The 57,671-nt window shown below is 39.8% G+C and carries 51 protein-coding genes and 3 pseudogenes (2 of these 54 only partly in view); 26 read left to right on the top strand and 28 right to left on the bottom strand.

The window, feature by feature from the left end:
• Positions 1–1,562, bottom strand: the 5' portion of a protein-coding gene (locus tag ACX27_RS10010; RefSeq protein WP_062291582.1) for a SpoIID/LytB domain-containing protein. Its footprint begins 106 nt before the window's first position; 1,562 of the gene's 1,668 nt are visible here — the first part of the coding sequence; it begins with the start codon at positions 1,560–1,562; its stop codon lies off the left edge, out of view.
• A gap of 115 nt (positions 1,563–1,677) precedes the next feature.
• Here ACX27_RS10010 and ACX27_RS10005 point away from each other — a divergent pair, with 115 nt between their 5' ends.
• The 4 genes from ACX27_RS10005 to ACX27_RS09990 all read left to right on the top strand — a co-directional run bounded on the left by ACX27_RS10005 (position 1,678) and on the right by ACX27_RS09990 (position 4,162).
• Positions 1,678–1,941, top strand: a complete 264-nt coding sequence (locus tag ACX27_RS10005; protein ID WP_062291579.1) for a ParB N-terminal domain-containing protein — start codon at positions 1,678–1,680, stop codon at positions 1,939–1,941.
• Between the two features lie 109 nt (positions 1,942–2,050).
• On the top strand, positions 2,051–2,542 hold the full coding sequence (locus ACX27_RS10000) for a Dps family protein (protein WP_062291575.1): 492 nt from the start codon (positions 2,051–2,053) through the stop codon (positions 2,540–2,542).
• Positions 2,543–2,622: 80 nt separating this feature from the next.
• Positions 2,623–3,285: a nucleotide exchange factor GrpE gene (grpE, locus tag ACX27_RS09995; protein ID WP_062291572.1), complete on the top strand. Its 663-nt coding sequence runs from the start codon at positions 2,623–2,625 to the stop codon at positions 3,283–3,285.
• Between the two features lie 550 nt (positions 3,286–3,835).
• Positions 3,836–4,162, top strand: a complete 327-nt coding sequence (locus ACX27_RS09990; protein ID WP_062291568.1) for an STAS domain-containing protein — start codon at positions 3,836–3,838, stop codon at positions 4,160–4,162.
• Here ACX27_RS09990 and ACX27_RS09985 read toward each other — a convergent pair whose 3' ends face one another.
• The 4 genes and pseudogenes from ACX27_RS09985 to ACX27_RS09970 all read right to left on the bottom strand — a co-directional run bounded on the left by ACX27_RS09985 (position 4,163) and on the right by ACX27_RS09970 (position 8,151).
• Positions 4,163–5,299: a SpoIIE family protein phosphatase gene (locus ACX27_RS09985; protein WP_062291565.1), complete on the bottom strand. Its 1,137-nt coding sequence runs from the start codon at positions 5,297–5,299 to the stop codon at positions 4,163–4,165. It lies immediately after the preceding gene.
• Between the two features lie 167 nt (positions 5,300–5,466).
• A complete protein-coding gene (locus ACX27_RS09980) occupies positions 5,467–6,234 on the bottom strand; it encodes a DUF1350 family protein (RefSeq protein ID WP_062291563.1) in 768 nt (255 codons plus the stop codon).
• Positions 6,235–6,490: 256 nt separating this feature from the next.
• Positions 6,491–7,222 (bottom strand): hypothetical protein, encoded by a 732-nt coding sequence (locus ACX27_RS09975; protein ID WP_200929933.1) that lies wholly within the window; start codon positions 7,220–7,222, stop codon positions 6,491–6,493.
• Between the two features lie 154 nt (positions 7,223–7,376).
• Positions 7,377–8,151: pseudogene (locus ACX27_RS09970) on the bottom strand (MlaE family ABC transporter permease).
• A gap of 638 nt (positions 8,152–8,789) precedes the next feature.
• Between ACX27_RS09970 and ACX27_RS09965 the strand changes: the two are divergent.
• Positions 8,790–10,481 (top strand): fasciclin domain-containing protein, encoded by a 1,692-nt coding sequence (locus tag ACX27_RS09965; protein ID WP_062291561.1) that lies wholly within the window; start codon positions 8,790–8,792, stop codon positions 10,479–10,481.
• A 268-nt stretch (positions 10,482–10,749) separates the two neighbouring features.
• Here ACX27_RS09965 and ACX27_RS09960 read toward each other — a convergent pair whose 3' ends face one another.
• From ACX27_RS09960 to ACX27_RS09925, 8 genes are all read right to left on the bottom strand, one after another.
• Positions 10,750–12,141, bottom strand: a complete 1,392-nt coding sequence (locus tag ACX27_RS09960) for a UDP-glucose dehydrogenase family protein (protein WP_062291558.1) — start codon at positions 12,139–12,141, stop codon at positions 10,750–10,752.
• Between the two features lie 164 nt (positions 12,142–12,305).
• On the bottom strand, positions 12,306–13,241 hold the full coding sequence (locus ACX27_RS09955; RefSeq protein WP_062291555.1) for a UDP-glucuronic acid decarboxylase family protein: 936 nt from the start codon (positions 13,239–13,241) through the stop codon (positions 12,306–12,308).
• Positions 13,242–13,589: 348 nt separating this feature from the next.
• A complete protein-coding gene (locus ACX27_RS09950) occupies positions 13,590–15,722 on the bottom strand; it encodes a cation:proton antiporter domain-containing protein (RefSeq protein WP_062291553.1) in 2,133 nt (710 codons plus the stop codon).
• A 146-nt stretch (positions 15,723–15,868) separates the two neighbouring features.
• On the bottom strand, positions 15,869–16,525 hold the full coding sequence (locus ACX27_RS09945; protein WP_062291552.1) for an HAS-barrel domain-containing protein: 657 nt from the start codon (positions 16,523–16,525) through the stop codon (positions 15,869–15,871).
• Between the two features lie 90 nt (positions 16,526–16,615).
• The gene (locus tag ACX27_RS09940; RefSeq protein WP_062291551.1) at positions 16,616–16,816 is read right to left on the bottom strand and encodes an NAD(P)H dehydrogenase subunit NdhS; all 201 of its coding nucleotides are present in this window, start codon (positions 16,814–16,816) and stop codon (positions 16,616–16,618) included.
• A gap of 108 nt (positions 16,817–16,924) precedes the next feature.
• Complete coding sequence (rodA, locus tag ACX27_RS09935; RefSeq protein WP_062291550.1) at positions 16,925–18,241, bottom strand: rod shape-determining protein RodA; 1,317 nt, start codon at positions 18,239–18,241, stop codon at positions 16,925–16,927.
• 247 nt (positions 18,242–18,488) lie between these two features.
• Entirely contained in the window at positions 18,489–19,562 is a 1,074-nt protein-coding gene (locus tag ACX27_RS09930; RefSeq protein WP_062291549.1) for an Mrp/NBP35 family ATP-binding protein, read from the bottom strand.
• Between the two features lie 199 nt (positions 19,563–19,761).
• A complete protein-coding gene (locus tag ACX27_RS09925) occupies positions 19,762–20,286 on the bottom strand; it encodes an SRPBCC family protein (protein ID WP_062291543.1) in 525 nt (174 codons plus the stop codon).
• A gap of 444 nt (positions 20,287–20,730) precedes the next feature.
• Between ACX27_RS09925 and hemF the strand changes: the two are divergent.
• Both hemF and ACX27_RS09915 read left to right on the top strand, forming a co-directional pair.
• Positions 20,731–21,773, top strand: a pseudogene (gene hemF, locus ACX27_RS09920) (oxygen-dependent coproporphyrinogen oxidase).
• Positions 21,774–22,172: 399 nt separating this feature from the next.
• Entirely contained in the window at positions 22,173–22,541 is a 369-nt protein-coding gene (locus ACX27_RS09915) for an STAS domain-containing protein (protein WP_062298256.1), read from the top strand.
• 83 nt (positions 22,542–22,624) lie between these two features.
• On the opposite strand, the gene ACX27_RS09910 is transcribed toward ACX27_RS09915, so the two are convergent.
• Entirely contained in the window at positions 22,625–23,242 is a 618-nt protein-coding gene (locus ACX27_RS09910) for a chromophore lyase CpcT/CpeT (RefSeq protein ID WP_062291538.1), read from the bottom strand.
• Between the two features lie 305 nt (positions 23,243–23,547).
• Between ACX27_RS09910 and psb29 the strand changes: the two are divergent.
• Positions 23,548–24,250 (top strand): annotated as a pseudogene (gene psb29 / locus ACX27_RS09900) (photosystem II biogenesis protein Psp29).
• A gap of 272 nt (positions 24,251–24,522) precedes the next feature.
• Here psb29 and ACX27_RS09895 read toward each other — a convergent pair.
• Both ACX27_RS09895 and ACX27_RS32335 read right to left on the bottom strand, forming a co-directional pair.
• Positions 24,523–25,308, bottom strand: coding sequence for a hypothetical protein (locus ACX27_RS09895; RefSeq protein WP_062291533.1), 786 nt, complete (start codon positions 25,306–25,308; stop codon positions 24,523–24,525).
• 14 nt (positions 25,309–25,322) lie between these two features.
• Positions 25,323–25,508: a hypothetical protein gene (locus ACX27_RS32335; RefSeq protein WP_062291531.1), complete on the bottom strand. Its 186-nt coding sequence runs from the start codon at positions 25,506–25,508 to the stop codon at positions 25,323–25,325.
• 468 nt (positions 25,509–25,976) lie between these two features.
• On the opposite strand from ACX27_RS32335, the gene ACX27_RS09885 reads away from it, so the two are divergent.
• Genes ACX27_RS09885 through ACX27_RS09875 form a run of 3 tightly spaced genes read left to right on the top strand, consistent with a single transcriptional unit; the run spans position 25,977 to position 28,805 of the window.
• Positions 25,977–27,518, top strand: a complete 1,542-nt coding sequence (locus tag ACX27_RS09885; RefSeq protein WP_062291529.1) for a Mu transposase C-terminal domain-containing protein — start codon at positions 25,977–25,979, stop codon at positions 27,516–27,518.
• On the top strand, positions 27,511–27,882 hold the full coding sequence (locus ACX27_RS09880; RefSeq protein WP_062291525.1) for a hypothetical protein: 372 nt from the start codon (positions 27,511–27,513) through the stop codon (positions 27,880–27,882). The genes ACX27_RS09885 and ACX27_RS09880 overlap by 8 nt, the downstream gene beginning before the upstream one ends.
• Before the next feature lie 5 nt (positions 27,883–27,887).
• Positions 27,888–28,805 carry an AAA family ATPase gene (locus ACX27_RS09875; RefSeq protein ID WP_062298255.1) on the top strand — a complete coding sequence of 306 codons (918 nt, stop codon included), beginning with the start codon at positions 27,888–27,890 and terminating at the stop codon, positions 28,803–28,805.
• 88 nt (positions 28,806–28,893) lie between these two features.
• On the opposite strand, the gene ACX27_RS09870 is transcribed toward ACX27_RS09875, so the two are convergent.
• On the bottom strand, positions 28,894–30,279 hold the full coding sequence (locus tag ACX27_RS09870) for a hypothetical protein (protein ID WP_062291522.1): 1,386 nt from the start codon (positions 30,277–30,279) through the stop codon (positions 28,894–28,896).
• A gap of 308 nt (positions 30,280–30,587) precedes the next feature.
• The gene (locus ACX27_RS09865; protein ID WP_062291519.1) at positions 30,588–31,067 is read right to left on the bottom strand and encodes a hypothetical protein; all 480 of its coding nucleotides are present in this window, start codon (positions 31,065–31,067) and stop codon (positions 30,588–30,590) included.
• Between the two features lie 73 nt (positions 31,068–31,140).
• Here ACX27_RS09865 and ACX27_RS09860 point away from each other — a divergent pair, with 73 nt between their 5' ends.
• Both ACX27_RS09860 and ACX27_RS30795 read left to right on the top strand, forming a co-directional pair.
• On the top strand, positions 31,141–33,702 hold the full coding sequence (locus tag ACX27_RS09860; protein WP_062291516.1) for an nSTAND1 domain-containing NTPase: 2,562 nt from the start codon (positions 31,141–31,143) through the stop codon (positions 33,700–33,702).
• Positions 33,703–33,718: 16 nt separating this feature from the next.
• A protein-coding gene (locus ACX27_RS30795) for an IS1 family transposase (protein ID WP_144427403.1) occupies positions 33,719–34,437 on the top strand; the annotation gives its coding sequence in 2 pieces (ribosomal slippage) (positions 33,719–34,040 and positions 34,040–34,437; 720 coding nt in all).
• 265 nt (positions 34,438–34,702) lie between these two features.
• Here ACX27_RS30795 and ACX27_RS09850 read toward each other — a convergent pair.
• Positions 34,703–34,903 (bottom strand): hypothetical protein, encoded by a 201-nt coding sequence (locus tag ACX27_RS09850; RefSeq protein WP_062291514.1) that lies wholly within the window; start codon positions 34,901–34,903, stop codon positions 34,703–34,705.
• A 387-nt stretch (positions 34,904–35,290) separates the two neighbouring features.
• Here ACX27_RS09850 and ACX27_RS09840 point away from each other — a divergent pair, with 387 nt between their 5' ends.
• From ACX27_RS09840 to ACX27_RS09820, 5 genes are all read left to right on the top strand, one after another.
• A complete protein-coding gene (locus ACX27_RS09840; protein WP_062291506.1) occupies positions 35,291–35,503 on the top strand; it encodes a hypothetical protein in 213 nt (70 codons plus the stop codon).
• Positions 35,504–35,898: 395 nt separating this feature from the next.
• Positions 35,899–36,963, top strand: coding sequence for a choice-of-anchor A family protein (locus tag ACX27_RS09835; protein ID WP_062291503.1), 1,065 nt, complete (start codon positions 35,899–35,901; stop codon positions 36,961–36,963).
• A gap of 90 nt (positions 36,964–37,053) precedes the next feature.
• Positions 37,054–37,629, top strand: coding sequence for an HD domain-containing protein (locus tag ACX27_RS09830; protein WP_062291501.1), 576 nt, complete (start codon positions 37,054–37,056; stop codon positions 37,627–37,629).
• A gap of 209 nt (positions 37,630–37,838) precedes the next feature.
• Positions 37,839–38,375 (top strand): methanogen output domain 1-containing protein, encoded by a 537-nt coding sequence (locus ACX27_RS09825; RefSeq protein ID WP_062291498.1) that lies wholly within the window; start codon positions 37,839–37,841, stop codon positions 38,373–38,375.
• Between the two features lie 141 nt (positions 38,376–38,516).
• Positions 38,517–39,830, top strand: a complete 1,314-nt coding sequence (locus ACX27_RS09820) for an ATP-binding protein (RefSeq protein WP_062291495.1) — start codon at positions 38,517–38,519, stop codon at positions 39,828–39,830.
• A 1,288-nt stretch (positions 39,831–41,118) separates the two neighbouring features.
• Here ACX27_RS09820 and ACX27_RS35250 read toward each other — a convergent pair.
• From ACX27_RS35250 to ACX27_RS09780, 9 genes are all read right to left on the bottom strand, one after another.
• Entirely contained in the window at positions 41,119–41,265 is a 147-nt protein-coding gene (locus ACX27_RS35250; RefSeq protein WP_313934910.1) for a DUF6760 family protein, read from the bottom strand.
• A complete protein-coding gene (locus tag ACX27_RS09810; RefSeq protein ID WP_062291488.1) occupies positions 41,262–41,633 on the bottom strand; it encodes a hypothetical protein in 372 nt (123 codons plus the stop codon). Before ACX27_RS09810 ends, ACX27_RS35250 begins: the two co-directional genes overlap by 4 nt.
• 41 nt (positions 41,634–41,674) lie before the next feature.
• Positions 41,675–41,983: a hypothetical protein gene (locus tag ACX27_RS09805; RefSeq protein ID WP_062291485.1), complete on the bottom strand. Its 309-nt coding sequence runs from the start codon at positions 41,981–41,983 to the stop codon at positions 41,675–41,677.
• 1 nt (position 41,984) lies between these two features.
• Positions 41,985–42,476 carry a phage tail protein gene (locus ACX27_RS09800; RefSeq protein ID WP_062291483.1) on the bottom strand — a complete coding sequence of 164 codons (492 nt, stop codon included), beginning with the start codon at positions 42,474–42,476 and terminating at the stop codon, positions 41,985–41,987.
• Positions 42,477–42,582: 106 nt separating this feature from the next.
• Positions 42,583–43,047 carry a phage tail protein gene (locus ACX27_RS09795; RefSeq protein ID WP_062291479.1) on the bottom strand — a complete coding sequence of 155 codons (465 nt, stop codon included), beginning with the start codon at positions 43,045–43,047 and terminating at the stop codon, positions 42,583–42,585.
• Between the two features lie 52 nt (positions 43,048–43,099).
• The gene (locus ACX27_RS32835) at positions 43,100–43,315 is read right to left on the bottom strand and encodes a phage tail protein (protein ID WP_200929932.1); all 216 of its coding nucleotides are present in this window, start codon (positions 43,313–43,315) and stop codon (positions 43,100–43,102) included.
• A 16-nt stretch (positions 43,316–43,331) separates the two neighbouring features.
• Positions 43,332–43,586, bottom strand: coding sequence for a hypothetical protein (locus tag ACX27_RS32830; RefSeq protein WP_200929931.1), 255 nt, complete (start codon positions 43,584–43,586; stop codon positions 43,332–43,334).
• An 87-nt stretch (positions 43,587–43,673) separates the two neighbouring features.
• A complete protein-coding gene (locus ACX27_RS09785) occupies positions 43,674–45,341 on the bottom strand; it encodes a phage tail sheath family protein (protein WP_062291476.1) in 1,668 nt (555 codons plus the stop codon).
• Between the two features lie 78 nt (positions 45,342–45,419).
• Positions 45,420–45,962 carry a Pvc16 family protein gene (locus tag ACX27_RS09780; protein ID WP_062291473.1) on the bottom strand — a complete coding sequence of 181 codons (543 nt, stop codon included), beginning with the start codon at positions 45,960–45,962 and terminating at the stop codon, positions 45,420–45,422.
• A 722-nt stretch (positions 45,963–46,684) separates the two neighbouring features.
• Between ACX27_RS09780 and ACX27_RS09775 the strand changes: the two genes are divergently transcribed.
• The 8 genes from ACX27_RS09775 to ACX27_RS09740 form a co-directional block, all read left to right on the top strand.
• Positions 46,685–47,734: a sensor histidine kinase gene (locus ACX27_RS09775; protein ID WP_235526659.1), complete on the top strand. Its 1,050-nt coding sequence runs from the start codon at positions 46,685–46,687 to the stop codon at positions 47,732–47,734.
• Positions 47,735–47,859: 125 nt separating this feature from the next.
• Positions 47,860–48,543, top strand: coding sequence for a response regulator (locus ACX27_RS09770; RefSeq protein ID WP_062291470.1), 684 nt, complete (start codon positions 47,860–47,862; stop codon positions 48,541–48,543).
• 206 nt (positions 48,544–48,749) lie between these two features.
• Positions 48,750–50,015, top strand: a complete 1,266-nt coding sequence (locus ACX27_RS09765) for a Pvc16 family protein (RefSeq protein ID WP_062291467.1) — start codon at positions 48,750–48,752, stop codon at positions 50,013–50,015.
• A 27-nt stretch (positions 50,016–50,042) separates the two neighbouring features.
• Complete coding sequence (locus ACX27_RS09760) at positions 50,043–51,158, top strand: Kelch repeat-containing protein (protein ID WP_062291464.1); 1,116 nt, start codon at positions 50,043–50,045, stop codon at positions 51,156–51,158.
• A gap of 175 nt (positions 51,159–51,333) precedes the next feature.
• The gene (locus ACX27_RS09755; protein ID WP_062291459.1) at positions 51,334–53,292 is read left to right on the top strand and encodes an ATP-binding protein; all 1,959 of its coding nucleotides are present in this window, start codon (positions 51,334–51,336) and stop codon (positions 53,290–53,292) included.
• A 168-nt stretch (positions 53,293–53,460) separates the two neighbouring features.
• The gene (locus ACX27_RS09750; protein ID WP_062291456.1) at positions 53,461–53,649 is read left to right on the top strand and encodes a hypothetical protein; all 189 of its coding nucleotides are present in this window, start codon (positions 53,461–53,463) and stop codon (positions 53,647–53,649) included.
• Positions 53,624–56,587, top strand: a complete 2,964-nt coding sequence (locus ACX27_RS09745) for an eCIS core domain-containing protein (protein ID WP_235526576.1) — start codon at positions 53,624–53,626, stop codon at positions 56,585–56,587. The genes ACX27_RS09750 and ACX27_RS09745 overlap by 26 nt, the downstream gene beginning before the upstream one ends.
• Before the next feature lie 203 nt (positions 56,588–56,790).
• Positions 56,791–57,671: the 5' portion of an alpha/beta hydrolase family protein gene (locus ACX27_RS09740; RefSeq protein WP_062291452.1), read on the top strand. It continues 571 nt past the right edge of the window; the window shows 881 of its 1,452 coding nt (coding positions 1–881); its start codon is at positions 56,791–56,793; its stop codon lies beyond the right edge, outside the window.

The raw sequence follows: 57,671 nt of genomic DNA, 5'->3' as shown, positions 1-57,671 counted from the left end.
GTCTGACTCAAGCCGACACCATGTCCCAGTCCCCCACCAATAAATGCGTAACCCCATAATTCGGCTTTGCCTTTATTTAAAGGTTGTAAGTAAAACAATGTACTCACAGGTGCAGCAAAGGCACTGCGTACTTCGTCTTTGTGTAGGGTAAATACGCCGATATCGGTTTTGACTGCTAAATCTAGGATACGCCCACTATGACTACGCTTAGTGACTGCGATCGCTTCAATTGTTTTAAATTTAGCGTAGGGGCTGTTTTTGACGCGCAAGAATTTTTGTAAATCTTTGGCAATATCTTCCAGGGAAGTTTCTTTATTCCAGCGAAACACATCCCAGTTGCTTTCATTGAAGCCTTGCTTCATGTTAATAAATTTGCGGAAGTTCTCTTCATCAGCCAAACTCTGTTGTGATAAGTCCCAAAAATTAATCGGCGCATCGACTACTGGTTTTAAATAAGGACGGTCTTCCCCATTCCAGACATCACTAAAAAAGGCTGTGACACCACCGGTTGTAGAAGAATACAAGGCATCAATTAATTGGTTGTTATAAGTTACTACCATGCCTCTAGTAGCAGCGATCGCTTGATCTGTTTTGCTAGTTGCCCCACTCAGCCCATAATAAACTTGACAGTGGGTATCAGCACATAATTGATAGTTATCAACAGCAAATCTCCGCAAATTTCTTAAAGCGTAGGTACGGGCTAAAATTGCTTGGGCTTCTAAGCCTGCTTTGGGCGCATTTGAACCAATTTCGTTGGGAACAACACCACGCAAATAAGTTTCTAAAGATACTTCATTCACTAATGTATATGTGCCGTAAGCATTGGGTTGTAATGCCATTCGCCCCGCGTACACACGGCCAGTTCCCGATTTTTCACCTTTGTTGATGCGAATTAAGTTTTTATCGGCGCTGATGGCTAAGTTCATCGGGCTGTAACGTTTGCCATTCACTAACCAACTTACTTTCGGCACTTCTTTCAGCACTTGAGTATCGATATATGCCATTTTTGCGCCAGACTTTTGCAAGTTATCAAATAGCAAGCGACGCAATAAAGCTGTGCTGTAAACATCCCGCTTGGCCCAAACTTGCCAGCGTTCTGGCTGGGCAATTTCTACTGCTATCCCTTGAGAACGCCATTTGTTGGCACTGTCTTCTGCTGTTTCAAAGGTACGGTATGTCCCTAAAACCACTACTTCCTGAACTACAGGTTTAGCCACAGCTTGCATCACTGTTTCTAATTTTACAGGTTTGTCGGTGACTATGGTCTGTTGCTTGTTGCCTAGGGGAAAGCTTAACCGCAAGCGATCGCCTTTTGTCGGTTCTAATTGCAGCTTGGCTGTGGATTTTTCGCCAAATCTCTGGACAATTCCGACTCTTAACTCTACATCTTGGCTGTTGCTTCCCGGCCCGGATGCGGCTGTCAGCCCCAATAGGCAAAATGTCGTTACTACTGTGTAAGACAAACGCCAAAACGAAAATTCTACTTTGACTTGATTCTGCCTTTTTGTATTGCGTCGAGGCAGAGTTACCATTTGCTTTGTAGCGTAGTGGTTTTGTCGCATGAACGCTCCAATAGTACCATTACCAATTTAGCTACCTAAATCACTTGCAAATCAAAGTCATAACGACTATGATTTATCTATAGGCGCAGAACAGAATTAGTTGGATCAACTCCTGATGGCTAAAGTCCAAGAAATTCCCTTAAATCAAATTAAACGTCCTCTGCCCCGTACCAACGATCCCAACAAGGTTAAAGCCTTAATGGAATCCATTGCGGAGATTGGACAGCAAGAACCCATCGATGTTTTAGAAGTAGACGGTCAATATTATGGCTTTTCTGGCTGCCATCGTTATGAAGCTTGTCAGCGTTTAGGACAAGAAACCATATTAGCCAGAGTCCGTAAAGCTCCGCGTAGCGTTCTCAAGATGCACTTAGCATAGATTGTAAAGTATGAAGTTGGAGGTCTAAAGTATAAAATCTTATGCTTTAGCCTTTAAACACCATCTTTAGTATTCCCTAATCCTCAAATAATAAGTTTAGGAGAAAATTATGTCATCTCAAGCAACAGTAAAAAATGTAAATATTGGCATCGACGAAGAAAATAGAACCAAAATAGCTGAAGGATTGTCACGCCTATTGGCGGACACCTATACACTGTATCTCAAAACTCATAACTTCCACTGGAATGTTACGGGGCCAATGTTTCAAACATTACACCTGATGTTTGAGACTCAGTATACAGAACTAGCTTTAGCAGTGGATTTAATTGCTGAACGGATCAGGGCTTTGGGTTATCCTGCACCTGGAACTTATAGCGAATATGCCAAACTCAGTTCCATTCCCGAAACCCCAGGAGTACCAAAAGCTAAGGATATGATTCAGTTACTGGTGGAAGGACAAGAAGCGGTAGTGCGAACTGCGCGGTCAATTTTTCCGATAGTAGATGAAGTCAATGACGAACCCACAGCTGATTTATTAACTCAGCGGATGCAAGTCCATGAAAAAACTGCTTGGATGTTGAGAAGTTTGCTGGAAGAATAAGGAATGTAAAGGATGAAGCGTGAAGTATTTTAAGTATGAGTTTCATACTTCATCCTGAAGTCTTTATTCTTTCCTGAGCGATGGCCAATCTTGATTTCACGCAAAAACTGCAAGATTTATCCCAAAAAGTCGGGATTACAAGTTTTAAAGCTTTGAGTAAAGCTACTGGTGTCTCCGAACGACAAATATTGCGGTTACGACGGGGAGAGGTAGAACAAATCAGAGTCGATGTGTTGTTAAAGTTGGCTTCTGTTCTCCGGGTGTCGTTAAATGAACTGGTTACAGCTTTTTCATCACAAGAGTTGAGTCAAGCTGATCAAGTATCTACTCAACAGATGTTACAAGAGATTGCTGATTTAAAAACCGAATACCAGCGATCGCAATTACAAATCCAACAACAACGAGAGTTATTACTCCAAGAATTCCAGCAGTCGAGTTTGCAACTGCTGGAATCTTTATTATTGCAGTTTCCGGCTGCTGCTCAGAAAGCAAGAGAAAATCCCCAGTTGGAAGCGGTGAAGATACTACCATTAATCGAAAACTCACTTAAAAAACTGTTACAAGCTTGGGGGATAGAAGCGATCGCACCAATCGGCGCAGAAATACCCTATGATCCTCACCTACATCAATTAATGGCGGGAACGGTACAGCCTGGCGAATTAGTCAAAGTCCGCTACAGTGGCTACTTGCAAGGCGAGAAACTGCTTTATCGAGCGAAAGTTAGTTTAATTGATTCAGGTTGAGGCAATTATATTTAAATTTTTAATTGATTACTGATCTGAATTTTGTGAAAAAAATTACAGATATTGGGAATACTAATAAAGTCAAGCGATCGCTGCTGCAAATCTCCGTAAATTTATTCAGGGACTCTCCATCTTATTTACTATAGCGTTCCTTATTCTCTACCTAAACGAGTAGTTGAGAAATCAAATAAGATTGCTACATATTCTGGTGCGATTGATACAAAAATTAGTTCTACTTCTCGGTTATGTTCATATATCTAACTCTTTTTGATAGCAATTTTGAAAAACTTAACTACAAAAATATAATTTTGTAATTTAAGTTACGGTACGCTGAGTACAGCAATGCTTGGGTATTTATTAACTTTGATAAATGAAATTATGGATACTTCTTAATTGGAATTAAAGATGTATTATCAACACTTACATTGCCAAAATATTGACATCAATTTAGCAAATACTAGTAATCATGACTTTTATTCTGCTCAAAATGTCTATTAGTATATAATACTAACAAAATCAGCACCTTTTCAGACAACAATGGGGAAATATTATGGATAATCAAGTACAAATTGTGAAGCTTAACGGTATTATCAACACCAACAATTCACAAACTCTTAGAGAAAATATTACTGAACTTCAAGAAACTGGTGCCAAAATTGTGCTAGTTGACTGCCAAGATGTCACGTTTATGGATAGTTCAGCTCTGGGGGCTTTAGTTTTAGCTTTCAAAACATTAAGAGCTACAGGTACAAAATTAGTTCTTTGTTCTATTAATGAACAAGTCAGAATTTTATTTGAATTGACTGGTATGGATAAAGTTTTTGAAATTTTTCCTAGCCAAGATGAATTTCATCAAGTTGTGCTTTCTAAAAATTAATTACTGAAATTGAATTTGTAAGATTGATAAGTCATCATCAAAATTCTCTTTGGAGTTTAAAGCAATTAGGTAATTTAACACTTGTTCTAGTGGGCAATCAAAAGTATTTTGTATGCTTACTAATATCTGAATTAACCCATCTAAACTCCAAAGATTTCCGTCAGTTTTGGTGATTTCGTAAGCCCCATCACTAAAAATATAGAGATTGCTAAAGTCGGTAATGTGACAACAAGCATCAACATATTTTGCTTCAGGAAACATCCCTACTGGCATACCAGGAGTTCTCAATAGCTGCACTTCGGTATTTTTCGGCGATTTGCCAGATACTAATACGGCTGGTGGATGTCCAGCACTAGCATAAACTAACTGCTGGGTAACTCGGTGATAAACTCCATACCAAATTGTAAAGTATTTGTCATTTTGATAATTGATTTGGAAGGTTTCATTTAATCCGCGCAGAACATCACTAGGTTGATAGTAATTTAAACTTTTCAAAGCCCGCGATCGCAGTAAATTTAAGACAGAAATAGAGGGGAGAGTGGCCTTGAGTCCATGTCCGGCTGTATCTAATAAATAAACCGCCAAATAATCATCATCCAACCAATAATAATCAAAACAATCACCACCTAATTGCCGTGAAGGAATAAAGCAGGAATTAATCTTGAATGGTTCTGTGGTTGGTAAAGGTAAAAGTGATCGAACATATTCAGCCGCTTGTGCTAATTCTGTTTCTAAAAGCTGCTTTTGAATTTGTAAATCTCGACTTAATTGATGTAGGCGTAATCCAGCCCTAACCCTAGCTTTTAATTCGTTCTGCTCGATAGGTTTAGTGATAAAATCATCAGCCCCAGCATCTAAACCCTTAACGCGATCAGCAACAGAATCTAATGATGTTAATAAAATAAAAAAACTAGTGGATAAATTCGGATCATTCTTAATATAATTACATACTTCCAGCCCATTTAATCCGGGCATAATCCAATCACAAATAATTAAGGCTGGATGGTAGGTGATCGCTTTCTCAATACCTTCTTCTCCATTACAGGCAGTAATCACCTCATACCCTTGTTTTTCTAACAGCCTTTTGAGAAATACTTTTATGGTTGGATCATCATCGATTACTAATATTTGTAACATAAAATTTTGATATAATTAATTATTATTTGATAACATAAAAAATCAACAAACTGACAAATTTAAAATTTCTCAACTTTACTAAAGTTTTCTGCTGTCAGATACCCGACTTCTCAAAAAAAATCTGGTATCTTTAGGACTACTATATCTGTTCAGGAACATATCAATAATTACGGTGGGGATAAAGGATTCATCCATAGGAGAATAGCACGCTTAAGTTGATGTAAATCACGATAAACTTCTTGCTTGAACCATTGTCCCAAAGCATCAAAAGGAGTGAATGAAGTACCAATTTGCCATTGAATATCTTGTCCAAGAGGAGTTGTATGAGTTCCAGGTAAGGTTTGTGCTGTAACCATTTCTGGAAAGCGTTGCTGTAAAATTTTGGTTAAAGCTGCTGATTGGTCGAGGTTATCGTTATTGAATTTAATTAGTAAATTCCGCCGGACTTTATAACCTTCTTGAACAATCTTATTTGTTTCTAATGGCGAAGGTGTAAACTCAATTGCCAAACTAGAATTGAGTTGCTCAACTAAAGGAATAGCATCTCTAGCTGCGTAGTTATTAAAGGATATTAAGATATTTCCGGCTCTTTCTACAGGATACAAACTACCGATGAGTAAATGGAGTTTGCAACCCATACTATGTCCAATACCATAGGTAGGAAGATACAGCTTACGCAATAAACCGGAGTCGTGTAAGCGTTCGAGAGTGCGTTCAAAGTTTAATAAAACAGATTGGGCGATCGCTATATGATCTAACGTATTCACAAAGGGAGTCGCAATCACAAGATATCCTTTACTGGCTACCTGTTCCAGTAACCAGCGGTAAGTTAGGTGCGGTGCAGTAGCCACAAAAGCACCCCCTAAAAAATGGACAATACCTATAGGATTTTTGGGAACTAGTACCCAGTTACCTCTAATTTCTTTCCAGTCCATGCCTGTAGGCGATCGCTTAATTTACACTTCTTTATATTAGACTGGGAACTGCGACACTGGGGTAACATAGCAGAATTCAGGAGTAGTAATCAGAGAAATACTGAGCTTGGCAGACTGAGCAACAGAAAAAATGATTTTTAACTTAGTTCCTGTGCAGCACTTAAATTTAAAGCGCAATCACAGTAGAAGCTCCCAAGCAATCTACTACTCACTGTCCCCCTTGTCTACCTTATCTACCTTGTCCCCTTTCTCACCTTCATCCTTGACTTTGTAACTTTTTCATTTCATACTGCACATCCAAAGCAATCTGTAATGCTTCATTTAATAACTTGCCATGTTCCGTAGCTTTTTCTGTAACTTGCATTGTTGCCAAAGCCGCTAAATTATTGGCAAATAATTCAGCATTATGAATAATAAAATTCTTGTTTTCGCGCAAAATTCTTTCTGTTTTCAAAGCTCGTACTAAATCGGCTCTGGTAAACTGCAATGCAGCAATTACTTTTTCGCGTTCTTGAATACTAACTTCGGGATTTCCTGCCGCTTCTATTTGGTCATTAATATCTATGGCTTTAATAACTGCATTATATCGGTCAACATCATTTAAGAGAATTTGCAGAGAATAAGTCATATTTTCTTTTAAAATTCTCCGAATATTGCGCCACAGAAAATAGAAAATTAACTGTATGCCAGCACTACCGAAAAAACACATCAATAGTAGTAATATCCAAGATGGAATGGTTAGCCAATTGGCGAATAACTTAATAATAATATCCAGGATTAAATAAGTAAAAACAAATATAGAAAAGCTAATAAAAACTACTGTAGCTCCCTCCGAGCCTTTCATTTTATATATCAATTGTTTACTAAATTCTTTTAGAGGATTAGTAATTAAAACTAGTTGATATTTGACAGGCAAATTAGTTAGTTGTTGTAATTCTTTTTGACTAATTTCTAAGCCCTGTAAATCATCACGCACAGCTTTCCCCATAATTAGCTACATAGTCATTTAATACAATATAACAATCAAATTTCCAGATTGCTAAATCAAATGTCATTTTGGCAAAAATTTTTTACTTCAAGAAAACCAGTATAAAAACAATTAGTTTTGCTTCAGCAAAAGTACTTAAGAAGATGAGAAATTACTAAAAATTAGGCTGTCCAGAGAGTAATACAGTTATGATGAAATCCATGATAAAAATTGATACCCAAGTAGTAACAACTGCCGTTGTAGCTGATTCTCCAACTTCCTTTGCACCGCCTTTTGTAGTTAGTCCCCAACTGCAACCATTAACAGCCACCAGAATTCCAAAAATGAATCCTTTTAACAAAATAATCATTAAATCTGAGGGTTCTAAAAAAATTTCTGACTGATTCTAAAAAGACTTCGGGAGCAATTTGGTAAAACTGTGATGCAGCCAATACACCACCCATGATGCCAATCATCAAAGCAAAAATCATCATTAAAGGCATCATTAAACAGCAAGCCATCACCCTAGGCAGTACTAAATAATCTATCGGATCAGTTCTGAGCATGTAAAGTGCATCGATTTGTTCTGTAACACGCATTGCACCCAACTCAGCAGCAAAAGCAGAACCAACTTGTCCTGCAAGAATACTAGCTGTCAAAATAGGTGCTAATTCTCGGCAAAAAGCCAAAGCAAACGCACCCCCCACCGCACTAACAGCACCAAATTGAACTAATTCTCTGGCGGTTTGAATCGTAAAAATCATCCCAGCAAAACCGCTTACCAGCAGCACTGGTGAGATAGAACCAGGCCCTGCTGTTACCATGTGTTCCAGAATTTTGTGATAGTAAGCTTTTCCTTGAAGCAAATGAAGTGTGACTTGACCAAACAGCAAGAAAGCAGCACCACAGCGTACAATCCATAATTGTTCGAGATTTTGTTTTGGGGGCAATTTTCCCCTCCTTCAGACTGAGTTGTTGGCACAGAATCATTGAGAATAAATATATAACAGTCCTATTTGATATCTGAACAAAAGAGGTAAGAGAGACAATGAAGACAAGGGAGAAAGACGCACTTTGTTGGTAGGGAAGTGGTTGTCAGTACTTTTGCAGTTATATCCTAACTAAATAGGTTTTTGATTTGTTTTGAAATTTAGTAAAACAAACTCAAAAACCATTTTGCATACTGCACTACATCCTGAAAAGCTGGCAGTTTGACAGTGATTATAGTCTAATTATGGCAGGGTAATTGCTGCTTTAGGCTGATTTATAGCAAAATATCATAAATATCCCAACTATCTAAGGTAAGAGAATTTATTTAAAAAATGTAACCTTTTAGCTAGTTGTTGAAATCTAGTAATTTTTGGAAATATTAACTATAGATATAAATTCGATTTGTTACTTCTAATATTACTAAATATCATGCAGCAGGAAGATTACCGAATTACTTAAAGAAAGTATTGTTTTAGCTCATGAATGGAAATGAGCATCCTACTATGAAAAACCTGTGGTTTTTCATGTTGGGTGAAATTGTCATGTCTGGGAATATTTGAATTTTTCATATTTCTACTTTGTTCTGGAGGAAATTTTCATGCGTAGCTTATTTGGTTGGTTATTAGCACAGACAACTTTGGTGGTTGTGGGAGTAGCAACGGCGGCATTTAACCCCATAGTAGTTTCGGCACAAACAACAGAGCCATCTACAACACCTGCGCCATCTGTGACACCTTCCCCAACTGCTGCTAGTAATTTTTCTGATGTGAGTACAGATTACTGGGCAACCCCTTTTATTCAAGCGTTAGCAGCCAGAAATGTAATTTCGGGATTTCCAGATGGTTCATTTAGACCTAACCAAGCTGTAACTCGTGCCGAATTTGCGACGATGATTCAAAAAGCTTTTAATCAAAATCCGGTTCGGCAAATTAGTGCGGGTGGGTTTACAGATGTACCTACTGGCTATTGGGCGGCTCCTGCAATTCAAGAAGCTTACGAAACTGGGTTTATGACGGGATATCCTGGTAATGAGTTTCGCCCTAATTTGCAAATTCCGAAAGTTCAGGCGATCGCAGCTTTGTCCAGTGGTTTAAATTTAAATACTAGCGGCAATGCTTCCGATGTTCTCAACACTTACTACACAGATGCTTCTGCAATTCCTGACTATGCAGTTAACAATGTGGCTGCGGCAACTCAAGCTAACATTGTTGTCAACTATCCAGATGTAAAACAACTTAATCCCCAAGTTCCGTTAACTCGTGCTGAAGCTGCAAGTTTGTTGTATCAAGCCTTAGTCAGACAAGGACAAGCCCAACCTCTGGCTAGTAATGTGACGGCTGCTAATTATATAGTGGCAGGCAATACTGGTAATACTCAGACTGGTAATGATATCGTTTCCATCGCTGCATCTAATAATTCTTTTACTACCTTAACTACTTTATTAAGGACAGCAGGTTTAGCTGATACTTTACAACAACCAGGCCCTTATACAGTGTTTGCGCCTACAGATCAGGCGTTTGCTGCTTTGCCTGCTGGTACTATTGAACAGCTACAACGACCAGAAAACAGAGAATTGTTGGTGAAAATTCTCAGATATCATGTGGTTCCTGGCTCATTAACTTCTACTCAACTCACACCTGGCGAACTAAGAACAGCTGAGGATCAGTCTGTAAATATCAAGGTGGACAGTGCGAATAATCAAATCGCTGTCAACGATGCGCGAGTGATTCAACCGAATGTTCAAGCTAGTAATGGTGTGATTCACGTTATTAATGAAGTTTTAATACCACCTAACTTGAATGTGAGTCAACAACCCACAGACAATAATCAAACTACTCCTGGAACCACAACTACCGATATTAATGCTGGTAGGGCTACCCGTGGCGGCTCTAGTTATGTTGGTGTTGCTGGTAATATCGGTATACTAGGCGGGGACTCCGCTTTAGGAGGAGGAAACATAGCAGTAATTAGTAAAGTCGGGCTAACTAACTATATTTCTGTACGTCCTTCTGCCGTATTTGGTGACAACACCGTAGTTTTAGTACCCTTGACATTTGACTTTTTACCTCGTTCTGTTAATCCTACAGGTGAGCAACGTTTCCCTGTTTCACCTTTTGTTGGTGCTGGTGTCGCTATCAATACTGGCAATGATGCTGACGTTGGACTGTTGTTAACTGGTGGTGTGGATGTGCCTTTAGGCGATCGCTTTACACTCAACGGTACTGCCAATGCTGCTTTTCTAGATCGGACTGATCTTGGTTTGCTGTTCGGTGTTGGTTATAATTTCTAATTCAATACAGTGTATTGAGCTTTAAAACTGATGGCGATCGCTTGTCTTTGCAGATGGGCGATCGCTTTTGCTGTTTTTCTCAATGTTAGAGTGCGTCAGATATTAAAATTCCCTCCTCCGCGTCGGAGAAGGGATGCAGGAGAGATCATATCAAACTACATCTTGCACCAGTTAATTGATTGCAAGTTTTATCAGGTGGGCAATATTTAAAGTTCGCGCAAACTTTAATCTTTACGCCAAGAGCATTGCCCACCCTACATTTGGAGAATTATCTACCAATACCAACGTATTGGAAACCTGCTCTCACCATTGTTTCAGGGTCGAGGAAGTTACGACCATCAATCACGACAGGGTTGTTCATCAGTTGTGCCATTTTGGCATAGTCTAGCTGGCTGAATTGCTGCCATTCGGTTACAAGTACCAAAGCATCACAACCATCGGCGAGTCTTTCGGCATCAGTTTCAACTAAAACGCCAGACAAACCATGACGCATCCCGGTTTGAGAAATAATTGGGTCGTAAGCTTTAACTTTCGCTCCTAAGCGGTTGAGTTGCTCAATTAAGTTAAGGGCGGGTGCATCGCGCAAGTCGTCTGTATCGGGTTTGAAGGTCAATCCGAGTAAACCGACTGTTTTTCCTTTGAGGATTTTCAGGACTTGCTGAAGTTTTTCCAAAGCAATCAAACGCTGGCGTTCATTAACGCTGACAGCTGATTTGAGTAGTTGGGCTTCGTAACCATAATCATCAGCAGTGTGAATCAAAGCGGAAACATCTTTGGGGAAGCAAGAGCCACCCCAGCCAATGCCTGCTTGTAGGAATTTGTTACCGATGCGGGAGTCTAAACCGATGCCTTTAGCTACTTGAGTCACGTCAGCACCAACGCGATCGCAAATGTTAGCAACTTCGTTAATAAAACTAATCTTGGTAGCCAAGAAAGCATTCGCAGCGTATTTGATCATCTCTGCTGAACTGAGGTCTGTCACTAGTACAGGTACAGGTGGTAAAGATTGGTCAGCTGCAAACTTGCGTTCGACAATGGGGGCATAAAGTTCTTGCATCATAGCGACTGCTTTCGAGCTATTGCCGCCTAAAACAATGCGATCGGGGTTAAAGGTATCGTATACTGCTGAACCTTCACGCAAAAACTCTGGGTTGCTGACAACATCAAAATGTGCAGCCAGTTCTGGCAATTTGTCATCACTAGGCACACCACCTGCTGGTACCAATGATTTTTGGCGTTCTGCAATGCCATCTAAAACAATCATTCTTACCCAATCACCAGAACCAATGGGTACTGTAGATTTGTTGACGATGACTTTATAACCGCCATTGAGGTTGGAACCAATTCCACGGGCTACAGCTTCAACATAACGGGTATCACTTTCACCAGTGGGTAGGGGTGGTGTACCCACAGCAATAAAGAGAATTTCACCGTGGGCAACCCCAGCCGCGAGATCGGAAGAAAACTGAATATTGCCAGATTGAATGGCAGATTGCATAATTTCCGAGAGTCCTGGCTCAAAAATGGGTGATTGCCCAGACTTCATCAGTTTGACTTTTTCTTCGTTGTTATCGATGCAAACTACATCATGGCCAATGTGAGCCAAGCAAGCACCTGTAACTAAACCAACGTACCCAGTACCAATTACGCAAACACGCATTTTATTAACTCCTCGCTTTCTTGGGGTGATTCTTCAAAAATGAAGTTGTCAATACGACATTTACACGCCGTTGATGAACTAATGATTGAAGTACAAGCTATGAAGGCAACTTAGCTTTTACTCTGATTCAGAGCAGTTTGATCAACTGTGGGGAAGCTTAAATCCTAAGTATCGCTTTTTATGCGATCGCGGAAATCCTCTACTGTCAGTTTTAACCCCTCTTGGAGCGGAATGGTAGGTTCCCAATTTAACCAAGTTTTTGCTCTGGTAATATCAGGGCGACGGCGGCGAGGATCATCAGAAGGTAATGGCTCAAACTTAATTTCGGCATCTGTATTCACTAACTTCTGCACAGCCTGCGCCAATTCCAAGATTGTGTATTCGTCAGGATTACCTAAATTGATCGGGCCAGTAAATTCACAATTCATCAACCGCATCAGTCCTTCTACTAGGTCGGATACGTAACAAAAACTACGAGTTTGTGTACCTTCACCATACACAGTTAAGGGGATACCCCGTAATGCTTGAACTACCAAATTACTGACTACCCGACCGTCATTTTCTAACATCCGAGGGCCATAGGTGTTAAATATCCGGGCTACGCGAATCTCAACTTTATTTTGTCTGTAGTAGTCAAATGCTAAAGTTTCCGCAATCCTTTTACCTTCGTCGTAACAAGAACGCAATCCAATGGGATTAACATTACCTCTGTAGTCTTCGGTTTGGGGATGAACTTCTGGATCACCGTAAACTTCACTAGTCGAAGCTAACAAAAATCTAGCTTTTACACGTTTGGCTAACCCCAACATATTCAGCGTTCCCATGACGTTAGTCTTAACGGTTTTCACTGGGTTGTACTGATAATGTACTGGCGAAGCGGGACAAGCTAAATGATAAATTTGGTCTACTTCTAAACGAATTGGCTCAGTAATATCGTGGCGGATCAACTCAAAGTTCGGGTGTCCCATCCATTTAAAGATATTACGTTTAGTACCTGTATAAAAATTATCTAAACAGATTACTTCATGCCCTTGGGGGATTAATCGATCAATGAGATGGGAGCCAATGAACCCAGCGCCGCCCGTCACCAAAATTCTCATAGTTTTCCTGATATTTACAGATACTAGTAGTGGCTGTTTAGCTTGTTTTTAGAGTACCCAGCCGAGATACAAAAATGCAGGGCGAACAGAGCTAAATTTTAGTAATGTATTTTATGAGTGACTAATTTGTTATGTATGCAATTTTGTTACATGAATACTTGGTTGCTGGACAATTCTTCTAGCAAAATAGCAAACATCACCGAAAGCTTGAGCATTTTTACTAGAGAATTCATGAAATCTTCAACAAAATTCAGCTGCTTGTAAAACCCGAATTATAATCAGTAACTGCTTTTCATCTACCTGAAGTTACAAAATTGCCGACTGCAAGTTGTGAGTTAGGGAAATTACTTAAATCATATAACTCGTGTTAGCAATAGTTTTAGATATGTTCGTGACTTGCGTATTTTCAGAGGCTTTCAGGATGACAATCGAGCAAGTCAGGTGCTTGGCGATTTGAGTCGTTAGATCACTCATCACTAAGCCACCAGGGATATGATAGTTACGGATAAAAGGTAATACTACCAAATCATACAGTCTAGCTGCCTGTAAAATTGCCTGGGCAATATTGTCATGAGCAATCATTTGAATTTCTGGGGGATTTGGCAGGGCTAACTGTGAGACTAAAACTGTCAGTTGAGATCGCCTAGCGGCAATTTTACTAGAACTAATACGGCGATCGCACACATTTAAAACTGTGACTTGGGCTTGATTGGCCTCTGCTAACATTTGGGCAAACTTAACAGCAGGCAATACAGGCGACGTTAAATTTTCTAATGGTACAAGAATGCGCTGAATTTTTTGGGGGGACTCTACTAGACATGTGACTGCTACAGCACAACGGGATGCCCATAATACACTGTCATTTACATTACCAAATAAACGCGATCGCAGACCATTGCGTTTACCCCAACCCATAACAATTAAACTGGCTTTCTGCTCACGTGCAGCTCGGCTAATTCCGGCTCCATAAGCATTGTCAATCCGCAGTAGTGGTACTGTTTCAATTTTCCCGCCCAGACTCTGATCAGTGGCTTTAGCTAATAACCGTTCACTTTTTTGCACAGATGCTTCTAGTTGTCCTCCATCCATCCGCACCGCAGCCGGAGCAATATTTAACGGGATAATTTTGCTTTTTTCAAACCGGGCTAATAATGCCGCCATTTCCATTAAGTACTGCTGCGTATGAGGATTATATATCGGTACAACTATAGTGAAAATACTAGGTTTTTCGGCGATTTTGGCTTCAGATAAATTTACTGTGAGTGCTTCTGACTGGGGTGTAGATGTTAAAGCCACAGCAAGGCGATCTGTAAGTACAACCCCTAAAGCTGATGTCATCAGCACTAAGGCCACTATACTCTGAAATACTTCTATGGAGAGCCAGCCAGCGCGATACCCTAAAAAAGTTCCCGCTAAGGTGGTACTCACTTGGGGTAGCGATATCGACCACATAGTAAACATTTCTTGCCAGTTATAGCGGTAGCAAAGTTTTGCTAACAACGCCGCTAAAAATTTACTAACAATTACACAAACAAAGACTAACAAGGTTAACTCTAAAACTGTAATTCCACTGCTCCCAGCAGGCAAATTAATTAAAACACCAAGGTTAACAAAGAATACCGGAATAAATAAAACACTACCTACAAATGTAATTTTTTCTTTGGTGGGACTGTCACCAACCACTGTATTCACTACCAGGCCTGCTAAAAATGCTCCGACAATTTTGGTAATTCCCAGTAATTGACAACTGATGAGGGCAATAAATACTGAGATCAAGACAAATAAAAATTTATTGCCTTCATCATCTCCAGAACGACGGAAAAATTCTTGTCCAGCCCAATCAAAACCCATCCAAATAATTGTTGTATAAATAATTAACCGACCTAAATATGTGAGGATGTAAGATAAATTGAATGCCTCTGTGGGTTGGCTAGATAAAAAAATCGCTAATATCAAAACAGCACCGATATCAGTTAATATTGTCGCTTTAATCGAAGTGCTAATGGCTTGATTATTAATAACTCCCAAACTGCTGAGAAGGGGATATGCCAAAAGAGTAGAGGAAATAAATAAGCAGCCGATGAACAGAGATGTATTCGCCCCCCAACCGCAAATCTTCCCGATGAAGAGTCCCATTAGTAAAGAGATAATCAAAGTGAATCCAGCAAATCCCCAAGCTTGTTTTTGACTCTGGTGTAATTGGCGAAAGTCTTTTTCTAAACCTATCAAAAACATCAAATAAATTAAGCCAATGTTAGATAGTAGGTTAATGATTGAGTAATCAGTGTGAACTAAATTCCAACCTGACGGGCCAAGTACAACTCCAGAACCAACTAAACCAACTAAACCTGGTATTCTGAGGCGCTCAAATAAAATGGGTATAACTAAAATTATCAGTAATAAAATTGCCAAAGGAACGATTGGTTCTTGACCCAGATGGAAATTAGGTTCTAGCGCAAGAACTGGTAAGACTGGTTCCATAGGTAGGACTTCAATGAGCGACGGTAACATAACGATCGCTTAATAAGCGATCGCACAATCAAAATAAATCATTATAAAAGCCACCCTGATAAATGACAAAACAGCTTATTTGAGATTACTTAGGTAATTTTGCATAAAATAACTACCTATGGATGGATTTGACTCAAAATAAACCGTAAGCGGTCATAATCATCTTTCAGCAGCACACTCAGCATTCGTCCCGCTTTCACCAGCCATTCTCTGTCAGCTTTGCGTAACTGATAAACATCTCGAATAGCTGCTGCCGTTAAAGACTCTACTGGCGCACCATTTACAGACAATAATGTCCGTAAAAAATCTAATTCTTCTGTAAATTTAATAATTGCTTCCGCTTCGCAGCGATAAACCGCTTGGTGAATTTGCGGTGGGCGGGGCGGTAAATACTGATATATCCGGGGAATTGCTGAGGAATTTTGGGTAGGTGGTGAAAAACCAACAATCGCCGCCCGAAATTCCGTTTTGAGCATGGCAAATATCTGTGGTTGTTCTTCTCGTAATTCCTGCAATGACAAACCCATCGCCACAGCCCGATGTACAGAATCTATCGGCATCGTTGTAGCATAAGACACCACAGCATACACTTGATTTCCAGACTCTTCATCCACAGCACAAACCCAACTACCAAAAGGTGGCATAGCCGGAAAGCTCAAATCCTCTGGTTCCAAGCATTGTGCCAGAAATTCAGTAGTATTAGTCTCAATCACCTCCGCAATGTGGCTGGGGTGGCGATCGCTTGTCGCAAATTGTGGTAGAGGAAGACGCATAGAATCAAGTTAAAAGGCAAAATGCAAAAGGTGGAACACGAAAGGCAAAAGAGTTAGTTATTTTTCTTTTGCCTTTTTACTTTTTACTTTTTACTTTTTACCTGCTTTCCGTCCTGCTGTGGTGTCTACAGGTTCCAACTCTGACAGGCGAAAGGTAATTAGCTTATCCCAATTGCCACCTTCAAACAATACAGCTACCTTGCCATCACTTACCCGTTGTACGAGTCCTTCATAGCGATAGTAGGTATCTGCGGGATTTTTAACACGAACAGTTGCTCCAGGCAGAATCATGATTTTTACCCTCGCTGGTTTACTGTTAATAGCTTAATACTTGTCCTTTGTCATTGGTCATTTGTCCTTTGCATTAAAACTATTGACTGATGACAAATAACAGGCGACTCATAAATAATACTTCTGCTTTTGTCGGAAGTTTGCCACCGATTCTACTATTCCTAAAGCGATGAAATTAGTCAGCATTGCAGAACGGCCATAACTCATCCACGGTAAGGGAATTCCAGCCACAGGTGCTAAACCAACGGTCATTCCCACATTCACAATCAACTGAAATACAATCATCGACAAAACACCAATCGCCAATAAGGAACCAAAATTATCTTTGGCAGTTTGGGCTACGTGTAACAGACGAAAGCAAATCAAGCAAAACACAAACAAAACCACTAAACAACCCACAAACCCAAATTCTTCACCTACAGCAGAGAAAATAAAGTCTGTATGCTGTTCAGGAACGAAATTGAGTTGAGTCATCGGCCCTTTAAACAAACCCCATCCCCAAATTTCGCCTGCACCAATGGCAATCCGCGATTGAATCAGGTGATAGCCTGCGCCCAGAGGATCATGATCGGGGTTAATAAATACGGTGAGGCGGTCTTTTTGATACTCTTTTAAAACATGGTTCCAGGCAAAAACACCGAGTTCACCACCACAAATATTCAGAATCCAAGCGCCAATCGCACTCAGTCCAAATCTTCGCCAAGGAAGTGTTTGCCAGCCTACAATTGCCATTGCAAATGACCAAACTATCCCTAAAGGCCCTAACGCTAATTCTTTAAATAAGATGATTGGCTCTGATAAAGGCCAGTAAATACTAAACAAAATGGCGGAAACTACCGGAGAAATCAACAAGATGAGCCAGCCTGGATTGGCATTAGCCCAGTACAACATTCCTAAAACGATCGCTCCAAATACCAAAGATGTCGCCAAATCTGGTTGTAAAAATACTAGTCCCCAAGGAACGGCAGTAATCGCCAAGGCGCGAAAGACGTTATCCAGGGAAGAAGCTGTCCGCTTGTGTAATAAGGCGGCGAGGGTAATAATAATGCCAATTTTGGCAAATTCCGACGGTTGAACATTAAAACCTGCAACGCTAATCCAGCGTTGTGCGCCTTTAGCACTCGTACCAGCCAGCATCACCGCAATCAAACTCAGGTTAGTTAGACCATAAGTAATCCAATGCCACTGGAGTAGATTTTCGTAGCGGATACGAGCTAAAAATAACGCGATAAAAGTGCCAATTCCTGCTACTAACCAGTGCCACCACCAATCTGTCACCGGTTGTTTGAGTTCTGTACTAAGAATCATCAGACCGCCAAACATACTGACGGCCACAGGCAAACAAAATAATAACCAATCTACTTGTTGCCAAGGTTTAACCCAAGATTTCCAGCGAACTTTGGGAAGTGAACGTTTTAACAACATTGTGTGATTTTAAAATTTAATTTGGAGAGTTAAATTTACTGAGTAAAAGAATTTAGGAAACAGTAAGTAAAATTCAGGAGGAGTTTACCAACCTATGAATTTATTTCTCAAACCAAAATACTTTTTCACTATATTCCTCATACTTAAAGAATGAGAAATAGTGACTTCTGAATTTTAACTTCTAAATTCTCAATTCATAATCTGTATTCCCAGGCAATTGCCCAGGAATCAGACAAAATTAAAAAATTTATGCCGTCAGTGCAGCGACTGATACTTTACCGGCGATAGTCAGGGCGATCGCTTTTAAGGCTTTCGCCGAAGCCGAATCTGGTTGAGACACCACAATCGGCACACCACTGTCACCACCAACTCTCGTGGAAATCTCCAAGGGTACGCAACCCAATAAAGGCACTCCCAATTCTGTAGCAGTTTTTTCACCACCACCAGAACCGAAAATATCGTACTGTTTATCTGGCATATCCGGGGGAATAAAGTAACTCATGTTTTCTACTATTCCCAAAACAGGGACGTTCATTTGCTGAAACATCCGTAATCCTTTCCGAGCATCTAATAAAGCGACGGTTTGTGGTGTTGTTACAATTACAGATCCCGCCATTGGTACAGCTTGGGCTAAAGTTAACTGAGCATCACCAGTTCCCGGCGGCATATCCACAATTAAATAATCTAGCTCGCCCCATTCCACTTGATAAAGAAACTGGCGAATCACACCATTCAGCATCGGCCCCCGCCAAATCACCGGCTGGTCTTTATCAATCAAAAAGCCCATTGAGACTAATTTGACTCCATGATTAAAGGCAGGTTCTAACACTTCACCTTTATCGGTAGAGCGAACCACAATTTGAGTATCACCTAGTCCCAACATGGTGGGATCGTTGGGGCCGTAAATATCAGCATCCAGCAAACCAACTTTTGCACCTGTTTGGGCCAGGGCGACGGCGATATTCACCGCCACTGTGCTTTTACCTACACCACCTTTGCCACTGGAAACTGCCAAAATATTTTTCACACCCGGAACACCATTGCGATCAGGTAAACTTTTTTGCTGGGGTGTTTCGGCTGTGACTTCTACCTCGACTTCCATCACGCCTGGGAGTTTTTTAACAGCTTTTTCACAATCTTCAACAATAAATTCACGTAAAGGACAGGCAGGTGTGGTCAAAACCAAAGTAAAGCTCACCTTGCCACCGTCAATGTTAACGTTGCGAATCATATTCAGTTCTACCAGACTCTTGCGGAGTTCTGGGTCTTGCACAGGCCGCAATACTTCTAAGACAGAACGGGAATCAAGGACATCGTACATAGTGTTTTCAGCATTACCGCCGTAAAAAATTTAAGAAATTTTTTATTCTCACCTAATAGAATCTTAACTTTGTTGGGGAGTCGGGAATAGGGAGTAGGGTGTAGGGAGTCAAGGATGAGAAAATAATTTTGGCAGTACCAAATTTCGGATTTGGCTTCTAACCTCCAACCCCTACTCCCAACTCATCACTCCCTCATTTCTAAAAATCAAAACAACCATCATTCAACGGTTTTTTCTTACTAGATACCGCTTGCACTGCGGCATTTTCTACGGCTTCAACTAAAGAACGTGCCACCCGATCTGCATAGGGACGAGAAAATGACCAAATCAGGGGAGATAGCCAGCCTTTGAGGGTGACAGAATAAGACAAACAAGTTCCACACACCGTAGATTCCACTTGATAAGTAATTCTCTCTTCCACCCCAGGAATTGCCAGCACTCTCACACTCAAAAGTTCTCTGGGATTTACCCGTTCTACAAAGATACGGATAGGAAAGGGCGAAAAGCGGGTGACGGCTTGATAAATTAATCCTGGTTTGGGGACTAATCCGTAGGGTACATTAGTACTTTTGAGTAGGGGATGCCAGGATACATCGGTTAAGTCAACTACTTTTTGCCACAGTTCATCTACAGAAGCGTCACTAATCTCTCGATACGTCCTGACCAAAGACGCACAAAAGCGACGACGTTTGCGGTGGATGAATTTTGATAACCAACCTCGCATTTGCCTTATCCTCCTCGCTACAGACTTGCTGTTAACTCTGGTATGGTGAGCAATCATGATTGCTTTGATTTAACATTTCTCAATATTGGTGGCAGCATCGCAAGTACCGATTAGTCACAGATAATAACAAGGTTGCTAGGGCTGGAAACCGAGGCTTGCAGGGCATCACCATCATCAGTACGGCATATACTAACTTGCCTGAAGTTGATCTAACACCAGAATGTTCCCATCAAGAAGTACAAAAAAAACTGAGTCAATATACAAGCCTATACGCATTTGAGGGAAAATAACTCTAGTCATACACATCAATCGTTTAAAAGTGTGACAACTAAGACAAAAGTAGTTTGAGTAAGTCGAGCTAAAAAAACAGTTCTTATTGTCTACCAATTTTTAACGGAAAATTTCTGGGTTTTTGGCAATTGTAATTAAGGTTCGGGAATCTCTATGTTGACTAATTCGCACACCCCAACAGTAAAAGCAGCCTCATCCAAGTTCTTGCCGCCAACGGATGCTAAGGCAAGGGTGAGTCAGTTTATGAAACAGCTGCAAGACGAAATTACCCAAGCGTTGGCCGAGTTAGATGGTGTGGGTAAGTTTCAAGAAGATGCTTGGGAACGTCCAGAGGGTGGTGGTGGGCGATCGCGTGTACTGCGTGATGGCAGAATTTTTGAACAAGCAGGTGTAAATTTTTCTGAAGTTTGGGGTTCTCATCTGCCGCCCTCGATTTTAGCCCAACGTCCAGAAGCGGAAGGACACCAATTTTATGCTACAGGTACTTCTTTGGTGTTACATCCACGCAACCCTTATGTCCCCACAGTTCACTTAACTACCGTTATTTTGAAGCTGGCCCCGTTTGGTGGTTTGGTGGCGGTGCTGACTTAACACCTTATTACCCCTTCGCCGAAGATGCAGCCCATTTCCACAAAACTTTGAAACAAGCTTGTGATCAACACCACGCCGAGTATTACCCAGTGTTTAAGCTTTGGTGTGATGAGTATTTTTACCTCAAACATCGCAATGAGACACGGGGGGTCGGCGGTTTGTTCTTTGATTATCAAGATGGTCAAGGTACTTTATATCGCGGCCCTAACCCCCAAGGCCCAGCAGCGAATTACAGCGACCAAGTAGGAGTAGTAGCGCAACGGACTTGGGAAGATTTATTTGCCTTTATCAACAGCAGTGGAAGAGCTTTTTTACCAGCTTACGTGCCAATTGTAGAACGGCGACATGAAATAGAATATGGCGATCGCGAGCGCAACTTCCAACTCTACCGCCGCGGCCGCTACGTGGAATTTAACTTGGTTTACGACCGTGGCACAATTTTTGGACTCCAAACCAACGGCCGCACCGAATCGATTCTTATGTCCTTACCGCCCTTAGTACGCTGGGAATATGGTTATCAGCCCGAACCCAATTCCCCGGAAGCCGAATTGTATAATACTTTCCTCAAGCCGCAAGATTGGATCAATTGGACAACAACCCCCTAAGATCACATACAATGTAATCCCCCAAGTGAAATTTATCTGCCGAGAAAGTTCAGTATTGGGTGCGTTGTATAGGAATATAAAATTCTGCATATTCGTTACTTGGCACTCAGAGCTTTCAACTCAGCACTTTCATTAGTACTCAGCACTTTTTTTAGTGAGTTACACTACTAAAGGTAAGCACCTAGTAATTAGGTGACTATTTTAGCTATAACTTGTTTATCTCAAGTGTCAGCACTGGATAGTCCTCTTAAGCGGTGAGTCAACTAATTTACCAAGTTTCTGTCAAGCTTTCGTGCCTACGAAAGTCAGGATTACCAAAAGAGTAAGTTGTTTGACTCACCAATCTCAGGCTCAATCCAGCAATAGTCAATTTGAAAATGAGTGCCACGGGGATTTTTAGTGATAAAAATAGATCAAACAACCTATACCACCCAAGACGGTAACACCGTCATAGTTTTAACACCGGCTGGTCGTCTGGATATCACCACAGCTTGGCAGTTTCGCTTAAAGTTGCAGGAATGTATTTCTAAGTTGAGTCGCCATGTAGTGGTGAATCTTGGGCAAGTAAATTTTATTGATAGTTCTGGTCTTACCTCTTTGGTAGCTGGGATGCGCGATGCGGATAAAGTCAAAGGCAGTTTCCGCATCTGCAATGTACACCCAGAAGCCAAACTCGTGTTTGAAGTTACCATGATGGACACAGTATTTGAAATTTTTGAAACAGAAGAGGAAGCTTTAGAAGGTGTTCCTCGGAGTATCGCCAGTTAATTCAGTGCTGAGTATGAATAACTGCACTAACAACCTCTGAGAAAACTGCTCAAGGCTAACAGTTAGGCTTTTTTACTCAGCACTCAGCACTCAGCACCATCAAGAGAATACTGTTCCCGTTTAGTGTAGCGATAAGGCCCTAAAATCGCTCCCCAAGTTGCTTTGCCAGTTTCCGAGTCAATGCCTTTGTCGTAGCTGTAAAATTCTGCTGCTGTAGCTGTAAACCCCAAGGAAACTTGTATATTGTTGCCTTGATAATTAAAGCAGCAACGAGTCTCGGTTGGTTGCGTAGCGATAAACTTATAGTTTTTGGGAGTTAATTCTTCCTGAGTTAGTGTCAATACACACCCCGGCAATAAATCTAATTGTTCGACTGTGAGTGTCTTGAGTAAAGCAGGATTACGGCCTGCGCCACTTAAGGCACTTGGATCTTTAAGCATATAGTACTGGAGTTGCAAAGGTGCATCCCAATTTTTCCCTGCCCTTAACCGCATAATTCGCTGGCGATAAGGACGATCTAAGTTGACAATATTCGCTTGTTCAGCAAACAAAGTAATACTGTCTTGAGTGAATAAGTTCACTGGTCTTTGCCACATCCGCAAATGAACATACCAAGCAGGCTCTGCTAAAGCTTGTTCTCGATTGTCAAATTCCCCAGCTATATAATTACCTAGAGTAATGAGAAGCGGTGAAAGGCTCATAAGTTGAGATGCACAATTCAAAATGTTGGATCAAAAATAATTCGGGAGTCAAAATAAATTCAGTAGGGAACTCATAGTCACCACTGAGTGTATGCAGCGAAATAGACAATTCTGCCCCTAGCTGAAAATTTGTTATTGATTCGCCAATCTGAAAGAATTTGGTGGAAATTCTCTGTTGATAACGTTGATCCCCCCCATGCTACCAAATTAACCAAAAATTCTGATGAGAAAGCCGAACTTGGCAAAGTAGCCTTTAAGGGAGACAATAAAGTAACTTCGCCCTTAACATTCTTAATATTTTTTTTGTGAATAACGTCCGTACTGTCTCTGATACCAAGAGAACTTTCTACTCCTTACATACCCGCCCCATCAACACAATCTATCGTCGGGTAGTAGAAGAGTTGATGGTGGAAATGCACCTACTATCAGTAAATGTTGATTTTAGTTACAATCCAATTTATGCCTTGGGCGTTGTCACAACCTTTGACCGCTTTATGCAAGGCTATCAACCAGAAAGAGACAAAGAATCAATTTTTCAGGCTATCTGTCAGGCTGTAGAACAAGACCCACAGCGATATAGACAGGATGCTGAAAGGTTAAAAGCTTTGGCAAAAAGTTTAGCAGCTAGTGATTTAATTGCTTGGCTAAGTCAAACTCATCATTTAGACCGTGATCCTGATTTACAATCACAATTGCAAGCGATCTCCAACAATTCTCAATTTAAGTACAATCGCTTGTTTGCCATTGGTCTATTTTCCTTACTAGAAGAGTCAGACCCAGACTTGGTTAAAGATGAAAAGCAACGCACTGACGCAATCAAAACAATTGCGGCTGGGTTGCATTTATCTGAAGACAAACTCAACAAAGATTTGGAGTTATATCGCTCTAATTTAGAGAAAATGTCACAAGCACTAGCAGTAATGGCAGATATGCTCTTAGCCGACCGCAAAAAAACGCGAACAGCGTCAACAGACTACACCCGCTACTCCCCCTACGGCTAACGAATAGCTAACATTGTTAGAGATGATTTATCAAGTAAACCTTAAATTCTAGGGTGCTTTATAGCAACGCTGAACGCACCGAGAAAGATGGTGCGTTACAGCTAATTCTCACTCTTTTAAGTTCCAAAATCTTTGTATAGCTGTAACACACCCTACTTAAATATTTACTTTATAAATAGCCTCTTAACAGTCAAGAAATCAGGATGGAGTATAAATGCTGCACAACTGGACTAATGAACTCTTCTGAATCCTGAATTTTTGATTCAGACATTTTTTTCTTCAATCCTTTGGGGGAAAAGTAATTTTGTTACCCTCTGGAGTGCTAATTACCTTTCCTCCTAAAGCCTCAATTTCTCTGACTACTCTTTTGCGAGTTTTTTCATCGACTCCATTACTTAATATCATTGCCCAGGTAGCAATTCTAGCGTACCTGCTATCAGGATTTTTGCTCAAAAATAAAGCGGTTTGATAGGAATTGTGAGTTATATATTTACTTTCTGGATCGGAATAGTTATTTGCCCAATTAGCTGCCATACTGAAAGAATTTTGTGCAGCTTGAGAATTTCCTAAAAATAATAATTCATCAGTACCTTTATAACGCCATATATAGTAAGATTTTTCTGGAACTTGAGGAGTCATACTGCGTAAACCCTCTTCCATTAATTTAATTGAGCGTTCTGGCATAGCAGCATACAAAGAAGTGCTAGTAGAAAGCCCGACATAAGCTCCTAAAAATTTTGGGTCATTTTTAATAATAATATCAAAATATTTTGGGCTAAGACTATAACCTGTTTTTTCTCGCACTTCATCATCACCAAAGTACTGCAAGAAATTGAGATAAACCCAATTAGCCATCAAGTTGTCATAACCAAAACTAGGTATCTCTTTTAATAAATTTAACCGGAGATTTTCAGCTTTGATATCTTTTTGTAAAACTTCTAACGAAACATCTTGTTGGTTAGTTAGCAGTGATTGTAATCGAGGGAATTGCAGGGCGCTAACTCCTAATACGCTAAAACAGGCTACTAAAGGTGTAATTAAAGCTTGATATGATAAACGCAGCATAGATAACCTAATACTTAAGTTGCTTGTAAAAACAGTATTCCTACTTTCAATCCAGGGGATAAAAGCTTGTCATAAACAAGCTGATGCTTGTTTTTCATATTGCAACGAGGCTTGGAAAAAAAATTGAAGCCGAAGTCTTCTAAAAGTTGAGTAGCCCGTGGTTGAGAAATATAACTGCGCTCGGTAAAAATTTTACCCAAAAGCCCGAATCTGTCTGCTAATTTTATGTCTCAACAGTCTTTGATGCCACTGGCTGTCAAAAACTGTGTATACAAGTATATTTTATGAGGATAAATTCTGCTGCTGGTTTCTTTTCTGTACTGCCTGACTGAAAATTCGTATCACTCCAATCTCGTGGCTATCTTTGGGGAAGTATATCGAAGTGTGTCTGTGATCTATTTGACTAATTCACTCTTAAAGACTTAGTGTTGGTTACTAGAGCTTTCACTGGTAAGACTAGCAATCTGTTTAAAATCGGCAATATATTACCAGATAAATTGTCCATTAAATATTTATTGTCCAATTTAAAGAATTATTGTCCATTTTGCATACAGAAGTAATAATCGCTAAAAAGCTTATTATTTAAGGCTTTTAGCGATTTTTGTATCCACTTAGTTAATTCTAAATTTTTAAATTAAATGATGTCATTTTTTTGGGGGGAGCAGCTTATGCCCAGAAAGACTACCAGCCAAGCCTTTCCTGCATTTGAGGCTGAAGAGACAGCAAAAGCAGAGGAAGAGCAAACAAAGCATCTGCTTGTTAACGAAGATTCTCCAGAATATTTAAAAAAGGTGGACTTAATAGACGCTATTCGTCAAGCACCTAATAAGGCGGCTCGTAGGGATGCGATCGCAGATGCAGTAAAAGCTTTGGGTAAAAGCACTCGAACTATTAAACGTATGGTAGAAAAAGTTGAACAAGTAGGAGTTGCAACTTTAGCTGTTGGGCGTAAGGATAAGGGACAATATCGTATTTCTAAACAGTGGCATGATTTTATTGTGAACCTTCATAAATGGGGTCATAGAGAAGGTTCCCGGATTAATCATCATCAGATTGTTGGGTATTTAAAAGCTTTAGCCTCTCAGGGAGAAAAACTGCAACAACATAAATATGATGAAAAATTTAAAGAATACTCTCAGGTGCGAGAGGACTTAATAGCAGGAAAGCACCCTTCTCATGTCACTGTATATAAAGTAATCAATTCCTATTTAGAAGAAAAAAATAAGACAGTTCGCCATCCTGGTTCACCCATAGAAGGTCAAATTATTCAAACCACTGAGGGCATTCTAGAAATTACTCACAGCAACCAGATTTGGCAGATAGACCATACTAAATTAGATATTTTGTTAATTGATGAGGAAGACAAACAAGTTATTGGTCGTCCATACATCACGTTGGTAATGGACAGTTATTCTGGTTGTGTTACAGGTTTTCATTTAGGGTTTGAAGCTGCTGGCTCTCATGAAGTTGGTTTGGCTTTGCGTCATGCAATTTTGCCAAAGCATTATAGGAAAGAATATGAGCTTGACGAAACATGGCAGATTTATGGAATTCCTGAATATGTAGTGACAGACCGTGCAAAGGAATTTAAGTCAGAACATTTAAAACAAATTTCACTACAATTGGATTTCAAAAGGCGTTTACGTGCTTTTCCCCAAGCTGGTGGTTTAATTGAATCGATATTTGACAAAATTAATAAAGAAATTTTGTCCTTGTATGGTGGTTACACTGGTTCTAGCGTTGAAGAACGTCCTCCAGAAGCTGAAAGAACTGCTTGTATAACACTTGATCAGCTAGAGAAAATATTAGTCAGATATTTTGTAGACCACTACAACCATCATGATTATCCAAGGGTAAAAAATCAAAAACGTATTGAGCGATGGAAATCAGGTTTTTTACTAGAAGAACCTGAACTTATCGATGAACGTGAACTCGATATTTGCTTAATGAAAACTGCCATACGGAATGTAGAAAAGTACGGTTCTGTGAAATTTCTGGGTTGGGTATATCAAGGAGATTGCTTATTAAAGTATGAGGGTAAACAAGTTTCTTTAAGATATGACAAGCGTAATATTACAACAGTCCTTGCCTATACTCGCCCTATTAACGGTGAGCCAGGAGAATATCTTGGGATTATGCAGGCTAGAGATTGTGAACGAGAAAGAATGTCTCTGGCTGAATTGAATTACATCAAGAAAAAAATTGCGTGATGATGGTAAGGAAGTTGATAATTATTCTATATTAAACGAGCGATTATCTAGATTCGAGGATGTTGAGCAAACTCGTAAACAGAGACGCAGAGAACGCCAGAAGAAAGCTCAACAAGAACATGAAGTAAAAACTAATAAATCAAAAGTAGTCGAATTATTTCCTGAAAATGATGCACCAGAAGAAGTTACAATTTTACAAGAAAGTTTGATTAATACTGCCTTTGATGCAAATTCACAAAACATTGTAAATTCAAAAGATCAGCAAGTTCCACAGAATAAACCTGATACCAGTCAAACATCTAAAGTTAGAAGACCTAGAGTAAGTGTGAAAGATTGGAATCAATTTATGAAAGATAATTGGTAAGCGCAATGTCAGAGACAAACTTAGCCCATGTCAATCTAGAATTTCAGCAGGTAGCTGCAAGTTTTCAACCTGCTGAGGAACAGAGGCGATCGCCTCAATTACAAGCTGAGGTTGAGCGGATTGGTAAGGCTAACACGTATTTTGCTCTAGACCGTGATACCGAATTGTTTGACTGGCTTGATGATCAGCGTGATGCAAAACTCTGTGGTTATGTGACATCGGCTACGGGTTCTGGTTTATTAAAGGCCTGTCAACTGTACAGGACGCAATACGTAAAACGAAGAGGAACTCTGTTAGAAATTCCTGCGACTGTCATCTACGCCGAAATTGAGCAGCATGGTGGCCCAACGGATTTGTATTGTTCCATTCTGGAAGAAATAGGCCATCCACTTGCTAATGTTGGCGCATTAAGAGATTTGCGATCGCGTGCCTGGGGTAGTCTTAAAGCATACGGTGTAAAATTGCTCGTCATCGGTAATGCAGATTATCTAACGTTAGAAGCATTTAACGAGCTAATTGATGTTTTCACAAAACTCAGAATCCCCGTTATCTTGGTTGGAACTTACTATTTGAGTGAGAACATTCTAGAACGGAAAAGCCTTCCATACGTGCGCGTTCATGACTCATTTTTAGAGTCATACGAGTTTCCGAATTTAACTGAACAAGACATAATTGAGGTTGTGGAAGATTGGGAAGCAAAATTTTTGCCAGAGACTAGTCGATTAAACCTTACGCAAATTGAAAGTGCAATTTCTTATTTGCGGTTAAAGTCTGCTGGACTGATTGAGCCTTTGTATGATTTGCTTCGGAAAATAGCAATCTTGAAGCTAGATGAGCCAAATTTTGAACTCAATCAAGCTAATTTAACTAAGAAATTTGGCAGACGTAAGGAACCAAAAGTTAAGTTTAAGAGGAAGGGCTAATATAAATTAGTTTTACCAGAAATTTCCTTTGATGTAATGAAGGCATTTGTATATTTTCATCTATCGCTATATATTTTGAATTAATTTCCTACTTTATAGGTGAATGGTATCGCCTCCAGAAACGTCGCCAAATTAACAGCACTAAAATAGCAATAATAAATCCACTCAGGGTATATATACCTTTAGTTGTTGGCATTAACCACCAGGGTTCTTTTTCATTTGGCTTTGGTGGTACACTCAATTTTAAATTGCTTAAATTTATTAGGGTAGACCTAACAGGGTTATCATTCTTTTCCCCCAATCCTGGTAGCCCTGCAACAAATGAGCCAAAAGCCCATCCTCCAGCTAGGAGGGTAACGAAATTTTGAAAATTGCGATCGCGTTCAGCTTTTTCTACTTCAACTCGACTGCGAACGGCATTAATGGTATCTGAGAGTAATTTTAAACCTCGCTCCAGGTTTTCCGAGTCTTTAGTTATCTGTAGGCGATATTTATCTTTAACTAATTGACTAAACTCTGTTAAAAACTTAACTTCTGTTTCTTGATTTGATTGAATTTTGTGAGACTTTTGTTTAATTCTCCCTAAGCGTTTTTCATAATTGCTTAAATTAATATCAATCGTACCACCTTGAAAATCAAGAACAGTTAATTCTCTTGTATAATCATTGAGTGTATTTTGCACATCCACTAATGTTTTATGCAATGTATTTAACTCGCTTCCCTTATTTCTAGCTTGTTCAATAGCATCACTTCCAACTTTAATTTTAGTAAAATAAGTTTGTAGAGAATGTTTTAATAGACGACTTTGACTATAAGCCCAAACTATTTTTTGCCGATAATAAAATAACCGTATCCAGTCAGCATAAAATTTGCCAGATTCGTTTAAAGTAGCTTCATCGGGATATATTATGATAATAAAATGTTGATTGTTTTGAGTTAGTTCAAAAATATTTGCTCCGAGAAAGTGTCCTTGACCTTGTAAATCTCCTTCCCAATCTAAACCGGGCATTAATGCTTGATAACAAGCTTGGGCAATCTCTTCGGAGCTTTTAGTTTGAGCAGGAGGTAGCCAGCCAGAGAGCATCCAGGTTTGCCCAATAGTAGCTGTTTGACTATTTAAGATGCGCTCAATTTCGGCTTTGATATCTACAAAGCATTTAGCAGGTTGAGCATTAGTTTTATTTTTGAAAGCACACTCTACAAGTAAGCCATAACTATCACCGAGTAGCACAGGATAGAAATAGCCTTCATATTGTTCATGATGATGTTTTGTCTGTGCGTATACATCTTTGAGAAGATGTACATATTCGCCTGGAAAATCTTGCTCATTTTCTAATAATAATGGGCGAATATATTCAGGAATTTTATTGTAATAAGATTGTTGATTATGCTTAATCTCTTCTGGAGTATCACCTAAACTATACTTCAAGTCATAAAGAAAAAGGTCAATGGTGGGATAAATAAGGTCAGTCATTCCAAGAAATAATTTATATTTTGGATTCTGGATGGTAAACACAGATAAATAATTTTTTTATCTGTTAAAACATCAGGCTATTATCTTGTTAGTCAGCTAACAAATAAATTGATTCCCTGAGAACTTAAATTTATTGAAACAGATTATAAGTTATAGTTTTAACCCATGATGATATGTTTTGCCATTAGTTTAGTAGTCTATTAATAATTACGCAAGGGAAAGGATGAATTAACCCCCCTTATTCAAAGGTGGGTTAAGGAGAATGAAGTTGCTATGGTTAAGGCAAATATAGATGAATTAGGATAGGGTTATCTTTGTGCAAGATTTTGGTTTAAAAATTGTTGAAATTGCTCAAAGCGACTTAATTTTTTAGCAGTTTCAGAAGGATTGGGAGTTGCCATAACCCTGATAGCCATGTTGGTAATTTCATTGCTTCTCAAGTCTGATGAGCTAACTTGTGGAATAGCACGGGTTATCGGTTGAAGTTTCTGCTGTGGTGCAACTTGTTCTACTTCAGCCTCGCTAGGTAGTAAATTGAGAGGCATGGTATCACCTAAATTATCTAAAAGAGATTTAGCGGCTTGAAAGCGTTGATTTAAAGATTCGTTAGCTTCGAGCATCGCTAATAAGCGGGGTTTGATGAGTATCTCCCAAGCTTTTGGGTTGACAGACAGTTGTTCAGCAACTTGGGATAAATCGGATTGTTCTGTATCACTCAGAGGAGTTTCGGAATCTTTCAGGGCTAGTAACAGAGCTAATAAAGTATTGTTAAGATTGGTAGTTTCCATAAGGAAAATTACTAGGTTTTTTTGGTTACATGATTAATTAGCCTAGCGTAAATACTTAAATTAATTTGTGGTTATGGAAAGAGAAGCATTGGTGATCGGGATTAATCGTTATCCGACGTTGATAGAAAAACCTAGCGATCGCCCCCCGCATCTCAAAGCACCAGCAACTGATGCCGAAGCCATAGCCCAAATCCTCGAAACTTATGGCAAATTCCATGTCGAGCGTTTACCAGCAGCTTATAATCAGGATGGTTCTTGCTTTGTCGATCCTCAGCAGCAGCTAACACTCCAAGAATTAGAAACAGCTATTGTCCAACTTTTCAACCTCCCTGGACGCAGCATTCCGGATACAGCCTTGCTCTTTTTTGCGGGTCATGGTTTACGCAAAGATATCGGTGGAGTCACAGAAGGCTTTTTAGCTGCCAGCGATACTTGTCCTGTGATTGGACAGTGGGGACTTTCTCTAGACTGGTTACGCAAACTCTTACAATCTTCCCCGGTTCGTCAGCAAATTGTTTGGTTAGATTGTTGTTATAGCGGTGAGTTATTGAGTTTCCATGATGCCGATCCTGGCAGTTTTGAGACAAAGGATAGATGTTTAATTACCGCTTCTCGTGGATTTGAAGTCGCCTATGAAGAGTTGAGTGGCAATCATGGGATTTTGAGTGGCGCATTAGTAGAAGCACTTAAACCTGAAAGTCATGCTGAAGGCTGGGTGACAAACTACTCCCTGGTTGACTTAATCAAGCAGCAGCTAAAAACTGCCCGTCAGCGTCCCATTTTTCACAACACTGGTGGAGAAATTATCCTCACCGGACAAAAAGAAAAAATTGACCGTGCTGTTTTAATGGCAGAGTTCTGTCCTTACAAGGGTTTAGCAGCTTTTGAATTTAACGAATCAGACCCGAAATATTTCTACGGACGCACCGCTTTAACTGATTTGCTGTTGGAGAAAATTAGGCAAGGGAATTTTTTGGCGGTTGTCGGGGCTTCTGGAAGTGGTAAATCTAGTGTAGTCAAGGCAGGTTTACTGCATCAACTGAAGTTAGGCAAAAGATTGGGAGGAAGTGACCAATGGGTAATCAAGATTTTTCGCCCCGGAGAGCATCCCCTCAAGAGTTTAGCTAGAGTATTTGTAAATAATATAACTTCCCGCCCGGTTCAGGATGCCCAAACACAGACAGATAAACCGAAATCTGAACTTGAAACAGCAGAAGAATTACTCAACAAGGGTGCAAGGGGATTAACTGAATTAGTTCAAGCCACATTGCAATCAGTAGAAGTACCGCATGAGCTAGAGCCTGAAGCCAACACTTTACCCTTACAAAATCAAGTTTCCCATCGTCTCATTCTCGTCATTGACCAATTTGAAGAAGTTTTTACTCTCTGTCAAGATGAAGGCGATCGACAGCAGTTTTTTGAGTGTTTATTAGGAGCATTAAATAATTCTGGGTTGACGGTAGTAATAACGATGCGGGCAGATTTCTTTGGCAAATGTGCCGAACAGGAATATGCAGGATTAGCACAGAAAATTCAAGACAATCTGATTACTGTCACCCCAATGAATCAAAAGGAGTTGACCCAAGCCATTACCCAACCTGCCTATCAAGTCGGGTTAGAAGTGCAACGGGAACTTGTAGAACAAATGTTAGCCGATGTGGAAGGCCCTGGTAGTTTACCTTTGTTGCAATATACCCTAACAGAATTGTGGCGGAAGCGAGAGGTGAATCGCTTAACTCTGGCAGAATATAGCAGACTTGGTGGAGTCAAAGGCACGCTACAAAAACGGGCTGATGAAGTTTATGATGCGCTCGACTCTAAAGAAGAACAACTGACTGCTAAACGGATATTCATCGAGTTAACCCAGTTGGGAGAAGGAACAGAAGACACCCGCAGACAGGTGTTTAAGACAGATTTAGTCAACCCCCAGCAATCGGCAGAAGTGGTGGAACAAGTGCTGATGAAGTTGACAGATGCCAGATTAGTCGTCACATCTGAACTGCAAGCACGGGGAGAGAGTCAAAAGACGGTGACAGTGGTGGATGTAGCCCATGAAGCACTGATTCGCCATTGGCCAAGACTGCGTGCTTGGGTGAGTGAAAACCGAGCCGCCATCCGCGTTGAGCGCAAGATTGAGACAGCATCAGAGGAGTGGGAAAGTAAAAACAAGTCCAAAGATTATCTGTTTACTGGGTCAAAATTGGCAGAGGCAGAGAATTACTTACAAGAGTATGGGGATCTCGGTTTGCTGTCGCGTCTAGCATCGGAATTTGTGCAGAAAAGTATCCAGCAACGTAACACAAGTAAATGGGTTAGGTTTGGCGCAGTTGCTGCTTTTGTAGGCGTGGTAGCTATAGGCGCAGTTACTTCAACAATTTTTGGATTAGAGTCTCGCAAACAAGCAAGCATCGCCAAAGAACAAGCAACTATTGCCAATCTGCGAGAAAAAGGTACAAATATCAAATACATACTGCCACTATCAACAAATGTAGAGCCATTAATTTCAGCAATTGCAACAACTGGTGAAAGTCAGTCACAACTGGGACAAGTTTTGAGTGAAGTTCAATCTAGTTTATTAGAAGCAATAGAAGCTGTGCGTGAGCGCAATATTTGGCGTTGCATAATGAGAATATGAATTAGGGTGAATCTTCATGGAATGTCCGCGTTGTAATTCCTCTCATATCCGTAAGAACGGTAGACAAAGAGGTAAACAAAACTACATTTGTGCAGATTGTGGTCGTCAATTTATTGAATATCACAATCAAAAGGGTTATGGTGACGAAATTAAACGAGAATGCTTAGAAATGTATGTTAATGGTTCTGGTTTCCGTGCCATAGAAAGAGTAAAAAAAGTACATCATACAACAGTAATTTATTGGGTGAAACAAATGGGTGGTCAGTTACCAGAACATCCCGAAACAGCTGAAATACCTGAAATAACTGAAATTGATGAATTAGAAACTTTTGTCGGGTCAAAAAAAACAAAATTTGGGTATGGAGTGTAGTCAACCACAAGACTTCGGGGATTTTAGGATGGGTTTTAGGAGATAGAAGTTCAGAAACTTTTCAACAGTTGTGGCAGAGGATTAAAGCGTGGAACTCATATTTTTATGTAACGGATGGCTATCCGGTTTATCCATGTTTTATTAATCAAGAAGACCATCTTGTGTGTAAAACTTATATGACACGAGTAGAAGGTGAAAATAGCAGATTAAGACATTATTTAGCCCGATTACATAGAAAGACTTTTTGTTATTCTAAGTCAGTAGAAATGCTGGAACTCTCTATTAGATTGTTAGTTTATTATCTCCAGCATCGTTGTATTCCAATGCGGGAGCAAAGCCCCCGCGAGGATATAGCGATCGCATAATTCATCTTGTGATTCAGCAACGCCAAATTTTTTCATTGACCACTGTCCTATCTACCTATTACTAGAAAGAATTCCGTGCAAGTTCAAAAAGCTTGTTACAACTACGGCCGTTCTTACCAAATATTGGCAGTGGACAGGCACGCTAAATCTGCGAGAGACTTAGAAATCATGCTTCGCTAGTTCGATCGCTCGAATTTTACTACCTTAGAGCCGTTATCAATGTGTATGTATGCTTGATGTGTCAGGACACGGAAAATAAGGGTCTTCAACCGTAGACAGCTTCAGGACGCACAATCAAATCACCACTGGGGCGACGATCTACTATGTAAGCAGAAAGGCGATCGTTATTGACATCTAAATGTCGCGCTACCTGTTCTTTGACTGCTACATCATTCATTCCTGTAACAATTCCTAGTTGTCTTTCTGCAACATCAACAGAACGTCCTTCAAATCGAATATGAACCATTGGAATCACCTCTTTTAAATTACAAATAAGTATTAGTCATAGGACTGACGCAAAAAAACGAAAAACCCAGGTTTTCGAGAAGGGTGTAGGTGTAAACAACTCTTACACCCCTATACCCTTACACCCTTACACCCATTCTTAATAGACAACCTTTGTGCGTAAGTCCTGAGTGGATCTGATCGGAATTGAACCGATACCCTCCCTGTGAGAGTTGCACTCACTCCTCATGCAAGTTGAAAAAGCCGTGGTAACACACGCAGGAATCGCACCTGCAACTTATCGTTTCCAAGCGATCGCTCTACTATTGAGCTAGTATGTAAGCTTTTTCGGTTAGGACACAAGTGGAATCCGGGAACTCTACCGTTAGAGCTACAGACCCATGTTTTCATGATTGCATTGACGTTGATTAAAGTTGCAATAACTTCAATCAACGTCAATGCAAATGAAGCCGTCGGGAATCGAACCCAAATCCTGCAACCGTCCGTTTGTTGGTTTCGGAGCAGTCGAACGCCAATCGCGGCCCCAAAAGTGGGTAATGCCGAAAATAGTTGTGTTTATCGAGTTATCAAGGTTCTACAAGGATTAGTGTTTGCCTTTTGAGTGGGCTGTTACTCTTATATTACATTTGTAGTATGTATTTCTGATAATGTCAAGAGGATGGTTAAAAGATGTGGGGAGGTAGCACCTCGACTTCGCTCGGCGACCAGCAGAGGGAAGATTATTCCCCCTTGCGCCCAGTACCCTACCCCTGATTCTCTTCAAGAAGTCGGACATCTTTTTGGGCTATATATTGAAATGATTTTGTGAATATTCCAGGACGAATTTCACCGTATAAATACTATGAAAAAATATCGTCTGTTTCGGATACTGTGGAAAATACGGTTATTTAACTAGTTTTATGAGATGATATTTTCTCTAGAATTTTATGCTGCATTTATCTAACATTAATTGAATAGAAATTACATTAGTAATACAGTTATTTAGTCATACTAACAATGTCGATAAAACACAAAACAAAATTTGCTGTGATTCCTCTATCTCTAGCTACAGTTACCTTAGCGAGTTTAATAGAACCAGCTATGGCTGTTAATTTGGGAGTCGCGCAAGATTATAATGTCTTCGTGTTTGGAGACATGAATCAAAGTTCTGACTCTGAAGGTCGTGTAGCTGTTGGTGGTAATGCTACATTCAGCAATTTTGGGATTGCTGACCGTTTAGCTAATTCTAATGGTACAGATACTAGACTGATAGTAGGTGGAGATTTAACTTACAACGGTGGTCAAATTTTTGGTGGTAATGCTGTTGTAGGTGGTAGTGTTAAAACTTCTGTTAATTTTAACTGTTCTCCAAATTGTGGTGTTAGTTCAGGTACACCGCTCAATTTTGAGGCAGCCCGCCAAGAATTAACTTATCTTTCTGAATCTTTAGGTGGGTTAAGCTCTACAGGTACTACAGAGTATAAATGGAATGGAATTCATCTTCAGGGTAACAATAGTGATTTAAATATTTTTACTATTGATGGTTCACAGTTTTCTAACAGCACTTATCTGAATATTGCTGGAGTAGGTAGTAATTCTACAGTAATTTTTAATATTTTAGGTAATAGCGTCAACATTAGTAACTTTGGACTTAACCTTAATGGACTAAATAAGCAAAATATTTTGTTTAACTTTGTTGATGCTACTCAAGTAAAAACTACTGGTTTCTCATTCTATGGTAGTGTACTTGCAACTAAAGCTAATGTCCTATTTAATAATGGGAATGTAGAAGGAACTTTAGTAGCTTCTTCGTTATCCGGTAGTGGTGAGTTTCACAATACTAAGTTTGCTGGTAACTTACCTAATATACCCAAGCCACAGCCAGAAACCCCAACTGAACCAACTAATCCCACTCCCGAAACACCTGAAACTCCAACTAACCCAAAACCTGAGCCTCCTGTTTCAACTACCGTACCAGAACCAAGTACAGTTATGGGGTTACTTTTTGTAGTTGGTTTATTTGGCTTTTCTCGCCGGAATAAATTATTCACTAAATCAGCCATTACTAGTGAGAAAATTTAGTCAGTAACCTGCAATCATTTTTGAATAAAAAGATACCCGATTTCTTAAATAAGTCGGGTATCTGAACTTTTAAGTTATTAAATATTTGATATGAATCAAAATCAAATTAATCCAAAAAACTGGTCACAAGAAAGTTATATTAAAGCTTATAAATTTGCTGCGATCGCACATCAAAACCAAAAAATGCCGGGTTCAGAACTACCTTATATCATGCACTTGAGTTTTGTTAGTATGGAATTAATTGCAGCTTTAAGTGCGGAAAAAGTAACTGACTGTGATTTAGCAATTCAATGTGCAGTTTTACACGACACCATAGAAGATACGGATACAACTTTTGAACAAATTAAAGCCGAGTTTGGTGAAGCAGTTGCCAAAGGTGTACTTGCATTAACCAAAGATAATAGTTTGGTGAAACATCTACAAATGGCTGATAGTTTAAAGAGAATCAAACAACAACCTCCAGAAGTCTGGATGGTCAAGTTAGCAGATAGAATCAGCAACCTCCAAGCACCACCACATTACTGGAGTCAAGCAAAAATTGTTAAATATCGAGAAGAAGCTATAGAGATTTATGAAGCTTTGAAAGATGCGAGTCCGTTTTTGGCTACAAGATTGGCTAGTAAAATTGAAGATTACAAGGCATATATACATTCAGAGGATGTTTAAACTAGTCGCATTCAGCTAAATTCGGAACTCTGGCTTCTAAATTCTGGATTTTTTTGTGTTGATGTGAGTTTTGCAATTAATTAGGGAAAACTATCACTAGTTGGGTGTCAATAGTACTTAAGAAATATATTTTGATATTTCGCTGATTTTCCTTAAGTATAGTGCTATTGAAAATTCTTCTGTGTAGATATCCAGGAAATAACTTCATTATGGTTCAAACATCTTTGCTTGACGATCAGATAAAATCTTTAGAACTACCTATAGAACGTGACCAGTTTTTGCGAACTATCATTCGAGAATTGGCAGGAACTTTACAAGATGTTGTTGGTATTGAAGAGGCAGCAGGTTTTTTGAATGTAGTTGGCTATCGAACAGGTCAGCACGTTAATCAGATATATCATCACGGGTTGCAACTATCTAATCTTTCCCGTGAGCAGGTAACTGCTGTTCTTGTAGATTGGAAGCGCCGGATTCAAGGTGACTTTTACGTGATTGAAGAAAGTGATGAAAAGATTGTTTTAGGCAATCGTAAATGTCCTTTTGCAGAACAGGTAGAAGGACGTGAAGCTATGTGTGTGATGACATCGAATATATTTGGTGCGATCGCAGCAGATAATCTCGGTTATGCCAGGGTAGAGTTAAAAGACACAATCGCTAGAGGTGCAAAGGAATGCACTGTGATTATTCATCTCCAACCGAGTGACGCATCCGAGGAATTTGCCGGACAAGAATACTTCAAAGTATAGTAGCAGCATGAAGCTGATAATCTCGTGGCTGTAATATGTCTCGGCTAAAGTTAATTTCCTCAAACATGGCTGAGTCTTTTCACTTTTACTCTGTTAGTGTTTCGTGCAATGGCAAAAATTCTGCTGTGATACCTCAAGATCATGACACCTGATCAATTTTTAACCTTTGCCCAGATTTTGCCAGAACCTATGCTGCTGGTAACTAGTGCAGGTGAAATTTTGGCAGTCAATCAAGCTGCTACTAAATTGTTTAGTAAAACTAGTAAAGCTTTGATTGGTCAGTATTTGAGTGAGTTTGTCAGGGAATCTCCAGAGAAAGTAATTGACTATCTTAAAATGTGCGCCCAAAGTCGTCAAATGATTTTGGGTGCTTTCACTATCCACCAAACTGAAGGCGAGGGAATTGCTTGTCGTAGTCAAGGTGCAGTAATTCAACCGCGATCGCATCAAATTCCAGCAATTAATTTACTCCGTTTAGAAAAGCGTACAAAAAACGAATTCGTAGTGCTGAACCAAAAAATTCATGCTTTGAGTCAAGAAATTCAGCAGCGCCAGCGTATTCAAGCAGAATTAGCACAATCAAATGAAACCTTAAAACACACTCTCATTAAACTGCAAAGTGCGCTAGAAGCTGTGCAAACCGAAAAAATGTCTGGGTTGGGACAGTTAGTCGCCGGCATTGCCCATGAAATTAATAATCCGATTACCTTTATTCATGGAAATCTGAGGTATGCCAGTGGATATTACAATGATTTACTCAACCTAATTCAGCTATATCAGCAAGAATTTCCCCATTCTAGCCAAAAAATTCAGCAAGCAATTGATGATATAGAGCTTGACTTTATGCAAGAAGATATCAAAAAGTTGCTCTGTTCTATGCAGATGGGTGCAGAACGAATTGCTGAGATTGTGAAATCTTTGCGAAACTTCTCTCGCTTAGACGAAGCAAAATTCAAGGTGGTTGATATTCATCAAGGTTTAGAGGCGACATTGATGATTTTACAAAGTCGTCTCAAGCCTAGTGCGGAGTATTCTGGTATTGAAGTGATTAAGGAATATGGTGAATTGCCTTTAATTTATTGTTCTCCTGGGCAGATCAATCAAGTGTTTATGAATATCTTAAATAATGCGATTGATGCTTTACAAGAAACAGAAAAATTGCGATCGCCAGAATTCAGACAAAATCACCCCAATCGCATTTGGATTCGCACGGAGAAATTCAATAACTGCTATATTGCAATTCGCATCAAGGATAACGGTAACGGTATTTCTACTGAGATTCAGCATCAAATATTTAATCCCTTCTTTACTACTAAGCCCGTCGGACAAGGAACTGGGTTAGGTTTATCGATTAGTTACCAAATTATAGAAGGGCATGGTGGTCAAATTAATATGAGGTCTGAATCAGGTTGGGGAACTGAATTTAGTATTGAGTTACCCATTGAGCAAGGTTGAAGAAGAATTTATACCGTTTCATATCAGCTTGATTCTACTGCCTGACTATCACTTTATCATCCATTTTCGATTGTTTACCTCCACTCCACCCGCGATCGCTCCCCATACTTTTTTTAGTTCAGATGAACTACTTCGCCAACATTTAGATGCGTTTGACCTGCTGAGGGGCCAGAGGACGCAGGGGAGCATAAGAGAGGGTTTTGAAGTTTCTGCACAGATGTAGGGAATCGTAACTGATTACTTGAACTTGATATAAGATAAGATTTCGTCATAATATGACACTACAAAGATGTACAAAAAAAAGGCTTGGGGGAACCAAGCCTTTATGTATACCAAGCATTTACTACACCAAGCTTAATTTATCCTAGGTCATCCGTTAGTTCATCTCTCTCAAGGATGTATACAAATAATTAAATAACTGATATTGCTTAAATCAAAAATTATCTTTTTCTGCTTACACTACTCATAAATAAACATAAATATATTTCCCAAACAATCAAGCAACAAAAAAAGGTTTGGTCAATAGCCAAACCTTAAAAATTGCTGTGCTTAACAACGTACTCAATTAATTTATTACTTTCCTTCATAGACCTCATCTATCTTGAGGATGTACCTAAACTCCAGGCAAATTGATAGGAGTTTAAGACAAAAAGTAACTATATTCAAATAACGTATAAATTGTGGATATAATACATAATAAAAACCCATTAAATATTTCAATAATCACTAATTTAAAAATAAATTTATTTGTCTCAAAAATATGAAAAAGGCTTGGCTGATATCCAAGCCCATATATACCAGGTGTTTACCATATCTAGATAATTTATCTCCTCATCAGATGCAGTTCATCTTCCTTTTAGTTGTGTACAAAAATGATAAATTATGATATGCAAACCACGAAGTCAAGGTAGACAAGGAGGACAGATAACAATCTTATTTGATATGGGAACAAAAGAGAAAAGAGAGACAAGGCAGAGATGTTTATCAATTATTTAGGATTGCTATATTAATTTTGACCATAATTTATTTCAGCTATCTGTCTAAGGATAGAAAAAATTTATTTTCATTTGATATTTATGGTAAAATTTATTCTGAAATAGCCAGCTATTCTGTAGCAGTTAGTTTTTTACAAAAACATCAATTATAAAAAAAGGTTTAGCTCAACGCTAAACCTCTGTAGAAAGCAGTTATTTGACACACCAGAATAAATTTAGACTGAGTTAAATAGCAGGGCATCTTCCTAAAGTATGTACCCAAAAATTTTCCTATATGATATAAAATTTCTCAGTTACTCTGGCTGCACTATTTTACCAATTTCATTCACCCAGCGTTGACGCTCAGAATGTTCTAAAGTGAGAATATCTGCTAAACTCCAGTGAAAGTGAAACGCAATACAGGCTACCTCCTCATGTAGTAAATCTGAGGGGTAGCCTATGATTCCCCCGCTAAAGCTAACTCCACTTGAAATTTAGTCTGACATTGGGGACACTGCACAGGAATTTCTGCATCACCTTGCTGATTAATTCGATTGTAAAACTCTCGCAAATATGCCAAATCTTTAGAGAAAAGATTTTCCAGTAAATTCGGAGTAATTTCTGTTAAATCGCCCAAATGAGTAATTACTTGTGAGAGCATAACGATCGCAGCATAGGTGACATTTTCCTGAGCAGCCCGATTTTTTTCGACAATGATTTCATCCTTTGCTGTCGCCAACCGCATCACACCTTGGCGATGCAAATTTCCCTCAGCATCTAATAAACCTCTAGGAAGAGTAAAGTTAAATTCTGTATGAATGTTTGTCATTGGTCACTTGTTATTTGTCATTTGTGATTTCCTTCTACTCCCTACTCGCCACTTCCCATTTCTTCTAATTCATTAATTTGACGATAAAAATTTTGCAAATAGCTTAAATCACAGGCAAAGAAATCTTCTACAACCGCAGGTGTTACTTCTTCTAAAGCACCTAATTTAGTAATGACACGAGATAAAATGATGACCGTTGCATAAGCTGGATTTGATTTTACACGAGGGTCACGTAAGGGAATAATTTCATCCATTGCTCTAGATAAACGCATCACGCCTTTACGGTGTAAATTACCATCTGCATCGAGATACCCTTTCGGTAAAGTAAATTCAAATTCAGTTTGCAACATTCTATGCTACTTTTACTCGTTTTAATTCTTCTACTACTACTTCTATTTCTTCAATTTCATGTTCGCTACCAGCGGCACTCACATCATTAATTTTATAATTAGCAGGCCAAGCATTTTTAAATTCCAATCTGAATTTTTCTTCCGCAGCTTGATTATAAATGACTAAAGAACCATCTCGTCTTTCGTCACCCCATTTACTTTCTTGTACGGCAGCTAACCAATTCCACATAGTCATTGAAATAGTTAAACCACGCCGTAACACAATATTAGAATAAGATATATTACCAGGAATTTTTGTAGTGATAATTCTACCACTCGTATTGCCATTTTTACCCCAAGTTTGGGGAGTAACTTCAGAAATTTCTATTACTTTTTGTGTAGTTTGAAAACCTTGGCATTCCATAAAATAGCCATCCACAGGTTCTTGGCTACCAGTGAGCTTTAATTCTAGATAAAATCGGCTATTTGTGAGAATTTCAGGAAAATCTGCCATAAAGTTTACTAGATAACAATTAATATGATAAAAAAGTATGAAGTCTAAAACCTGAAGCATAAAATTTTATATTTCATACTTCATATTTCATACTTCATACTTCTACTTATTTCTTCCTTTCAAAATAAGTAAAGCCAACAGTGACTGTTTCTGTTAACAAATCACCACTACCGGCTGTAAAATCACCTGTTGCATAGCTGGTAGGAAAGACATCTGTAAATTCGTACTGAACTTTTTCTTGTTCGCCATCATATATAGAAAGTTTGCCTAGCTTACGGTTCTTGCGGCCTTCTGATTTACCTCCAGAAAGTGCTTCAGCATGGCATTTGTTATACCAATCTAGGAGTTGTTTAGAATCAGCAGTTGCTACACACTCCAAGGTAATCTCTGAACATTCTACGCCACCGATAGTAGCCTGGGTTTGAGTTTTACCATCTTTGGTGACACCAATAGGCGCATCTCCACCTGCAACTATCATTTTCATTTGCATACCACTGACTTTCTTGACCAAAACATCAGTTAAACCATCAGCTTCCCAGTAAAACTTGGCATTAGAGATAAACTCTGCCATAAATCAACCTCCAGATAAATACGTAATAATTAACTTAAAAAATGGACAAAATTTATTTTTTGCGATTGATATTTTCACAAGTCAAGGTGTAAGTTTCTTCAATATAGTCGTTGCCAGTCACATCTAAATCTCCAATTTTGTATTGAGAAGGCCAAGCTTCTTTTAAATCCCAACGCAGCACTTCATTGCCATCAGTATCATAAGCAACTATAGAGCCTGTCTTTTTACTTTCTGCCCATTTGCCTTCACCTTTTTCGGTCTTGGGCATACATTTTTTGAACCAATCATACATTTTTTTTGCTGGTGCTATCACTATCTCCACTCATGAGGGTGGAAACGTCAATTGTAAATAGTCCTTCAAATCCCGCAGAGTTAATTTGTCTGAGAGTAACACCGCCTTTTGTTGACATCAAAGGTTTATCTTGACCTTTGACTTTAGCTTCAAACTTGACACCACCAATTTTGGTAAAAGCCATGTCGGTCATGCTATCAATTTCAAAGTAGAAATTACTAGCAGCAATCGGTTTTAATTCAGGCATATTTGTAGCTCCTTAGTTTGTGATAGAGGGTATTAGGGTGTGAGGGTGTAGGGGAGTATGATTTCCCTTACACCTATGCACTTACTTTTATTGGTTAGGAGACCATTGACTAAAGCGGAAGATGACGAATTCCGCCGGACGCACAGGACAAACACCAACTTCGATGTACAACCGACCCAACATCATGGTTTCGTGGGTGTTGATGCTAGAGTCGCATTTGACATAAAAGGCTTCCGCAGCAGAAGCGCCAAACAAAGCGCCTTCACGCCAGAGTCTTTCTAAGAAGTTGCTGACGGTACGAGTAACACGCGCCCATAGGTCTTGGTCGTTGGGTTCAAATACTACCCATTGAGTACCGAGTTCTACTGATTTCTCGATATAGCTCATCAAGCGGCGGACGCTGATATAACGCCATTGGACGTTATCTGGTTCTACCAATGTGCGAGCGCCCCAAATACGGATACCACGGTTGGGGAAAGTACGGATACAGTTAATACCTAGGGGGTTGAGTAATTCTTGTTCGCGCAGGTTGGTTTCGTAGGCGAGGCCAATGACTCCTCTGGGTGTATCGTTGGCGGGTGCTTTGTAGACACCGCGAGTTTCATCGGTGCGACACCAAACGCCCAGCATGTGACCGCCAGGAGGAATTAAAATTGGTCTGCCACCGTTGCGGGGGTTGGGGACTTTAATCCAAGGATAGTAGAGGGCGGCAAATTGCGATCGCCTGTTAAATGCACTCAACCACTGAGCCATGTGCTGGGGCTTCACCTGGGTGGGAGGTACAGGCGCACCACCACCTTTACACGGAGGTGGGTCTAACACTACCATCCGGTTGGGGGCAGTATTTTCACACATACTGACCATCGCTTCCATGATGCCGTGGACTTGATCCAAATCCAAGATGTTGTTTTGATAAGCACGCATCAAGTCAGGAAAAGCAATCATGGTAACTTCATCAATTTCAAAGATACCTTGCATCCCGGTGCGATCGTCTCTGACACCTTGCACATCTCTGGGGAAACGGTCAGGAGTAGAAACCACTGGCGGCGGACTAACTTCGTAATTACCGTTGGCTGGTCGACGAGATAGGGGTTGTCCTGGTGTTTCTAAGTCTGCAACCGTGACAAATTGCGAGCCTTGCAAAGCTGTCACTGCATAACTACCCACAGCCGCATCAATTTGCGGGTTCATGGATAAATGGTCGTATTCTTCCAGAATTTCACCATTGCGGCTAATTATGACTTTGAAAAATTCACCAGTATTTGCGGGTGGTTCTGCTTCTGGGCTTTCTGGCGGACGCGGTTCACTTTCAGTTACAGAAACATTAACTCTACCTTCTGCACTATCATCATCATCTTCCGCTGGCTTGAGGGCAAAACTTAAAGCAGGACGGTTCCCACTAGTGCGAATTTTGAGGGCGGTTTCTTCTGGTGGTGGTGGCTGAGAACCAGGTAGTTTCGTACCGATACTCGCAACCCAACAACGTCCACCACCGTTGAGAAACCAACCATTTACCGCAAAAGGTAAATAAGCATCAAAATCGGTGTAACCATCAGAACCTTGTTTAGCAAAGTATTCTAAATATTCGTTCCACGATGTCACCAACATCGGTTTAAACAATTCCGCATCGCCTCTGACATCTTCGGTAAAACCGATAAAGCCGGCGATATTCGTACTTACCCCTTCTATGGGTCGACTACCTCGGTCTACTTCTTCAACGTAGACACCAGGTGCAAAATAATCTAATCTTGGCATAACACTTGGTTTTCCTATTTTTTGAAGTGTGAAGTCTGAAGTATGAAGGATCAAATTTCATACTTCAGACTCCACACTTCAGACTTTTTGTGTTGGTTTTGAACAGTCAATCAAATCTGGCTGAGTGACAAAATTACTATCCAGGTTTAGGGGAATTGTTAATGTCACATACAAAGCTGGACGTAATGGTACTCCTAGAGCATTCCACAAAGCCGCAGCATCCAAAGGATGAATAGCCGAAACGGTCATTGCTAATTCGCCATGACCGCGCAGTGCTGGAGCCAGTACTTCTTCTCGTAATGAGTGATGATGCAAAAGTAGTATTAATGCCTCGGATAAGATACGCTGTTCACTTAAACTGGTGAAATCCCAAGCACTTACCAAAAATGAGACATCAAACCACCTTGGTGTTAATAAGAGTAATTTCCTTTTGTCTGCTGGTTGCTGACAATTAGACTGTTGTTTGTCAACACTTTCTTGAATGTTGTAACAATATAAATTCAGCCTAGGGTTAATATTCTGTTTCACACCAGGATGGTTGAAATCAATTTGCTCTGTACTGAGCAGGGAAATCCCGCCAGCTAAAATTTTTGCTAAAGTCTGGGTAGCAGCTGGGATCATAAAACACAACAGCAGGGTGACTGAAATGCTCCCTTAATCACTCTGGCTGGTAGTTGTTACCGCCAGTATGAATCTATGGAGGTTGAAGCATTCTTACCAGAGTTCCGCAAGCAGAATGTAACTACTTTGCTACCATACTTACGGAAGATGGAGGGCTGACAGCACAAAATGAACCTCTAACTATAGAAGAACTCAGCACCCAGAATTCAGAATCAATTAGTGGAGGTATTAAACCCTTTGATTCATTTGCGGTTTCGCACAGAATACCCTGGTTTCCCCTCTACATACTGACTTCTGACTCCTGAATTATTTCTTGAGCAGGCTTTTTTGTGGGCTAATTTGCCACTATTGGGCTAACTCTTTCTAGCTTAGGGATCTAGTTGTCTAGCGTTTATTAGACTTTGGTCGATATTGTAAATTTATTGTTTTAAATTCCCCAATTTTAAAAGCTGTAGAGTAAGCTGATTTCGTCCGTATTTATACAGTAAGAAGCATAATTTATCCAAGCAAAGAATATCTGAGATTGGTTAGCATTCCTCATGCTTCTTAGTTGTTATAGTGTTTCGGAGTGTAAAACAGGATGAGGGTGGCTACACAAAAATTAACCTCTCAATTGCCGCTACCTTTGTTGGTAAACAGTTCAGAAAGTAAATTGTCAGAGTTAAATTTTCATCAAATTTGTCAGCTGACTATTCAACAATTAACTTTTTTTATTGCCGATTGTGGCTATCTGGACTGTTTATCACGATATAGAAACAGAAAAACGTTATACAGTGGCTGAGTATAGCTCAGAGCAGTTATGTTCTGTGCAGATTCCACAGGATTTTCCCACAAGTTCTTTTGCATCTGGAAAATTCCATCCAGATTTGGCATATTTGCAAGCAGAAAGTTGGTGGCGAGATGATTTCCCAGTTTTGAAAGTTACGGAATTAACAGTATCAGATGTTTATCATAGTTATGTTTGTCGAATTAGTAGACAGAGTTTGGCCATTGGTGAATATATATTGATATGTACTCACAAGTTGCTGTCTGTGGAACAGCAACAATTACTGCTGGGTAATGCTCAAATACTAAGTAATTATTTAGCAATTTGTAGAGAGCGATCGCAACAACAACAAGAAATTTTAGCTTTATCTCAAATTCTCGGACAAGCCGAACATCAATTGCGAAATCCTTTGGCATTGATTAATCTCTATGCTGAAAATCTACGTTTAACATTACCAGAAGGTAGCTTACAAGAACAAGCTCTTCTAATTCGGCAAACAGTAGATGAACTAAGTGCTAAATTAACTGATTTGCTTTACCGTGGACAACGAGCAAACTTAAACTTAAAAAAATATAATTTGCAAACAATTATTGGGGAATGTGTTAAAAGTTTACAACATTTATTAACAGAAAAAAATTTAACAATTAACTATCCGCAGCAGTCTTTATATGTGACCGTAGATAACTGGCAGATGAAACAGGTGTTGGATAATTTATTAGGGAATGCAATTCATTTCAGTCCCTGTGGTGGGACAATAACTTGCAATTGGTACACCTATAGTCATGAAGTACTAATTGAAATTTGCGATCGCGGTTCGGGAATTGCACCAGAAGAATTGAAGCAAATATTTAAGCCTTATTATTCTCGCCGTGTAGGTGGTACAGGTTTAGGACTAGCGATCGCGCAAAAAATTATCTTGGCACATCAAGGCAACTTATGGGCAGACAATCTCCCCACAGGTGGCGCTCAATTTTCCTTTACATTACCTTATCAAAGGCAAAAATAAAAAAGTAAAAGTAAAAAGTAATCAGACTTAAATATTGCCAGCTTCTTACAGTTTCAGATGCTCGGCTGAATCAGACTTCATACTTCAAATTTCAGACTTCTCTTTAATATCCCAGGCACACTACCATGAATCCTAAAAAAGAGGTAATCTCGATTCTACTGGTTGATGACGAACCGCATTTTCGTCAAGGAATACGCACCTTGTTAAACTTTTATACAAGTAGCAATAATATAGGATTAAATGTCATTGGAGAAGCTGCATCTGTTGAACAAGCAGTGAAATTAACTCTTGAACAACATCCAGCGTTAATTTTACTAGATTTAGAATTACCACCAGAAAACGGCATTACTGCCCTAAACCGTCTAGGAGAATTATCTTATAACGGCAAAGTATTAATACTATCTGCTCATCAACAAGATGAATGGATATTTCGTGCGATGCAGGCTGGTGCTTGTGGTTATGTATTTAAAGACCAATTAGCAACACAATTGTGTGAAGCCATTACTACTGTAATTAATCATCAAGTTTATTTACCACCAGCCGTCGCCACTGCCTTTTTTAGATTATTTCACTACTACACAGGCAATTCATTAAGCTTCGGCAATAATTGTATTCATCTGACCGAAAGAGAACAAGAAGTTTTAAATTGGTTAGTTCAAGGTGCTTCTAATGAACAAATCGCAGGTAATTTATATATTACAGTCGCCACAGTCAAAGCACACTTAACAGCCATCTTTGAAAAATTAAGCGTCACCAGCCGCACCCAAGCCATTGTCAAAGCCTTAAAACTCGGTTTGGTTTGTCCATAATTCAGTGCTGAGTTGAAAGTGCTGACTACTGAGTATTTTTTTAAGTAATACAAGGGAGTTTATCCGAAAAATGTTGAGAGACAAGTTGTTCAATATTATTCAATTAAAATCATTACTTTTTACTTTCAAAAACTTTAATGTCTCACTTTCTTCATTACATAACACCATAATCATTCACTCAGCACTCAGCACTCAGCACTATAACAATGAGTAACTATTTAGCCATCGCCACTGTCACCGCAACTTTGCAAAGAACATTGCAAGCCAGTGTTCAAGTAGAGGTGGATGGTGCGCGGGTGACAACCCTAAGACCCGATCGCCTGAATAATGCTACACCAGAAGCAGGAGTGAACGTCTATCTTTATGATATTCTGCTCAATAGTGCTTGGCGGAGTGCTGATTTAAGACAACGCTATTCCGATGAGAAATATACTAAGCGACAGCAAACAGGTTTAGATTTATACTACTTACTGACTTGTTACGGTAACGATGTGGAACTAGAACCGCAGCGCCTTATAGGTAGTGTGGTTCGTACCTTCAACAGCAAATCGATTCTTACCCAAGCAATGATTCAGGAGACAGTTAGCGATGCAACTTTTACGTTTTTAGCTGATTCTAATTTAGCTGAACAAGTAGAAGCGATCGCCATTTCTCCGGTTGATTTAAATATCGAAGAAATTTCCAAAATTTGGACGGTATTTTTTCAAACACCCTACGCTTTATCATTAGCTTATAAAGTTAGTGTGGTCTTAATCGATAGCGGTGAACTCCCGAAAAAACCCTTACCCGTCCGCAATCTTCAGCGTCATGTTACACCATACCAACCTGCGATCGCTTACATCAAGGTAGCCGAAGAATTATCAAAAATCTGGCAAACTCAAAATGCACCAACACCATTAATTCTTGCAACCAGTACCTTATTAATTCAAGGCAATAAATTAAGCGCAGATATTACTCAAGTCCGTATTGGTAATATTACAGTCTCTCCCCAAACTGTGACTGACAAGCAAATTACTTTGGATCTTTCCACCATACCTATAGAATCACTGCGGGTTGGTGTTCAAAGTTTACAGGTAATTCATCCCCAACAGCGTGTCAACTCCAACGTTGTGCCGATTTTGCTGCGTCCGACTATCTTAGATATGACTGTATCTAATGTACATGGTAGAGGTGATGAACTGCGATCGGCAGATATAACTATTACTGTTAACTTAAACATTGAAAAAACACAACAAGTAACCTTAGTTTTAACAGAACTTTCCCTCACCCAATTTACTGGTTATTCTACTGATCAAACCAAACATCGGCGCAATAGTTCCAACTCAATTACCTTTGCTATTCATGATTGTTTACCAGGAAGTTATTTAGTCCGATTAATTGTAGATGGTGCAGAAAGTTTATTCACAGTTGATACAGATTCAAATAGTCATACATTTGAACAATATATCGGGCCAGTAGTAGTTATTTCTTAAATTTTTTATTTTATTTACAGCATAATTATGCAGGCTGCTATCCCTAAATTTATTTGGAAACATCCTAAAGCTCAAGGTATTTATCCTCAGCCGAGATATGGACATTCTGCCATTTTGTATCACCAATCCATGATTATTTTTGGTGGAGAAGATAATAATACTTATGAAACTTTCAATGATGTTCATTTACTAGATTTAACTTCCTGGACTTGGAAACAGCCGCAAATTTCAGGACAAATACCCGAACCGAGAAGCTTTCATACAGCAGTTTTATACCAAGATAAAATGCTGGTTTGGGGAGGATATAAAGCAGCGCAAGATGGCGGCTTTATCTTTAGTGATGTGGCTATTCATTCCCTTGATTTAAAAACTTGGGAATGGTCAGAAATTACCCCTGATGGTATACCACCAGATCCGCGTACTCATCACAGTTCTGTTTTATTTCAAGATAAATTATTGATTGATGGTGGGTCTTATGATATCTACTCAGCACGAGATGACTTACATATATTAGATATTACCAAAATGTGCTGGTTAAATATTCAATTTAATAACTGCCGCAGTTCTGCTCTTGCTGGTTTAAAAGTACGTGGTCAGACATTAGTTAAGTTTTTAGGTGATGCAGCTTATGGGGGATTTTGCCAAGATATTTTAACTTTAGAACTAGGTAATTTGGATAGTATCAATACTTGGCGATTAGCTAACTTTATAGGTATAGATAATTATAGATATCAAATTTATTCCCAAAATGAAAATGAAATAGAAGATGATGAGTATGAAGATGAATTTGATGATGAAGAAAATGTAATTCCCTGCCGCACTATTCATGGCTATGGCGAATTTGGAGATAACCTAGTTTTATTTGCTGGTATGGCTCCTGGGGATGGTGTTAGTCATGTAACTATTGGCGATTTAATAATATTAAATATGCTTGATGATGAAAATAATAATTCCAATAATTATCAAGCATTAATTCCCGAAGTCGTCGGTAAATTTCCTCCTCCGAGATTTGGTCATTCTACTATACAGTTTAATCAGCAAATGATTGTCTATGGTGGCTTATGGATTGATACGTGGGCTGGGAATAATAGCTATGACAATGAAGTATACATTTTGGAGATGATAGATAGGACTAATATTTGATTTCTGAAATGGACGTAGGATGTGTTAGCGACAGCGTAACGCATCTACTCAAAGTTTTCGTTGCGTTACGGCTTACGCCTAACACCCCCTATACATACTAGATGAATTTACCTCATTGGGATAAAAAATGCTGTATTAGAAAATAGCTAAATTTTTAAAGAAGGATAAATACTAAATGCAATGGCAAGTCGATAATTATAATTATTTGATGAATGAACTCTCTGTAGTTCGGAAATTCTTAGAAATAAACACAAATAATCAGGAAAATCCGCCATTAGAATCGAGTGCTAAAAATACTTTGCCTAACGCCGCACTGAATAATCTTTGTCGGATTTTTGGTTTAACAGATTTTGAACGTTATATTTTACTATTGTGTATTGGTATGGAACTAGACCCTAATTGGGGTTTTTTATGTGGCAATGCAGTAGCTGGTGTGGGTAAACCTTATCCAACTTTTATGTTGGCAACATTAGTTCTACCTCAAGCACATTGGAATGCTTTAACACCTCATGCACCGTTGCGAGGTTGGCAGTTAATTCAAATTGCTGAAGGTTCTAGTTTGAATCTCAGTTCGTTACGAATTGATGAGCGAATTTTACATTATTTGCTGGGATTGAATAATTTGGATGAGAGATTACAAGGCTTAGTAAAATCTCTTGAAACCCAAAATATTGCTCATGTAAATTCTCATCAGATTTTGGCAGAACAATTGGCAACAACTTGGGCAAATACTAGAGAAGGAATAACTTTACCCATTATTCAATTATGTGGAGATGAAGTAAGTAGTAAAAAATCGATCGCCTCTACAGCTTGTCAGTTACTCAAACTTAATTTACACATCATGTCAGCAGGTGCAATTCCTAGCCTGCGAACCAACGAAATCAATGATTTATTGCGTTTGTGGGATCGAGAATCCATGCTTCACAACAGCGCACTACTATTAGATTGTGAGGAAATTGATAGTAGCGATGCTGCCAAAGAAAGTGCGATCGCTCGTTTGATGGCAAATATATCCAGTCCCTTAATTATCATCAGCCATGAACGCAGGCGATTTACTCAAAAACCAATAATTGCGATCGACGTTCCCAAACCCAGCACAGACGAACAACGCACCATCTGGCAAAATGCTTTAGGTGAAGTAGCCACCACCCTCAACGGTCACGTAGATATCCTAGTGTCTCACTTCAGCCTCAGCGCCTCTAGTATTCACACAGTTTGTACAGAAGCCATAGGCAAATCAAAACTCAAAACTCAAAATCTCACTCCCCACTCCCTACTCCCTACTCTGTTGTGGGATACCTGCCGTTCGCAAGCGCGATCGCGTTTAGATGAATTAGCCCAACCAATAGAATCAAGTGTTAGTTGGGATGATTTAGTCTTAGCAGAAGCCCAACGTCAAGTTTTACGCGATATTGCAGCCCATGTGCGTCAACGGGCTAAAGTCTATGAACAATGGGGATTTGGCAACAAAGGCGGCAGAGGTTTAGGGATTAGTGCCTTATTTGCAGGTGCTAGTGGTACAGGTAAGACAATGGCTGCTGAAGTGATTGCTAATGAACTGCGTTTAGATTTGTACCGCATTGATTTAAGCCAAGTTGTGAGTAAATATATTGGCGAGACAGAAAAGAACTTACGCCGTGTATTTGATGCGGCAGAAGCAGGCGGCGCAATTTTACTATTCGATGAAGCAGATGCCTTATTTGGCAAACGTAGCGAAGTGAAAGACAGCCATGACCGCCACGCCAATATTGAAGTCGGCTATTTACTCCAACGTATGGAATCTTACCGGGGTTTAGCTATTCTCACCACCAACTTAAAAGCTTCCTTAGACCAAGCATTTCTGCGCCGGATTCGGTTTATTGTCCAGTTTCCCTTCCCTGATGTCACTCAGCGCACCGAGATTTGGCAACGCATCTTTCCGCAGCAAACACCCACCCAAGATTTAGACTTTAGTAAATTGGCAAAATTAAACGTATCCGGCGGTAATATTCGTAACATTGCCCTGAATGCCGCCTTTTTAGCCGCCGATGCTGGGGAAGCAGTAGAAATGAAATATATTTTACAGGCTGCCAAGAGTGAATACGCAAAACTAGAACGACCATTGACAGATACAGAGGTAAAAGGTTGGATTTAGGAGGAAAAACTATATTTCAGGCAAGTAAATTAAAATGCGATCGCCTGCTTTTAACTCTGTGAACAATGGTAGCGATCGCTAACTAATTCCTCAATAAGAGTGCCAAAATTGATACTAACTACGCTTGGATGATTAACCACGACTTCACAGATTGGGAGAGTTGAGTAAATGTATACAAGAGAATACAAAACAAAAAAGACCTCGACAAATTCTGCTGAAACCTCAACCACCAATCAATTCGCACCACGCCGTTTTGTCGTCCAGCCAGATGAGGAAATCACCAACAACCAAACCTCTGATTTGGAGGCTAAATCAGAGAAGACAAAAAAATTTGCCAAATATATCTGTATTTCCTAGTAATGTGACTACGCAACCATCACCCATTCAAATGAAGCTTACCATTGGTCAGCCGGGTGACCAATACGAACAGGAAGCAGATAGGTTAGCCGCAGATGTCGTCCAGCAAATTAATGCACCAGAAACTCAACAAGTTCAGCGTGAAGCTGCACCGGAAGAAGAAGAAGTACGCATGAAACCAATGGTGCAGCGTTTGTCTGGTGCAGGTGGAATGACTACAACACCTGATTTAGAACAGTCAATCCAACAAGCCAGAAGTAGCGGACAGCCCCTAACAGGAAGTATTAGGGAACCAATGGAACAAGCCTTTGGCGCTGATTTTAGTGCTGTAAGAATTCATGCTGATGCTCAATCTGACGAATTAAACCAATCAATTCAAGCAAAAGCCTTCACCACAGGAAAAGATATTTTCTTCCGCCAAGGTGAATATCAGCCAGGAAACCGTGGGGGACAGGAATTAATCGCCCATGAATTGACTCATGTAGTGCAGCAGAATGGTCAAAGTACAACTATTCAGAGATTGGCTATAGGAGAGCGTCCCTTCAAGGAAGGTTATCAAAAGATTCTCCAACATCCGAAATGGTATGAAGAAGCTGAAAATTTTGAACAACGACTGGGTGGCTACTGTTTCAATCATCCTAAAGCTCGCGCTGCTGCCAAAGCGTCTGTTGACAAGCTTGATCTTGTGTTGCGGCAGTATTACAAAGAACTTACGGTGAAAGAGATTCGGAAAAAAGCATTTCTTAAAGATGACACCACAAGTGCTGGTCAGGTCGGTGAAGCGATGAGTGGTGCGGCAATTAAAAAACTTTTCAAAACTGGTAATATCCGTGAGTTAATGACTGCTTTTTATAATGCAGCGTATTATAAGGGAGGTTACGGTGGAAACTTAAGCGAAAGTTTTAAAGCCATCCTGCACGACATCACTCTGAATGACAATTGGCAAGCAGCTCAAGACCTTGACCTCAATGAAAATGCTCTCCGTAGTCAATCAGCATATCTCAAGGGAACAGGCCGAGCAATTAAACACGGTCTTGTAAATTTATTCAAACCTGACAAGGCTTACAACTATACTCAAGACATTTTTGCTTTGGGTAACTTGACTGCCCAGTCAGATGACACCTGGGCAACCTATGAGATGACGATGAGCCAAAAAGATCGCAAAGATCGTTCAGCACAAGAGAAGGCAACGGGGTCGCATAAAAAAACTCCCAGAGATTACGAACTCATGGGTGCGTCGCTTTCCGACCGAGAGAAGGAATTTTTGACTGCACAAAACAAACCACTGACGATGATGGGATTTGACATCGAAGAAGTCCCTAACGACCAAATCGAATATGACACAGATGGCAATGCTTTGTTAGACAAGTTCAAGGTGGAAGGAGGAAGCGTTGAAGTTCAATACGAATATGGGGTTGATAACAAACCTGTGTTGAATGACAAAGGTAAGCCCAAAATTCAGAAAATTTTGAAGGTTCTGCCTGCGCCAAAAACGATCAATAACGTGCGACAATCCGATCTGCAACCGGGTGAAGAGGGGCCTGAGTTGCCACTGGAATGGGTAGAGGGAACGGCTTGGTTTACAATTGATCCTAATTCCAGTTGGTATAAACAAGTACACGATCAACTGGGTGCGCCTGTAGTTGCAGGGGTTTCCGGCACAACCTCTCGAATGCTGAGTGCTTTTAAATGGTTAAATGTTCCAGGTGTCAATGAGCTAGACTTTCGCTTGGCAATTATGGGATGGATGTTAACTTCATGGGATCACTCACTGTATGAAATTTTCCGAGGTTCTCATATTGTTGGTGTTAATGGTGGTCAAGAAACCACATCAAATGTCATCGATATGTATATGAATATTCCGCCCCTGAGCATAGCAGAACTACGGAGTTCTGTGTGCAAGGATCGGATGTTCCCCCATGAGTATTTGTATATGCAGATGGCAGAGGAAACTGATGACCAAAAGCCAAGGCTAATCGAACCAGGTCAAGATATTGTAGATAATGCTAAAGACAGGTACGAAGAACTTGAACAAGAGGCGGATGACTACGATCAGACTGATCCCAACAGAAGCGATTTTTCTAAAGAGTTAGAACAACAAGGTACTAACCCTGAAGAATTGTACGACAAGTTAAGTCCTGCCCATCTGACAGCGATAGGTGGTTATACGGGGGGAATGCACGCACTTTTAAATGCAGTCATGACTTTGCCTGCTCCTATGGCTAAAATCGCATTGAGAAAGAAACTGCATGGTGTTGTAGATCACCACAGCGAAGTTAACCTTTTGGAAAATCAGCGAACAGATTTGGAAAATCAACTCAGTTTATCTACAGATGTCCTGGAGCAACAGCAATTGCAGGCAAAGATAGATAAATTACAACAGAGGTTGGATTACCTAGATGAACATTACGAAGAATGGACAGCATCGTTAGATCCACTCAAGAATCAAGTGGATAATGAGCTTGCAGATACCACACTTTCCCCTGAAGAACGTGAGACAAAACGTAGAAGTCTCGATCCCAAAATTGCTCAAATTGCTGAAACTCTGTATTCGGAGTTGAAATTGCACGCTAATATGACTGTCGAAGCACTCCAAAATTTCCCACCCGCTAATGGAATTACAGTTTATCGAGGCGATTGGAAGGGGAGTGTCTCCTTAATGTACAGTGGTAAATCACTCTCGTTCAAACAGTTTACAAGCACTAGCAAAGACATTGATAAAGCCTGGGATTTTGTTGAACGGTATTCTGATGGTAAATTTTCACATCCTGTACTGCTGGAATTGGAACTAAAAGGAAAAGGCGGCAGAGACATCTCTTATTTTTCAGAAATACCTAGCGAAAAAGAGGTACTGTTGATGCCTGGAACTAAGTTTGAAGTTAAAAAAACTCAGATGTTGAAAGATGGTATAGAACATATCCGCGCTGTTGAGGTTTGATGGATTTATAATCCTCGAAGATCAGTCCAAAAAACCTCAGTAGAGCAGGTTTTTAGTTGGCTGAAGACGCAATCTATGTAAACAAGAGTATCAATATGAGCGATCGCTAATTATCTTCAGTAAGATAGTGCCAAATTTTGACAACAATTTTACCGCAAACCGACGGTGGTTGTTCTGCTGCACAGAAATATCGGAGGATAACAATGTATCACAGACAACCCAAAGCAGCTAAACCTTCTACAAATCACTCCGATGCAATAGTTAATCCATTCGCACCCCGTCCTTTTGTTGTCTCCACTGAAGCAGAAGATAGCAATCAAACGCCCAATTTACAGCCACAAGCAGTTAAAAACAATACATTAATTTCTCCAAACAACTTCGCCAACATCCCCGTTTTTCCTCCTGGTTATCAACCACCACCACCGCCACGCATTCAGATGAAACTTGCAATTGGTGAACCAGGAGATACCTATGAGCAAGAAACTGAAACTTTAGTCAAGGAAGCTATGCAACGGCTTGATATGCCTGTTGTCATGGCTATTCAGCGCAGTCAAAATCAGATTCTCAACCGAGACATTGACCCTACTCAAGTCCAAGATGGAACAACGCAAATTAACCCCGAAGATATCGATTTAGAAAAAATTGGTCATGGCTTGATTTATCACGACGTTTTGACAGATCAAGATAAAGAATGGTTGAGAGAACAAGGATTTCACGAACAATGGTTTCCTGATGGCAATGTCGTCAATTCTGGTCAGGGATTGAATTATGGATTATTGTTACCGACAGAACAAGGAATCACAGCCGGAAAACACCCCGTGTTGGCGTTTCGCGGAACCAGTGATTTAGCAACAGCATGGCAGGATTTAGATATTAACTCTCCTGGACATGGTGGTATTCAGAATTTACTCAAGGAAGTTCCCACTGGCTACATCGGTAATATCGTTTCGCAATCAGGCAAAATAGATGTTACAGGTCACAGTTTAGGCGGCGCATTAGCTCAACATTTTGTTGGTACTCATCCAACTTTGGTGAGACGACTGGTAACATTTCAATCGGCTGCGCCAAATGCCAAGCAATACCA

Source organism: Nostoc piscinale CENA21 (assembly GCF_001298445.1).
Lineage (GTDB): Bacteria > Cyanobacteriota > Cyanobacteriia > Cyanobacteriales > Nostocaceae > Nostoc_B > Nostoc_B piscinale_A.
Note: the sequence above shows the minus strand (reverse complement) of the source record. Positions and strands in the feature narration are given on the sequence as shown.

Bases quoted from the DNA above. Each gene is read 5' to 3' on its own strand.
- ACX27_RS09860 (WP_062291516.1), top strand. From the start codon at position 31,141: ATGGAAAGAGAAGCATTGGTGATCGGGATTAATCGTTATCCGACGTTG.
- ACX27_RS09875 (WP_062298255.1), top strand. From the start codon at position 27,888: ATGTCAGAGACAAACTTAGCCCATGTCAATCTAGAATTTCAGCAGGTA.
- ACX27_RS09755 (WP_062291459.1), top strand. From the start codon at position 51,334: ATGCAATGGCAAGTCGATAATTATAATTATTTGATGAATGAACTCTCT.
- ACX27_RS09955 (WP_062291555.1), bottom strand. From the start codon at position 13,241: ATGAGAATTTTGGTGACGGGCGGCGCTGGGTTCATTGGCTCCCATCTC.
- ACX27_RS09885 (WP_062291529.1), top strand. From the start codon at position 25,977: ATGCCCAGAAAGACTACCAGCCAAGCCTTTCCTGCATTTGAGGCTGAA.
- ACX27_RS09945 (WP_062291552.1), bottom strand. From the start codon at position 16,525: ATGCGTCTTCCTCTACCACAATTTGCGACAAGCGATCGCCACCCCAGC.
- ACX27_RS32835 (WP_200929932.1), bottom strand. From the start codon at position 43,315: ATGCCCAAGACCGAAAAAGGTGAAGGCAAATGGGCAGAAAGTAAAAAG.
- ACX27_RS09960 (WP_062291558.1), bottom strand. From the start codon at position 12,141: ATGCGTGTTTGCGTAATTGGTACTGGGTACGTTGGTTTAGTTACAGGT.
- ACX27_RS09770 (WP_062291470.1), top strand. From the start codon at position 47,860: ATGAATCCTAAAAAAGAGGTAATCTCGATTCTACTGGTTGATGACGAA.
- ACX27_RS09750 (WP_062291456.1), top strand. From the start codon at position 53,461: ATGTATACAAGAGAATACAAAACAAAAAAGACCTCGACAAATTCTGCT.
- ACX27_RS09930 (WP_062291549.1), bottom strand. From the start codon at position 19,562: ATGTACGATGTCCTTGATTCCCGTTCTGTCTTAGAAGTATTGCGGCCT.
- ACX27_RS32830 (WP_200929931.1), bottom strand. From the start codon at position 43,586: ATGCCTGAATTAAAACCGATTGCTGCTAGTAATTTCTACTTTGAAATT.
- ACX27_RS09785 (WP_062291476.1), bottom strand. From the start codon at position 45,341: ATGCCAAGATTAGATTATTTTGCACCTGGTGTCTACGTTGAAGAAGTA.
- ACX27_RS09840 (WP_062291506.1), top strand. From the start codon at position 35,291: ATGATTGCATTGACGTTGATTAAAGTTGCAATAACTTCAATCAACGTC.
- ACX27_RS10000 (WP_062291575.1), top strand. From the start codon at position 2,051: ATGTCATCTCAAGCAACAGTAAAAAATGTAAATATTGGCATCGACGAA.
- ACX27_RS09830 (WP_062291501.1), top strand. From the start codon at position 37,054: ATGAATCAAAATCAAATTAATCCAAAAAACTGGTCACAAGAAAGTTAT.
- ACX27_RS09780 (WP_062291473.1), bottom strand. From the start codon at position 45,962: ATGATCCCAGCTGCTACCCAGACTTTAGCAAAAATTTTAGCTGGCGGG.
- ACX27_RS09765 (WP_062291467.1), top strand. From the start codon at position 48,750: ATGAGTAACTATTTAGCCATCGCCACTGTCACCGCAACTTTGCAAAGA.
- ACX27_RS09925 (WP_062291543.1), bottom strand. From the start codon at position 20,286: ATGCGAGGTTGGTTATCAAAATTCATCCACCGCAAACGTCGTCGCTTT.
- ACX27_RS09810 (WP_062291488.1), bottom strand. From the start codon at position 41,633: ATGACAAACATTCATACAGAATTTAACTTTACTCTTCCTAGAGGTTTA.
- ACX27_RS09850 (WP_062291514.1), bottom strand. From the start codon at position 34,903: ATGGTTCATATTCGATTTGAAGGACGTTCTGTTGATGTTGCAGAAAGA.
- ACX27_RS09985 (WP_062291565.1), bottom strand. From the start codon at position 5,299: ATGTTACAAATATTAGTAATCGATGATGATCCAACCATAAAAGTATTT.
- grpE (WP_062291572.1), top strand. From the start codon at position 2,623: ATGGCCAATCTTGATTTCACGCAAAAACTGCAAGATTTATCCCAAAAA.
- ACX27_RS09910 (WP_062291538.1), bottom strand. From the start codon at position 23,242: ATGAGCCTTTCACCGCTTCTCATTACTCTAGGTAATTATATAGCTGGG.
- ACX27_RS09835 (WP_062291503.1), top strand. From the start codon at position 35,899: ATGTCGATAAAACACAAAACAAAATTTGCTGTGATTCCTCTATCTCTA.
- ACX27_RS09805 (WP_062291485.1), bottom strand. From the start codon at position 41,983: ATGTTGCAAACTGAATTTGAATTTACTTTACCGAAAGGGTATCTCGAT.
- ACX27_RS09980 (WP_062291563.1), bottom strand. From the start codon at position 6,234: ATGGACTGGAAAGAAATTAGAGGTAACTGGGTACTAGTTCCCAAAAAT.
- ACX27_RS09975 (WP_200929933.1), bottom strand. From the start codon at position 7,222: ATGGGGAAAGCTGTGCGTGATGATTTACAGGGCTTAGAAATTAGTCAA.
- ACX27_RS09965 (WP_062291561.1), top strand. From the start codon at position 8,790: ATGCGTAGCTTATTTGGTTGGTTATTAGCACAGACAACTTTGGTGGTT.
- ACX27_RS09820 (WP_062291495.1), top strand. From the start codon at position 38,517: ATGACACCTGATCAATTTTTAACCTTTGCCCAGATTTTGCCAGAACCT.
- ACX27_RS09940 (WP_062291551.1), bottom strand. From the start codon at position 16,816: ATGATTCTGCCTGGAGCAACTGTTCGTGTTAAAAATCCCGCAGATACC.
- ACX27_RS09760 (WP_062291464.1), top strand. From the start codon at position 50,043: ATGCAGGCTGCTATCCCTAAATTTATTTGGAAACATCCTAAAGCTCAA.
- ACX27_RS09865 (WP_062291519.1), bottom strand. From the start codon at position 31,067: ATGGAAACTACCAATCTTAACAATACTTTATTAGCTCTGTTACTAGCC.
- ACX27_RS09950 (WP_062291553.1), bottom strand. From the start codon at position 15,722: ATGGAACCAGTCTTACCAGTTCTTGCGCTAGAACCTAATTTCCATCTG.
- ACX27_RS09870 (WP_062291522.1), bottom strand. From the start codon at position 30,279: ATGACTGACCTTATTTATCCCACCATTGACCTTTTTCTTTATGACTTG.
- rodA (WP_062291550.1), bottom strand. From the start codon at position 18,241: ATGTTGTTAAAACGTTCACTTCCCAAAGTTCGCTGGAAATCTTGGGTT.
- ACX27_RS09800 (WP_062291483.1), bottom strand. From the start codon at position 42,476: ATGGCAGATTTTCCTGAAATTCTCACAAATAGCCGATTTTATCTAGAA.
- ACX27_RS10005 (WP_062291579.1), top strand. From the start codon at position 1,678: ATGGCTAAAGTCCAAGAAATTCCCTTAAATCAAATTAAACGTCCTCTG.
- ACX27_RS09795 (WP_062291479.1), bottom strand. From the start codon at position 43,047: ATGGCAGAGTTTATCTCTAATGCCAAGTTTTACTGGGAAGCTGATGGT.
- ACX27_RS09990 (WP_062291568.1), top strand. From the start codon at position 3,836: ATGGATAATCAAGTACAAATTGTGAAGCTTAACGGTATTATCAACACC.
- ACX27_RS09895 (WP_062291533.1), bottom strand. From the start codon at position 25,308: ATGCTGCGTTTATCATATCAAGCTTTAATTACACCTTTAGTAGCCTGT.
- ACX27_RS09825 (WP_062291498.1), top strand. From the start codon at position 37,839: ATGGTTCAAACATCTTTGCTTGACGATCAGATAAAATCTTTAGAACTA.